Source organism: Paramesorhizobium deserti, from assembly GCF_001558695.1.
Lineage (GTDB): Bacteria > Pseudomonadota > Alphaproteobacteria > Rhizobiales > Rhizobiaceae > Paramesorhizobium > Paramesorhizobium deserti.
In genome coordinates, this window is record NZ_LNTU01000001.1 from 1 (window position 1) to 57,671 (window position 57,671).

Consider the following 57,671-nt stretch of genomic DNA (forward strand, 5'->3'; position numbering starts at 1 on the left):
GGAAACCGAGCTCGGCACGCTGCGCACCTACACCGAGACCCGTTTCCAGTGGGACACGAACAACGGTGATAAGAATTATGACAGGACTAGCCCGGATGATTTTGCACTAGATGGCGCTTGGGCTCAGAACGACGACGTCACGCTGAACTTCGCCTACATCGAACTGGGCGGCCTGCGCATCGGTAAGGACGAAACCGCGTTCCGTACCTTCCTCGGCTATGCCGGCAACGTCATCAACGACGACGTGATCGAGCCGAACGGCTACGACACCACGCTCATCAGCTACACCTTCACCGGCGGAAACGGCTTCTCGGCCATCCTGTCGGCCGAACAGGGCGCCGGCTGGTACACCATCGACAGCTACACGCCGCACATCGTCGGCGGTCTGAAGTGGGCCCAGGGCTGGGGTTCGATCGGCGCAGTCGTCGGTTATGACGCCAACATGGAAGAGTGGGCGGCCAAGGTCCGTGCCGACTTCAACGTCACCGACGCCTTCTCCGTCTTCGTGATGGGCGCTTGGCAGTCCGAGGGTGACCTCGCTCACTTCCGCGAAAACTTCTACGCTTCGTGGGGTGGTGATTGGGCCGGCTGGGTCGGCGCGAGCTACAAGTTCACCGACAAGGCGACCGCCAACATCCAGGTCTCCTTCGATGATGCCGAGCAGCTTGCTGTTGCCGCCAACGTTGCCTACCAGCTCGTTCCGGGCTTCACGATCACGCCGGAAGTCCTGTACTACAAGGCTTCGGAAGATCTGTCCGGCGATGACGACGATGTCTGGGGCGGCATGATCCGCTTCCAGCGTTCGTTCTAATCGGATGATCGCTTAAAGCATAAGAACGCCAGCGGGTAACACCGCTGGCGTTTTTTGTTTTTGGAACTGCGTTCACGCCAGCGTGGGCGAATGTCTGACAGAACTGGTGGGGACCAGACGAAAGGATCGGTACTCAGGGATCGGGGGAAAATATCAGCTTGTGAGGGGGCAAGTCCATTTGTAACCAGACGATGGATGTGTCGATGCAAAAGATTAGCACCCTTACCTTGTATTTCTCCAATTATTTCACTAATGCTCGCCGCCGGGCTGAACAGGTGGGGGCATGATGGGTACCTTGGAAAACAGGACGGCGGAAAACGGCGAACTTTATACGCCGATTATCGGCTACAATCTCCAGTATACATCTTCGCAATGCGCCACCCACAGGCTCGTCAATCAGCATTCCCTCGCCGAATTGACCGGACGGTATATCAATGTTCTCTGGGATGACGGCTCTCACAAGTATAATGTGCGGTCGTTTCTCGGCGAAATAGACGAGATACTGAAGGGGGAGCGTTTCAGCGGCTTCAGCCAGGAAATGCTCGACCGGATCATCGGTACGCTTCGCGAACGCGGCAACAGCAATGCAACCATCAATAGAAAGATGGCGGCGCTGAGCAAGCTGCTGCGGAAGGCGTACAAGATGGGGGATATCTTCAACCTGCCGGAGTTCATCCGGCAGAAAGAGCGGGCGGGGCGAATCCGATTCCTCGAGCATGACGAGGAAAAGCGCCTTTTCGCGGCGGTCAAGAGCCGCTGCGAGGAAAGCTATCGGCTCTCCGTGTTCCTGGTCGATACCGGATGCCGCCTTGGCGAGGCGATCGGCCTCACCTGGAACGATATCCAGGATCATCGCGTCACCTTCTGGCTCACCAAATCCAACCGCAGCCGCACCGTGCCCTTGACCAAGCGGGCGCGCAAGGCGGTGGACATGCCGCATCAGAGGCTCAAAGGCCCCTTCTCGATGCTCAACCAGGTGCGCTACCGTGCGATCTGGAACGAGGCGAAGATCGAGGTGGGGCTTGGCGCGGACGATCAGGTGGTGCCGCACATCCTGCGCCACACCTGCGCCTCGCGCCTGGTGCGCGGCGGGATCGACATCAGACGCGTCCAGATGTGGCTTGGCCACCAAACCCTGCAGATGACCATGCGCTACGCCCATCTGGCGACCAACGATCTCGACTCCTGCGTCAAGGTGCTGGAGATCCGGTAGGACGTTCTGCCCGAAGCGGTATCGGATCTCTTCCGCTTTTCTGGATCACGGAGCGAATAATAGATGCGTCTTCTCTCCCTTGCCGTGGATCCTCGGGTCAAGCCCGAGGATGACGGGTTGGAGGGATGGAATTGCCAATGTCCCGCTCCGACGCCCGTCATTTAGCCTTTTCATTTTTGCAGTTGTCATCCTCGGGCTTAACCCGAGGATCCATGGCTGAGGGGCTGAAACGATCCTGTCGCCCGCTTCGCGATCCAGAAATCATAGAGGCAAACGGGATGGCCATAGCTGGTAACCAGGCTGTGCGGGAATCGACCGGCGAAACCTCATCAGCTCCCTGGCAAATTCAAGACAGCTGTCGAGCCGGTCAGCCACTTTCCTACCCTCCTCCGCTATGGCCATTGCCGGCTGATCTGTGATAGCCAAATGCACATCAATCCTGCCGAATTCCGGACCGCCCTTCCATGACCACGCCGCATTTCACGCCTCTCGTCGCAAGCCTCCCCTCCACCGTCCCCTTTGTCGGCCCCGAAACGCTGGAACGCAGGCGCGGCCGGCCCTTCTCGGCGCGGCTCGGCGCCAATGAGAGCGGTTTCGGCCCTGCACCTTCGGTGATCGCCGCCATGCGGGAGGCGGCGGGCGACGTCTGGAAATATGGCGATCCGGAGAATCACGATCTCAAGCAAGCGATCGCCGCTCATCTCGGCGTTTCGGCGCGTAATGTGAGCGCCGGCCCCGGCGTCGACTGCCTGCTGGGGCTGGTCGTGCGGCAGTATATCAATCCGGGCGATGCGGTGATCAACTCGCTCGGCGGCTATCCGACCTTCAACTATCACGTCGCCGGCTTCGGCGGACGCCTCGTCACAGTCCCCTATCGCGACGACAGGGGCGACCTCGGCGCGCTTCTCGACGCCGTGAAGCGCGAGAATGCGCCGCTCGTCTATCTCGCCAACCCGGACAATCCCATGGGAACATGGCTGGAGGCGGACGCGATCCAGTCCTTCATCGAGGCGCTGCCGGAAACCACCTTGTTCATCCTCGACGAGGCCTATGGCGAAACCGCGCCCGCCTCCGCCATTCCGCCACTCGACGTGGACCGTCCGAATGTTTTGAGAATGCGCACATTTTCAAAGGCTTACGGCCTTGCTGGGATGCGCTGCGGCTATGTGGTCGGCGCGAGCGAGCAGATCACCGCCTTCGACAAGATCCGCGACCATTTCGGCATCAGCCGCATGACCCAGGTCGCGGCGCTCGCCGCGCTTGCCGACCAGATCTATCTCCGCCAGGTGGTGGGCGAGATCGCCGCCGCGCGGCGGCGTATCGAAGAAATCGCGGCGGCAAACGGGCTCAGGACCATTCCCTCGGCCACCAATTTCATCGCCATCGATTGCGGGCGCGACGGCGCTTTCGCGCAGCGGGTCCTCGAAGGGCTGATCGAGCGTGACATCTTCGTGCGCAAGCCGGCGGCTCCGGTGCTCAACCGCTGCATCCGCGTCAGCGTCGGTCCGCGCGCCGAGCTCGACCTTTTCGAGGAAAGACTGCCGCTCGCGCTGGCGGCAGCAGATCAATCCGTCTGAAACACAGTGGTTCCCGTCCTAGAGTCTGTCGGAATTCAACTGAAACGCAGACAAGAGAAAGCGCATAATCCTGCCGTCATTCTCGGGACAAGCCCGAGAATCCACCATAAAGAGAGAGATAAGCGATCACCGTCCCTGACAGACTAAGCTGCGGTAGATTCTCGGGACAAGCCCGAGAATGACGGCCAGGGACGCTGTTTCAAGCCAGTTCTGATAAACTCTAGAGGAGTTCAAGACCACATGAGATCGATACGGCGTTTCAATCTTCCCGCGCCGTTGGCGTCGGCTATTCTGATGGCTGCGTCCGGCGGCGTGCTCGCCGCTGAGCCTATCAAGCCGAAGGTCATGGTGATCACCATGTTCGGCGCCGAGGCGAAGCCGTGGCTCGAAGGTGAAAAGGCCGATATCAAAATCCCCGTGCCGGGATTTGCGAAGGACTATCCCGATGTCGCCTGCAGCGCGGAAGGTCTTTGCGTACTGACAACCGCCATGGGCTACGCCAATGCCGCCAGCACGCTTTCGGCGCTGGTCCATAGCGATCTGTTCGATCTCAAGCAGACCTATTTCATCATTGCCGGCATCGCCGGGGTCGATCCGTCGAAGGGAACGCTGGGATCGGCCCACTGGGCGCGCTTCGCCATTGACGGCTCACTGCGCCACGAGATCGATCCCAGGCAGATACCGGAAGGCTGGAGCGACGGCGTGCTGGCGCTCGGCGCCAAGACGCCCGGAGAAAAGGCGCAATGGGGCGCGGGCACGGAAGTCTACCGCCTGAACGAGAGCCTATTGCAAAAGGCATTCGCGCTCAGCCAGGAGACGGAGCTCGCCGACAACGAGGATGCTGAGGCCTATCGCGCGCATTACACGCAGGAAGCGGCAAAGGAGAAGCCCGGCGTCAGCATCTGCGATACGCTCTCCTCCGACAGCTACTGGCATGGCGCGATGATCGCCGAAGGCATGGCCAGATGGGTCGCGCTGCTGACCGAAGGAGAAGGCAGCTACTGCACGACGCAGATGGAGGACAACGCCACATTGACGGCGCTGCGGCGCGGCGCCGATGCCGGGCTCGTCGATTTCGACCGCATCGCGCTGCTGCGCACCGCCTCCAATTTCGATCGCGAGGGCGGGGATCAGACGGCCGTCGAATCGCTGACCGCCAAATCCGGCGGCTTCGGCCCGTCGACCATCAACGCCTATCGCGTGGCATCGACGGTCGCCAAGGCGATCATCAGCGACTGGGACAAATGGGCGGGCGGCGTGCCGGCTGCCGAGGCCGCTAGCGCCAACTGAGCGGATAGGAGGGTTTGGGAATATGGCCGTGGAACTCTATCGTCCGTTTGTCATCGCCGGAGGCCTGAGCGGTGCCGCCGCGCTCGCCGCCTATGCGGCTTCAGCCCACAGCGGCAGCGCCAATCTCGGCACGGTAGCGCCGCTCCTGCTGGCTCACGCCCCTGCCCTGCTGGTGTTCGCAATGCTGGCGCCGGGCAGGATGGCGGCGAGGCTCGGCGGATGGATCACATTCCTCGGCCTCATCCTCTTCTGCGGCGATCTGGTGACGCGGGATATCGCCGGCACACGGCTCTTCCCCTATGCCGCGCCTTCGGGCGGTACGCTGATGATCCTGGGCTGGCTCGTCATCGCCTGCATGGGCATCATGAAGCAGAAGGTGTCGTCGTAGCCGCTGGAGCGCCACCTCTTTGGTAGAGGATTTGCATCGTTCTGGGCCGTTATCGCAGCGGCCATGCAGAGGAATGGATTCCGGTGACAAGCACTGGAATGACGGCAGTTTGAATGCTCGTCGATAATATCCCACGACCCGCCTGTACAACGGCTGCCGTTAGGGTGAAGTCATCCCACCTCGTCATTCCAGTGCTTCTCACTGGAATCCATGCCTCGACGGTGCCGCTGCCGCTCGGTGGAAAATAGTCGTTTCAACGGCTTGCGTCTGAATGCGAACCGCTCCCGCGCATAAGAAAAACGGGGCGCCGGCGCCCCGTTTTCTCCCGCAGCCGACGCCCTGATGCGGCGCGTCGCTGGAATTGCCCCCGGCTTAGGAAGTGCCCTTGAGCCTTGCATTGCAGAGGCTGTAATAGCCGCCGCCCTTCTGGATCCATTTCAGGCCGCCAAGAGCATTGTTGTTCTTGAGGGTATGATACTGATCGAGGCAGGTGTGCATGCGGGCCTTGCCCGGCGTCTGGTTGGAATATTGCGGGGAGACGGCCACCGGGAAAACCACGCCCTGCGGCGCCGTGATCGTCGGCGCGGCCGGCTCCTGCGCGCCATCGGTGCTCAGAGCCACGGGATCCGCACCCGGGCCGCACTCGGCCTTGCGGAAATCGTTCCACTTCATGCCGTTCAGCGCATCGGCCGATTTCGCCGCCTCATATTTCGTGCTGCATTCCTTCCGGCTCAGCCCCTTGCCGGACGCGGCGGCCGACTGGGTCGCAGGCGCGGCGGCCGGAGCGGTAGCGCCGGCTGCCGCGGCGTCGTCATCCGATCCGCATTCGCTCTTGCGGAAATCGTTCCACTTCATGCCGCCGAGCGTACCCGCGTCCTTGGCAGCCTTGTACTTCACACTGCATTCCTTCATCGACAGCGCATTGGCCGGCGATGAAACGGTCAGGGCGGCCGCACCAAGGATGACGGCAGCACCGGCCAGACTTGCGATGGATCGAATAAGCATCTCGTTTCTCCTTGTCGAGGTGCGGCGACAGTGCACCCCGCCTGTTTTTCTGTCAATTCTTGCGTGCACTCAAGGTAAAATTTCACTTCACAAATATAGAAGCGCGGTTACGGCGCGGTTTAACTTGTATTAGCACAATTGCGGGTTCCACCGCGGGGACTTGAACGCCGGACGGCTTCGATCCATTGTTCGGCAGCGATGCACGAGAAGCGTCGACGGGAGAGATGGGCGGCATGTTTGTGGCCTCGCCGGATGCATGCCTGTCCCCATACGGGGCGATAAGAGAAGGAAACCACTCGCTCTTTAGCCCCCGCTCATAAACAGGGAGGAATAGCATGTATGCGTCGGGCCTGAAATTCGGTCTGCCTGAGGAAATTGAGGCGCTACGCGATCAGGTGCAGCGTTTCGCCCGCGAACGGATCGCGCCGCTGGCCGCCGAGACGGACCGGAACAACGAATTCCCGATGCAACTATGGCGGGAGTTCGGCGCATTGGGGCTGCTCGGCATGACCGCCGATGCGGAATATGGCGGCTCCGGGCTCACCTATCTCGCCCATGTGGTGGCGATGGAGGAGATCTCGCGCGCCTCCGCCGCGATCGGCCTTTCCTATGGCGCGCATTCCAATCTCTGCATCAACCAGATCAACCGCTGGGGCAGCGAGGGGCAAAAGGCGAAATATCTGCCGGATCTCTGCTCCGGCGCGCATGTGGGGGCGCTCGCCATGTCTGAACCCGGCGCGGGCTCGGACGTCGTCTCGATGAAGCTCAACGCCGAGCGGCGCGGCGACCATTACGTGCTGACCGGCAACAAGATGTGGATCACCAACGGGCCCGATGCCGACACGCTGGTCGTCTATGCCAAGACGGATCCCGATGCCGGGCCGCGCGGCATCACCGCCTTCCTCGTCGAAAAGGGCATGAAGGGGTTCACCACCGCGCAGAAGCTCGACAAGCTCGGCATGCGCGGGTCGAACACCTGTGAGCTGGTGTTCCAGGATTGCGAAGTGCCGGCGGAGAACGTGCTGGGCAAGGAGGGCGAGGGCGTCAAGATCCTGATGTCGGGGCTCGACTATGAGCGCGTGGTGCTGGCTGGCGGCCCGCTCGGCATCATGGCCGCCTGCCTTGACGCCGTGGTGCCTTATGTCCACGAGCGCAAGCAGTTCGGCCAGGCGATCGGCGAGTTCCAGCTGATGCAGGGCAAGCTCGCCGACATCTATACCACCGCCAATGCCTGCCGCGCCTATGTCTATGCCGTGGCGGCGGCCTGCGACCGGGGCGAGACGACGCGCAAGGATGCGGCTGGCTGCATCCTCTATGCGGCGGAAAAGGCCACCTGGTGCGCGCTGGAGGCGATCCAGGCGCTGGGCGGCAACGGCTATATCAACGACTATCCGACGGGGCGCCTGTTGCGCGACGCCAAGCTCTACGAGATCGGCGCCGGCACCAGCGAGATCCGCCGGATGCTGATCGGACGGGAGATGATGGCAGAAACGGCATGATCTGGCATTCATACCGTTATTTGCCATTAAATGGCTGTTATGCCATCATGCCGTGCGATTGCCACAGGAGGCTGCGATGCCCGGTAAAAGAGGCTTTTCCGAAGAACCGCAGAGCTTTGAAGGTTCGCAGACGGGCCTCGCTTCTGTGGGGCTGACCAGATTGAAGATCGGCGATGGCGGCCGCCTCGTCATCCCGGCGGAAATGCGCGCGGCGATGATGGTGAAGCCTGGCGATACGGTGACGGCCGAGGTTGTCGATGGCGAGTTGCGCATCTACTCGCGGGCCGTCGTCCTTGCGCAGATTGCCGCCGAAGCGGCGAAGTTCAAGGCCGCGCATCCGGGTGTGAGCCTTGTCGACGAGTTGATCGCCGACCGGCGCGAGGAGGCGCGAAAGGAACTAGAAGAAGCCAACGCCTGGCGCAAGGCGCATGGCCTGCCACCGTTTGAGCCCGAATGAAGCCGGCGATCATCGACACATCAGTCGTCATGTGCGCGCTCCTGAATGAGCCCGGCATGGAAAAGGCAATCCATGTATCGGAGCGCGCCTATATGAGCAGCGTCAACGTTGCCGAGGTCGTCGCAAAATGCATCGAGCGAGGCATCTCTGATCAGAAAGCACTACTCTATCTCAGCAGCAGCAACATCTCGGTGGTCGATTTCGACCTGGACTGCGCGACGCTTGCGGGACGGCTTTGGAGAAACGCCAAGAAGGGCGTGCTTTCGCTTGGCGACCGCGCCTGCATCGCCACCGCCATACGCCATGGCGGCGTTGCGGTGACCGCCGACCGGGCCTGGACCACGCTCGACCTCGGCTGCAAGATCGAACTGATCCGCTAGGAACCGGTATGACCATCCTCAAATCCCAGATCTCCCCCTCCTCCGAAAGCTTTGTCACCAATGCGACGGCGATGCGCGCGCTGGTGGAGGAAATGCGCGCCAAGGCCGCCGAAATCGAACGCGGCGGTTCGGACGAGGCGCGCGAGCGGCATGTCTCCCGCGGCAAGCTGCTGCCGCGCGAGCGCCTCGCACGGCTTCTCGACCCCGGCTCGCCTTTCCTCGAGATCGGCCAGTTCGCCGCCTTCGGCATGTATGACGGCAATATCGCCTCCGCCGGGCTGATCGCCGGCATCGGCCGCGTCGAGGGGCTGGAGGTGATGATCGTCGTCAATGACGCGACGGTGAAGGGTGGCACCTATTATCCCCTCACCGTAAAGAAGCACCTGCGCGCGCAGGAGATCGCGCTGGAGAACCGCCTGCCCTGCATCTATCTGGTCGATTCGGGCGGCGCCAACCTGCCGAACCAGGACGAGGTCTTCCCCGACCGGGAGCATTTCGGCCGCATCTTCTATAACCAGGCCCATATGAGCGCGGCCGGCATCGCGCAGATCGCCGTCGTCATGGGCTCCTGCACGGCGGGCGGCGCCTATGTGCCGGCGATGTCCGATGAAACCATCATGGTGCGCGGCCAGGCGACGATCTTTCTCGGCGGGCCGCCGCTGGTCAAGGCCGCGACGGGCGAGGACGTGACGGCGGAGGATCTGGGCGGGGCGGAGCTGCATACCCGCCAGTCGGGCGTGGCCGACCATTATGCGCTCGACGACGAGCATGCGCTTGTTCTCGCCCGGCGGATCGTGAAAAACCTGAATCGGAAGAAACGGATAGGGCTCGATCTTCGCAAACCGATTCCACCACTTTATGCGGCCGATGAGCTCTACGGCATCGTGCCGATTGATTTGAGGCAGCCCTATGACGTGCGTGAGCTGCTGGCGCGCGTGGTGGACGGCTCGGAGTTCGACGAATTCAAGAAGAATTACGGCACGACGCTGGTGACCGGCTTTGCCCATCTCCATGGCATGCCCGTCGGCATTCTCGCCAATAATGGCGTGCTTTTCTCCGAAAGCGCGCTCAAAGGCGCGCATTTCATCGAGCTGTGCTGCCAGCGCGGCATTCCGCTGGTCTTCCTGCAGAACATCACCGGCTTCATGGTGGGCCGCGCCTATGAGGCGGGCGGCATCGCCAAGGACGGCGCCAAGCTGGTGACGGCGGTGGCGACGGCGGGCGTGCCGAAAGTCACCATGATCGTCGGCGGCTCCTTCGGCGCGGGCAATTACGGCATGTGCGGCCGCGCCTTCTCGCCGCGCTTCCTCTGGATGTGGCCGAACGCCCGCATCTCGGTGATGGGCGGCGAACAGGCGGCGACCGTGCTCGCCATGGTCAAGCGCGAGGGCATCGAGCGCCGCGGCGGCGAATGGTCAACCGTCGAGGAAGCCGAATTCCGCGCGCCCATCCTCGAAAAATACGAGCGCGAAGGCCACCCCCTCTATTCCTCCGCCCGCCTCTGGGACGACGGCATCATCGACCCGGCGAGGACGCGCGACGTGCTGGGCCTGAGCCTAAGCGCGGCGCTCAACGCGCCGGTGGCGGAGACGTGGTTCGGCGTGTTCAGGATGTGACCGCCTTAAGAAAATTTTCCTAAACTTATCCTCATCAGTTCAGGCTCGCTCACACTTCCCGCGACGCAACCAGCGTGGCGGGAAGGAAGACGGAAGATTCAGCCGGATCATCCGCTTCCGCAACGAGCGGGAATTGCGGGATTATCTCGGGCCTGCCGGCCCAGGCCGCGAATGGCACCATATCGTGGAGAAAAGGCTCGCGGATAAAGGCATCTTTCCGCCGGAGCAAATTCACAGCACCGACAACATCATCAACTTGCCTGTCCAGGTGCACCGGCGCATCAGCGCGAGAATGAGCAGAATTGAGCCTGACTCCGGAGGGCGTATTCTGCGTTCGAAAATTGAGGAACCGTCTTTTGAAGAGCAGTACAATCACGGATTGAAGCTTGTCAGGGAAGCCTATGAGGAATTGGGTTATGATTTCAACACGATCCAATAGAACGCTGGAACAATGGACCGAAGAGTTTGTCCGCAGGCTGCAAAAGCAGACACAGGCAGATCGCGCGGAGAACATTCCCGCATACAACAGACTGCACAAGAAAATCGTTGAAGCGCTCACAGCAATCGAGAATGCTGGATCGCCGGGGCGTGAGGTTTTGGAAGAACTGATGGAACATGAAATGCCGCAGGTCAGACTATGGGCGGCCGGACGCGTCATCCAATGGAATCCGGACCGCGCCATCCCCGTTCTGGGGCGTCTGCTTATCGAAAAGCTACCGGAGGAAAGTGCGCCGGTTGAACGCATGTCCATTCGGGGAACCGCCAGTTCTCACTTGGAGAAGTTTTTCGGTATCACAAACTTCGACCGCAACGAGTTGATCGAACCGCTGAAGGCCTATGGCATCGACGTGCCAAGACAAACCGAACGGCCATGGTTCTGAGGCTCCGACCAAGCAGAAGGAGGGAAGCCATGTCCGCCAAAACCCGCATGAGCGCCGTGACTGGCGACATCACCGGCATCAGGGCCGAAGCGATCGTCAATGCCGCCAACCGCTCGCTGTTGGGCGGCGGGGGCGTGGACGGGGCGATCCACCGCGCGGCGGGGCCGGAACTTCTGGAGGAATGTCGCGGGCTCGGCGGATGCGAGACGGGTGACGCGAAGATCACCGGCGCCTACCGCCTCCCCGCCCGTCATGTCATCCATGCCGTCGGCCCGGTCTGGCAGGGCGGCGGAAAGGGCGAAGCGGAACGCCTCGCCTCCTGCTACCGCCGCGCGCTGGAACTCGCCCGCGACCACCACTGCCGCACCATCGCCTTCCCCGCCATCTCCACCGGCATCTATGGCTACCCCAAGGACGAGGCCGCCCGGATTGCCATGCAAACGGTGGCAGCGTTTCTGGAGGGGAATGAACTGCCGGAGAAGGTTATTTTTGTCGGGTTCGATGAGGCGACGACGAGGGGGTATGAGAGAGGAATTGGAGAGCGGCTAAATCTCTATGCTGGCCATATCTTCACAGCCAGATGAGCGAGCTTTTCCTGCCAATCATCGATTTCTTCCGGTCCCCACGAAGTGTACGCACCTACGCCTTCAGTTAGACGAAGTTGACTTTGTTGATACGCAGCCCTTTTTTCGGCGAAGCTCCTATTGCCAAGCTTAACGTTGTCCGTAGGCTGCAAAAGGACCATATTCCCTAATCTCTTCCTGAACTGCTGAGCAGTCTGTTCAGGAATAGGCCAGTCGCCTGACTCCCTTTGTGGCATTACATGCTCAAGGTTATACGTGAAGCTGTCGTCAATTGTGCCTCCCAAATCGGCAGACGGGTTGGCCTCCATGTGCAGTTCGAGTGCGCGGAGATAATATCGGGCCAGAGTCGCCTTTGTAACTCTTGCTTTCGAGAAAGCTTGCATAAACTCAGCGTCGGTGCGAAGGACTCCAGCTCTAACATTTTCACGCAATTGCGTCGCCTTCGTAATAGTTCCTTCAGTCACCTGCTTTGAAAGCTGGCCATATGCGCGATCAAGTGGTCCGCCACCGCCCGAGCCTGCTACGAGGAAGCGAACCGACCAAGATAGAAACATCCTCATAGCGCGTTTGAGGCTCTCTGGTGGGAAATGCTTGATTACTGCGAGAAGCAGAGGTTGGATTTGCTCAATCGTCAAAATGCGCGTAATGATGAATATATAGGCTCGTGTCTCTTTATCAATGCTTGGCCATCCGGAATACTCCAATGGTGTAAGTAGACCTGCATAATCAGTCGCCAATTCGTCTAGATTGGAGACGATGTTAATTGCCTGTTGTCTGCCTTTGACTTCCTCTTTGACAAACGCCGCAAGCTGCCGCTCTGCAGTGTAGCCATGTGTGAGAGTCCAATGATGGCGAAGGTATGTAATAAGCAAGTCTTCGTCGCCAACCATCTCAATGGTGGCGACCATCGAAGCCCACTTGTGTTGCATTTCGGGGAGGCTAGCGGCGGCCCGACCAAAAAAGAAATTCTTTAGAATATCTGTTTGCGACGCTCTCAGCCCGCGATCATTGAGCGTCTCGAACATCGTGTACGCGTTGATTGTATCTGGAACGCGGATTACAATAACCATCGCAGACTCACGAATAAATTTAATCCATTTGTATAATTCCTTTGCCTTTGCTTCTGGTTTTGTGAATTGAGCGACTATTTTTTCAACATGTTTCCGGGCTAGCGCAGCCGCATCGTATAGCCGTTGATGCGATGGAGCTTCCGGTCTATTTTTGCGCGCTGGTTATCTTGTGTTGAGGAAAGTATATTATTAACGAAGAATAAATTATCTTCGTAGTTCAGTTGTAGGCGCGGAGTATCTTCTCCAGTATTTTCATCGTAAATAAGGAGATAGTCAGAAGTGTATTTTAAGGCTGCTTTCTTTTCTGCTGAACCTAGTGTTTCTAGGTAGTCTCTGATAGCTGCTATTAGAATTGAGGTGGTGGCGAGACGCTGTTGCCCATCCGCAACCTCAAGACGATCTCCTGTCCCTTGCGTTAGGACAAGAGTGCCTAAGAAATACGGTTGCTCGCCAACTTGGATCGCAGTTGAAAGGTCCTCAAACAACGTTTCAACATGCGATCCTTCCCATGCGTAGGACCGTTGGTTTGAAGGCACCATCAATAAGTGCTGGTTCAGGGTAGCGCCTAATCCAACATCATGAGCGTTTATACCTAATCCCTTAGAGGTCACGTCAATCTTCCAGCCTATTGAAATACCATTTACCGCCCTTCTATGGACAGCGCTCAACGTCGTGCGTCTAGCCTCTTTTCAATCAAAAAGGGAAAAACGCGCCACCTAATTCCGCTACGTCTTGAAGGCTTACTTTTCTTCGGCTGTGTCCGCACCTCGATACTTCGATTTTCATGCGGTGCCCCCTTCAAATTCGTTGCTGTCATGTAGTCAAGCTATAGGAATAAATGCAACTCCTTTATCGTATCACTCAGGTAAAAGAAGCGGCTTGTGGCGTATTAAATCCGCTTTATTCGCCATTCACCAGCGCCAGTATCAGCTGGTGCACATTCCCCCCGTCGCTCATTTCCACCTTGTCGAAATCGCGGCTTTTGCGGCGCTGTTCCTCCGAGAGTGCGGCGAGGCGGGTGGTGAGTTCCTGCCTTATCTTTTGGCATTTGGGGTCGTCGGCGACGGTCAGGCCGATGGAGATGGCCTCGATCTTCCTGACCATGTCGAGGATCATCTCGCCATGCACCCGCTCATGCGCGGTGATGCCTTTGATGAATGTGTCCCAGAGCTTCTGGGTGGCGGGCGGCAGCGGGGTTGAGGGTTTGGGGAGCTTGTGGATGATGATCAGGTGCGGGACGGCCTTTGCCAGCCGGCAGCCGCCGTTTTCCGGCACATATCTGCGCGACCATTTCAGATCGAAGGTGGTGTAGGCGATGGTGCGGCCGAGGCTTACCTTCGGGCCGTTCTCGCCGATCGATTCATAGAGCGCGATGCCGGTCTTGCCCGTGATGGCGTAATTCACGATCTTTTCGGTCGGCTTCCATTGCGCCCATGCCGGCGGCGCGGAGCCAACCGCCAGCACCATCCCCAATATCCACGAAACCCGCGTCATCCGCCGCATTCCTTTTTGCGCGGCGACGCTAGTGGAAATGATCCGCCCGTTCAACCTGCCAGTTCTTTGTCAGTTGCTCTGTCAGGAGGGCTTCTGCCCGGTTTGTCAGGAGTGATGAGTTGGGCGCATTCTCAGTGTAACATCGCCGGACCATAACGATTGCGCATGCAATACCGATCAACCCAAGCAAAAGGGAAACGCGAAATGCCCAAGCAATCGAATTTCATCTGGTACGAATTGATGACATCAGACCTCGCCGGCGCGGAGGAATTCTACAAATCCGTGATCGGCTGGAACACCGAGCGCTGGCCGGGCGAGATGCCCTATGTCATCGCCAAATCGGGCGAGACCGGCGTCGCCGGGCTGATGGACATTCCCGAAGAGGCGAAGGCCATGGGCGCGCGGCCGATGTGGCTCGCCTATATCCATGCCGATGACGTGGACGCAGCGACTGAAAGCGTGCGGCAGGCGGGCGGCAAGGTCTATCGCGAGCCGGCCGATATCCCGGAAGTCGGCCGCTTCTCGGTCGTCACCGACCCGCAGGGGGCGACGTTCATGCTGATGACGCCCAATATGGAAGGCCAGCCGCCGCTGCCCGAGGGCACGCCGGGAACGGTGGGCTGGAACGAGCTCTATGCCGGCGACGGGCCGAGCGCCTTCGAATTCTATTCCGGCCAGTTCGGCTGGACGAAGGATCAGGCGATGGATATGGGCGAGATGGGCATCTACCAGATCTTCGCCATCGACGGCAAAATGTGCGGCGCGGTGATGACCAAGCCGGAGACCGTGCCCGCCCCCATGTGGCAGTTCTATTTCAACGTCGACGGGCTCGATGCGGCGCTGGCAAGGGTGAAGGAGAAGAACGGCAAAATGGTGCTGGAGCCGATGCAGGTGCCCGGCGGCTCCTGGATCGCCGGCTGCCTGGACCCGCAGGGCGCGCTGTTCTCGCTGGTCTCGATGGAGAGATAGGGAGTAAGGGAATAGGGGAATAGGAAGCAGATTGCCCGACATACTCACTTACTCCCCTACTCCCTTCCTGATAAAGCGAGGCCGGATGAAACGTGTGATGATCATCGGCGGCGCGGGCTCGGGCAAATCGACGCTGGCGCGGCAGATCGGCGAGAAGACCGGCCTGCCCGTCATCCATATCGATCCCATGTACTGGAAAGCCGGCTGGGTGCAGCGCCCGCGGGAGGAAACGGCGGGGCTGGCGCTTCAAGCGGCGCAAGGAGAGGAATGGGTGTTCGAGGGCAACAATACGGCGACCATGCCGGCACGGCTTGCGCGTGCCGATACGCTGATCTTTCTCGACATCGGCACAATGCGCCGGCTCTGGCGCATTCTCCTGAGGATATGGCATCATTACGGCCAGACGCGCCCCGACATGGCGGAAGGCTGCCCGGAGCGTTTCGACTGGGCCTTCATCAAATGGGTCGCCGGCTACAGGCGGGGCGGGCGGATCGGGGCGCTCCGGATCATCGGCTCGGCCCCGCCGCACCTGAAGGTGGTGCATCTGCGCAGCCCGGCCGAGGTGGGGCGTTTTCTCGAAAGCATTCCGGAAAGGCGGAAGAAATCCTAGATTGGTTATTGTTTGACGGAATCGCTAGGCGCCCCCCTCTGGCCTGCCGACATTTCGACTGCAGTGAAAGACTTTAGGAGCGGTTAGCATGTTCTCCAGAATCCTCATCGCCAATCGCGGCGAAATCGCCGTCCGCATCATCCGCACGGCCAGGCGGCTGGGGATCGGCACCGTCGCCGTCTATTCCGATGCGGACGCGGATGCGCTGCATGTGGCGATGGCCGACGAGGCGGTGCATATCGGCCCGCCAGCCGCGGCCGAGAGCTATTTGAAGGCATCGCGCATCATCAGGGCCGCGCAGGAAACGGGGGTGGAGGCGATCCATCCGGGCTATGGTTTCCTCTCCGAGAACCCGGATTTCGTCGAGGCGGTGGAGCGCGCCGGCCTCGTCTTCATCGGCCCGTCGGCGGCGTCGATCCGCGCCATGGGTCTGAAGGATGCGGCCAAGCGGCTGATGGAGAAGGCCGGCGTGCCCGTCGTCCCCGGCTATCATGGCGAGGCGCAGGATCTGGTGGTGCTCGCCACCAAGGCGCGCGAGATCGGCTACCCCGTGCTGATCAAGGCCAGGGCCGGCGGCGGCGGCAAGGGCATGCGCCGGGTCGATCATCCGGACGATTTCGCCGAGGCGCTGGCCGCCGCGCGGCGCGAGGCGAAAAGCGCCTTCGGCGACGATCATGTGCTGGTGGAGAAATATATCGCCCGCCCCCGGCATATCGAGGTGCAGGTGTTTGGCGATGCGCATGGCAATGTTGTGCATCTCTTCGAGCGCGACTGTTCCTTGCAGCGCCGGCACCAGAAGGTGATCGAGGAGGCCCCTGCCCCCGGGATGACGGACGCCATGCGCGCGGCCATGACGCAAGCCGCGGTGAAGGCGGCGAAGGCCATTGCCTATCGCGGCGCGGGCACGGTGGAGTTCATCGCCGATGTGTCGGATGGGCTGAAGCCAGACGCGTTCTGGTTCATGGAGATGAATACGCGGCTGCAGGTCGAGCATCCCGTGACGGAGATGGTCACGGGGCTCGATCTGGTCGAATGGCAGTTGCGCGTGGCGTCGGGAGAGCCGTTGCCGTTGAAGCAGGCCGATATCGCGCTTTCCGGCCATGCCTTCGAGGCGCGGCTTTATGCGGAGGACCCGGCGCGAGGCTTCCTGCCCGCCATCGGCACGCTCGATCATCTGCATTTTGCAGAGACGGCGGCAGACGGCGCCACGCTGCGCATCGATGCCGGCGTGCGCGAGGGCGATGCGATCGCGCCGTTCTACGATCCGATGATCGCCAAGATCATCGTCCACGGCAAGGACCGCGGCACCGCCCTTTCAGCGCTGGGCGCGGCCTTGCGCGAGACGGAGATCGCAGGCTCGGTGACCAATGCCGCCTTCCTCGCCCGGCTGACGGCGCATGAGGGCTTTGCAGCGGGCGATGTCGATACCGGGCTGATCGAGCGGGATCTGGATGCGCTCACCACGCCGGCCGAGATGCCGCGCGGCGCCAGGGAATTGGCGGCGCTTGTGGCGAGCGGGCTGATCGACCGCGCCGCATCCGACGATCCCTGGGGCGCCCTTGCCGGCTACAGCCATTTCAACGCGCCGGCCTATCCGATGAGCCTCGGCCCGGCCGGGGAAACGGAGCGTTTTGCCATCGCGATCGACGGGCCGGAGCGGTTCACATTATCGGCGGGCGACAGTTCGGTTGCGCTGCGGCTGCGGCGCGACGGGCGCAACCTTCTCCTGACCGGGTCAGGCATCTTCTTGCAAGCCACGGCGGCGCGCACGGCCGACGGCGTCACCATCTTCGCCGGCGGGACATCCCGTCATTTCCCGGTCCCGAACCCGCTGGAAAATGCCGAGAGCGAGGCCCTGCCCGGCGAAAGGCTGACGGCGCCAATGCCGGGGCTGGTCAAGCAGGTCCGGGTCTCGCCCGGCGACATGGTGAAGAAGGGGCAGCCGCTCCTCGTTCTGGAGGCCATGAAGATGGAGCACATGATCGCCGCGCCACATGACGGCATGGTCGAAGAGATCCTGGCCGAGGGCGAGCAGGTGCGCGAGGGCACGACGCTGGTGCGCTTCGCCGAGGAGGAGACCGTCGGGGCATAAACAGAACGGCCGCGCCGGTGTTATTTTCACCGGTCGCGGCACATGCGAAAACCCTGTTATTTTTCGCCGTTCCTGTTCTTGAATTCGCGATTTTTCCGATCCGTTTTCCGGATTTTGAAGAAAAATCGCACCCTTTCGGGGTTGTCAGTGCGTCGTCATCCAGTCGCGAGCGGCGCGCAATGCGCTGGCAAGCTCCGTCTTGCTCATGGTGGCGGCAAGCTCGCTGCGCATCGTCGCGGCGCGGTCATTGCCCTTGATGGCAGCGATGTTGAACCATTTATGGGCCGTGACGACGTCGACGTCGCAGTCGCGTCCGGTGGCGTACATCATGCCCATTTCGAAAAGGATATCGGCTTGGGCCGATGCGCCCATGGTGCCTTGTTCCGTTCCATGCAATTCATATCGTGCCATTGCTCAACTCCTAAATCCCTGTTGCTGGAAGCCCCGGTATTTATTGGCTTATTTCACGCCGTCCCGGTGTTCTTCCGATGCTTTCGAGATTGCCAGAAAGGCTTGAAACGCCCGTTAAGCCCCATGATTAATGGCCGCCAAACAAAATCCGAACGGGAGGTAAACTTCGGATTCCGTTAAACATCGCAATCCCGGTTTTGCGGGCTTTTGAAGAAAATTTGCATAAAATTGCCATGGTCGAAATCAACCCGATGCTAACCAAGGATTCGGTTGGCCTCGCGGGATCCTGTTCATCCTCTCCCTCGCAACGGGCGATTTCAGTGGCCCGGACTTCGAAAAAATCTTATTTGCCAGCCGCCGAGACGGCTTCCGTTCGCGCCGGGTTTCATTTACTTTTACGTCCGCGTAAGGGGTGCTTGCGGCAGGAGGAGACGCTGCCGGGCTTTTTGCCCCGTGATCGGGAGGAATGAGATGATCCGCAAAATGATGTTCGCAGCCGCCGCATTGACGCTCGCCGTCGGCCCCGCGCTTGCCCAGGAGCCGATCGTCGGCTCGTGGAAGCGCCCCAACGGCACCATCATCAAATATGAGCCCTGCGGCTCCGGTACCTTTTGCGGGACGGTGATGACGGGCGAATATAAGGGCAAGTCGATCGGCTCGATGTCCGGCACCGGCGGCGCCTACAAGGGCAAGGTCAACAAGCTCGACGAGGGCAAGACCTATACGGGCAAGGCCAGCGTCAATGGCAACACCCTGTCGCTCTCGGGATGCGTCATGGGCGGCCTCATCTGCAAGAGCGAGAGCCTGGCGCGGCAGTAAAGCCGTGGTAACACCGCTACGGAGATCGCGTTGTGCGTGATGGCGCGATAGAGGGTGATCGCAAAAACAGAATCAGGGCTTCAGGGCCGTTGCCCAGGCAGCGGCCCTGATCACTTCTTTCAGCGCGCCTTCTGCCCGAAGAGGATCTTCTGGGCTTCCTTGTCATTGGCGAGATTTGATTTCTCGCGCTCTTCCTTGCCCAGTTCCAGGCCGCGCTTGACGGCAGGGCGTGCAGTGACCGTCTCGAACCAGCGCTTCAGATTAGGGAAATCCTCCAGCTTCTGGTCATAGTTCTTGTAGGCGCTGACCCAGCCTACGCAGGCGATATCGGCGATGGAATATTCATCGGCCAGATAATCACGGCCCTCCAGGCGGCGGTTCATCACGCCGTAGAGGCGATTGACCTCATTGGTGTAGCGCTCGATGCCGTACTGGATCTTCTCCGGCGCATAGAGGCGGAAATGGCCTGCCTGACCGGACATCGGCCCGAGCCCGCCCATCTGCCACATCAGCCATTCCTCGGTTGCGACGCGCTTGCGCTCGTCGGCGGGATAGAACTTGCCGAACTTGCGCCCGAGATATTGCAGGATGGCGCCGGATTCGAACACCGAGATCGGCTCGCCGCCGGGCCCTTCCGGATCGATAATGGCGGGCATGCGGTTGTTCGGCGCGATCTTCAGGAAGTCCGGCTTGAACTGGTCGCCCTTGCCGATATTGACGTATTTGACCTCATAGGGAACGTCCAGCTCCTCCAGCATGATGCTGATCTTCCAGCCATTGGGCGTTGGCCAGTAATAGAGCTCGATCGGCTTTGTCTGCGTGGTCATGAGAATCTCCTGAAGATGAAGGGAGGACTGCTGTGAATCCGACATAACAGATACGGACGATCACCGGTACCGCAAGGGAGGTGGATTAATCTCACGTCAACGTGTTTGAACGGCAGATGAACGGCGCTCTCAGCATGCATTCAGCCGGGTTCTGATAGCTGTTGGACCATCGAACGAGGATCGTCCCATGCTTCTGCGCCGCTTCACCATTGTCAGCCTCTTTCTGATGGGCATTGCGATCCTGACGGGCAGCATCATCCACGAAGTCCGCAAGGCCAATGCGCAAAAACCCCTTTTCAATGTTTCGGAGGTCGCGCCCGCCGGCACAGGCAATGATTTGAGGATCGGCCAATGACCAACATGTTCGCAGCCACCGCCATCTTGCTTCGCATGGCGCTCTTCACCGCCGTCGTCATCGGCCCAATCGGCCTCTTCACCGCCGTCCAGTCCGTCAAGGCACCCGGGATCAACGGCGTGGGCCTCGTGCTCTTCGTCAGCCTGCAGCGGGTCGGATAAGCTTTTGTGACGCGGCTCCCTGCCCCCTCCCAAGGCGGCAAAGTCTTCCATATAATGGGCCATGGAAAATCGAATCGGCCATCTGCATCATTCCGGCATCCACACGCCGCCCCACCAGGAACCCGAGCAATTCACCGATGCCCGCGCGGCGGTGGACGCGCTGCGCGCACTCTACGACCGCAACACCGCGTTCCTGCGCAATGCATTCGAGAAGGTTGCCCGCAAGGAGATCGAGGCGGAGCGTTTCCGCGCCTATTATCCCGAGCTGCGCATCTCGACATCGAGCTTCGCCCATGTCGACAGCCGTCTTGCCTTCGGCCATGTCTCGAGCCCCGGCGAATATTCGACGACGGTCACCCGTCCCGATCTCTTCGACAATTATCTCAGCGAGCAGATCAGGCTCCTGATCCGCAATCACGGCGTGCCGGTCACGGTGCAGGAATCGCTCGTGCCGATCCCCATCCATTTCGCCTTTCTCGAGGGAACCTATATCGACGCGTCGGTGGCGGACGCCTTTTCGAGGCCCTTGCGTGATCTCTTCGATGTGCCTGATCTGACGGCGACGGACGACCGCATCGTCAATGGCGATTACGAGCTCGCCCCCGGCGAGGCCATGCCGCTTTCGCCCTTCACTGGCCAGCGCGTCGACTATTCGCTGCACCGGCTGTCGCACTATACGGCGACGAGCCCGGCGCAGTTCCAGAACTTCGTCCTCTTCACCAACTACCAGTTCTATATCGACGAGTTCTGCGCCTATGCGCGCGAACTGATGGCGCAGGGCGGCGGCGGATATGAGAAATTCGTCGAGCCCGGCAATCTCGTCACCCTCGCCGGGGACGATGCGCCGTCGATAGGCATTCCGCTGCAGCGCCTGCCGCAGATGCCCGCCTATCATCTGGCGCGGCCCGACAAATCGGGCATCACCATGGTCAATATCGGCGTCGGCCCCTCCAACGCCAAGACGATCACCGACCATATCGCCGTGCTTCGGCCCCATGCCTGGCTGATGCTTGGCCATTGCGCGGGCCTGCGCAACAGCCAGGCGCTGGGCGACTATGTGCTGGCGCATGCCTATGTGCGCGAGGACCATGTGCTCGACGACGATCTGCCGGTCTGGGTGCCGGTGCCGGCGCTCGCCGAAGTGCAGGTGGCGCTGGAAGAGGCGGTGGAGGAGATCACCGGCCTTGAAGGCTACGATTTGAAGCGGATCATGCGCACCGGCACGGTCGCCACCATCGACAACCGCAATTGGGAACTGCGCGACCAGCGCGGGCCGGTGCAGCGCCTTTCGCAATCACGCGCCGTGGCGCTCGATATGGAATCGGCAACCATCGCGGCCAACGGGTTCCGCTTCCGCGTACCCTACGGTACGCTGCTCTGCGTTTCCGACAAGCCGCTGCATGGCGAGCTGAAACTGCCGGGGATGGCGACCGAGTTCTACAAGCGCCAGGTCGCGCAGCATCTGCGCATCGGCGTCCGCGCGCTGGAGAAGCTGCGGGCCATGCCGCCGGAACGGCTGCATTCGCGCAAGCTCAGAAGCTTTTTCGAGACGGCATTCCAATAAGGCCGGGGCCACTTGCCCCTTATCGACTTCCAGCTCGCTGGAAGGTCGCGTCATAAAGGCCCGGGATCGAATAACGACCCCGCACCAGAGCGCCCGGCTTCTCTTCTCGCGTCAGACAACGGTGCTCATCGGCTGCAGTACAAACAAGAGTAGAAAAATATCCATAACATACTTCCAGACACCCAATTATGGTTGAATTATACTTCCGAAAAACTTACGAATAAAAATTCTTCAGTGCGAGTTCTCCTTCCATCCAAAGACCAGAGGACAGCGTCATGGAATCTGCCATTCCTCCGCACCTTCGTTGCCCCCGCACGCTTTCGCGCCGTATCGCAGATGACTATCAGCCGCCATTTCCGATGTGGGTTGCCCGTGCCAGCGAAGATCTCCGCCAGGTCGTGATGGCTTATCTGGGCGTGCAGTTCCAGGGAGAGGAAAAGCGGGATCGCGCCCTTGCGGGTCTGCGCCGCATCGTGGCGGATTTTGCGCTCGAGGATGGGCCGGACCATCATGACCTGACCGAACACCGGGATGCGCAGGGATATGGCAATCTGATCGCGCTCGCCTACTGGCGTGATCCTTCAGCCCACCGGCGCTGGCTTTCCTCACCGGCGGTGTCCGACTGGTGGACGTCGCAGGATAGGCTCGAGGACGGCATCGGCTATTTCCGTGAAATCGTGGCTCCATGCGTCGACCAGTTCGAGACGCTCTATGCATTCACGAACGATTTTCCAGGCGTCGGCTCGATCATGAACGGTGCAAGCGATGCCATCCAGGAGCATGGCTATTGGGGTTCGATGCGGGATCGCTTCCCGCTGTCGCAAACCGACCGGATGCAGCCGAAGGGCCGGCTCAGGATCGTGGCGGGCGATCCGCATGAAGGCGGCCGTGTCCTCGTGGAAGGCCACGACGCCCTTGCGCTGATCCGCTCAGGCCAGGATTGGGCGGATACGGATGGCGAGGAGCGGCACCTCTATCTCGAGGAGATCGAGCCGACATTGCGGTCAGGCATGGACTTCCTGCGTGACCATGGCCATGACATCGGCTGCTACAGCAACCGCTACGTCCGCTATATCGATCTCGACGGCAATCCGATCGAAAAGAGCTACAATATCGGCCATTGGCGATCACTGGATCTTCTGGAGCGCTGGGCGGAGTCGCATCCGACCCATTTGAGAATCTTCGTCACGTTCTTCCGGGTCGCGGCCAAGCTGTCCAAGCTTCGGCTATACCACGAGGTATCCGTGTTCGACGCCGGCCATCAGACATATGAATATGTGAACTGCCACCCGCAAACCGGCATGATGCGCGATGCGGTGACCGCGCCTGCCGGATAGAGATTTGCGTTGACGAGATATACGCCCATGGCCGACAGTGCTTTCGGGCGGCGGCACCGTCATTGATCTCACCGCCATCATAAACGCCAAATGGTTCTTAAACAGATCTTGGTCATGACCGGGCCGCAATCGCATCCTTACTGCGTGACATGACCGACAGGAAGAAACCATCCCCTTTCGCCTGGCTGCTTCTGGCAGCGGCGCTTCTGCTTTCCCTGCCGCTGGTGCTGGGTTTTCTCAGCCATCTCCATCCGGCCCTAGACAGCTTCGCCCATCTGCGGGCCCATTTGGCGGTCTCGATGGGCCTCTTGGCCCTGCCCCTGCTCTTCACCGCCCTGTGGCGGGAGGCGGCGATGATCCTGCTTCTCGCCCTGACGGCCTTTGCAACGACGCTCAGCGCGATGCAGGGGCTGCTGACGGGTGCTACGAGCGTCCGGGCGGCGAGCGACGGCCAATCGCTTTACAGCCTCCTGCAGCTCAATCTGCGCTACAACAACCGGGAATCGGCCGAGGTGCTGCGGCTGATCGCGCGCGAGAAGCCCGATATCATCACCCTGCAGGAAGTATCGACGGAGTGGGAACCGAAGCTGAAAATGCTGGAGGCGAGCTATCCCCACCGTCAGCGTTGCGGGGAAGGCCCCTTCGCATGGAGCGTGGATATTCTCTCGCGCCGCCCCTTCGCCGAGGGCAGCCAGTCGGGATGCGTCGGCAACGGGGTGATGGCGTTCGCGCGCTTCGATTTCGGCGGCGCGCCCGTTTCCGTCGTCGCGCTGCACCTTTCATGGCCCTGGCCGTTCAGTCAGCCGAGGCAGATCGATTTCGTGCTGCCGCACCTGGCACGGCTGGACGCGCCCCTGCTGATCGCGGGCGATTTCAACGCCGTTCCCTGGAGCAATGCCATGCGGCGGATCGAGGCGGCTTCCGGCACGCATCATGTGTCGGGGATAGGGCCGAGCTGGCTGCATTGGGCGCTGCCCGCCGATGTCATACGCTATGCCGGCCTGCCCATCGACCAGGTGCTGGCGAGCGACGGCATCGATATCGCCCGGATTGCAACGCTCGGGCCCGTCGGCTCCGACCATCTGCCGGTGCGGCTCGACTTCTCCGTCCCGCCACCGCCGCGAGCGCCTGAAGGTATGCAGACGGTGATGAATTGAGGGGTTTGGCGTCACCAACCAAGTTGGGCGCGCTTCTTCTCACCCCCCTCTGGCTGCCGGCCAGAGGGGGGGTGCTATTGCGACATCCCTCACATATTCACATAGACCGGTCCTTCGCCGGCATCTTTTCAACGGCGGTCGAGACGGACACGGTCTATGTGAACATTACATATTCACATAGACCGGTCCTTCGCCGCCTTGTGGCGGGACCCAGTTGATGTTCTGGTTCGGGTCCTTGATATCGCAGGTCTTGCAGTGGACGCAGTTCTGCGCGTTGATGACGAAGACGTCATTGCCGTCCTGCTTCACCCACTCATAAACCCCCGCCGGGCAATAGCGCTGCGACGGGCCGGCATAGACGTCGAGTTCCGAGGTCTTCTGCAGCTCCATGTTCTTCACCTGAAGATGGACCGGCTGGTCCTCCTCATGGTTGGTGTTGGAGAGGAACACCGAGGAGAGGCGGTCGAAGGTCAGGACGCCGTCGGGCTTGGGATAATCGATCTTCTGCGCCTCGGCCGCCGGCTCCAGCGTCTTGTAATCAGGCTTGCCGTGCTTCATCGTGCCGAAGGGCGACCAGCCGCCGGTCAGCGTGTTGATCCACATGTCGAGGCCGCCGAGCGAGACGCCGAGTACCGTGCCGAGCTTCGACCAGAGCGGCTTGACGTTGCGGACCTTCTTCAGGTCCTTGCCGATGTCGCTGCCGCGCCATGCTTCCTCATAAGACGATATCTCGTCATGGGCGCGGCCGGCGGCGATGGCGTCCGCCACATGCTCGGCCGCCAGCATGCCCGAGAGCACCGCATTATGCGATCCCTTGATGCGCGGCACGTTGACGAAGCCGGCCGAGCAGCCGATCAGCGCGCCGCCGGGGAAGGAAAGCTTCGGCACCGACTGGAAGCCGCCCTCGGTGATGGCGCGCGCGCCGTAGGAGAGCCGCTTGCCGCCCTCGAAGGTGCCGCGGATCGCCGGGTGCGTCTTGAAGCGCTGGAACTCCTCGAAGGGCGAGAGATAGGGGTTCTTGTAGTTCAGATGGACGACGAAGCCGACGGCCACCAGATTGTCCTCGAGATGATAGAGGAACGAGCCGCCGCCGGTCTTCATATCCAGCGGCCAGCCGAAGGAATGCTGCACCAGGCCGGGCTTGTGTTTGGAAGGATCGACCTGCCAGAGCTCCTTCAGGCCGATGCCGAACTTGGCCGGCTGCCTGCCCTCGTCGAGCTTGAACTTGGCGATCAGCTGCTTCGCGAGAGACCCGCGCACGCCTTCGCCGATCAGCACATATTTGCCAAGAAGCGCCATGCCACGCGTATAACCGGGGCCGGGTTCGCCGTTCTTCTCGATACCCATATCGCCGGTGGCGACGCCGATCACCGCGCCATGATCGTCATAGAGCACTTCGGTTGCGGCAAAGCCCGGATAGATCTCGACGCCCAGCGCTTCCGCCCTGGTGGCGAGCCAGCGGCAGACATTGCCGAGCGAGACGATGTAATTGCCGTGATTGTTCATCAAGGGCGGCATCAGGAAATTCGGCAGGCGGACCGATCCAGCGGGGCCGAGCACCAGGAAATGGTCGTCGGTAACCGGCGTCTTGAAAGGATGGTCGCCATCCTCGCGCCAGTCGGGGATGAGCCTGTCGATTCCGATCGGATCGACAACGGCGCCGGAAAGGATATGCGCGCCGACCTCGCCGCCCTTCTCAAGCACGACGACGGAGAGATCGGGATTGACCTGCTTCAAGCGGATCGCCGCCGCCAGGCCCGCCGGTCCTGCCCCGACGATGACCACGTCGAATTCCATGCTCTCGCGTTCAGGAAGCTCGTTCGCCTCGCTCATTCATTCCTCCGTGGCAGCCTGTTCCCGCGACCGTTCTTGGTGATAGTGTCACCCTACCGTGTTACAGAGTTGCGCGGCAGGTCATATGCGGCCAATTGTCCGGGTCAATACGACATCGGGACTTTATTATTTTACCTTAACGTAAACGTCAATAATCGAGTGGTTTTTCGAAGCTGCCCTTGCAATGGACTGTGCAATTTGCCACGTCATTCCTGTCAGCTTTGACGTCTCAAGTTACCCCCTCTCTTGCAAATTCTAAGCGTTTAGCGTTCGCTAGCGCTCCGCTAAACGCAAGAATTTGCTTTCTCTCCCGCAAAGGGAGAGATAAGGCTGGCATTACGCGCCTCCGCCAATCTTCGAACGTTTGCGATTAGCGGAAGCATTTTATGCGAGCCTTATCTCTCCCTTTGCGGGAGAGAAAGCGACTTCAACATCTTAGCGCAGCTAGATGCTAGAAATCGCAAGAGAGGGGTGAAACCCACGAATCTTGATAAAGATACGGTCATGGCAAGTGAGCAGGAACCGATGGATATGGAAGGGCTGATCCGCTTTTATGCGGAGGCGGGCGTGGATAGCCCCCTATCCGACGAACCCGTCGACCGTTTCGCTGAAGGCGCGAGGCCGAAGGCGGCTCCGCAACAGCCGCGCGCCGGCGGACAGGAAGCGGCAGCGCCGCGCCAATCCTTCGGCACGGGCAATCCATCCGTATCGCCCTCTCCTGCCCAGACGCCGCGGACAGCAGCGCCTGCCCCCGCGCGCACGGTCGTGCCTGACGAAGCGCAGGTGGCGATCGCCCGCGAGGCGGCGAGCACGGCCAACTCCCTCGAAGAATTGCGCGAACGGCTTGCGGCCTTCGACGGCTGCAACCTGAAATTCACCGCCAAGAACATGTGCTTTTCCGACGGCGATCCCGCCTCCGACCTCATGTTCATCGGCGAAGCGCCGGGGCGCGACGAGGATATGGAAGGCCTGCCCTTTGTCGGGCGTTCCGGCCAGCTTCTCAACCGGATGATCGCGGCGATCGGGCTGGAGCGGCAGAACGTTTATATCGCCAATACCATCCCTTGGCGTCCGCCGGGGAATCGCACGCCGACGCCGCTCGAAACCGAGCTCTGCCGTCCGTTCATCGAGCGCCAGATCGAGCTTGCCGATCCGAAGGTGCTGGTGGCGCTCGGCGGACCGGCGGCCAAGGCGCTGACCGGTGCGCCGGAAGGCATCCTGCGGCTGCGCGGCAACTGGAAAACGCACACGACGCCGTCCGGCAAGGTGATCCCGGTGATGCCGACGCTGCACCCGGCCTATCTCTTGAGGAGCCCGGCGCAGAAGCGGTTTGCATGGCGGGATTTTCTTGGCGTGAAGATGAAACTGCGGGAATTAACTTCGGCTGGCTAGCAGGTGTTTTATTAGACGCTGTCCCGCCCATGCTCTACGATTGTCTTGCAAGTATTACTCCGCCATCCATCCGCCACAGCCGCTCGCTAAGCCGCATGTCGGAATTGAACCATCGCCCGCGTCGCAATTTCTCGCGCGGCCGGCGGTTTCTTCCTCTATCTTCGGTCCTCAACATTTCGAGGTTTCTCATGGCTGGCCAGATCCTGTCGATCGCCGCGCTCTTGTTCAGCACATTCCTCATGCTGGTGGGCGGCGGGCTCGCCGGCATCCTTTTGCCGTTGCGCGCCGGGCTGGAAGGCTGGTCGCCGACGACCATCGGCTGGATCGGCACGACCTATGCGCTCGCCTTCACCGCCGGCTGCCTCATCGTTCCCCGGCTGGTGCGTCGCGTCGGCCATGTCCGGGTGTTCTCGGTTCTCCTGACGCTTCTCAGCATGTCGCTGCTCCTGCACGCGCTGGTGATCGAATCCGTCGCCTGGATGCTGTTCCGGGCGATCGCCGGCTTTTCGCTCGCCGGCGGCTACATGATCGTGGAAAGCTGGCTCAACGAGCGCGTCACCAACGACACGCGCGGCATGGTGTTCTCGATCTACATGATCGTCTCGATGATGGGCCTGCTGATCGGGCAATATATCCTGCCCTTCGGCAATCCGGCGACGCAGACCCTCTTCATCATCTGCGCGCTGATCTATGCGGCGGCGCTGATCCCCACCGCCCTTTCCAACGCGCAGTCGCCAAAGCCGCTGACGCAGGTCTCCCTTGATCTGAAGGCGCTCTACCGCCGTTCGCCGGCGGCCGTGGTCGGCTCGCTGATCGCCGGCATCATCGCCGGCTCGTGGAACTTCCTCGCCGCTATCTATGGCGAGCAGATCGGGCTTTCGACGCTCGGCATCGCGACGATGCTCGCCACCGCCATGATCGGCGGCGCGATCTTCCAGTATCCGCTCGGCCGCGCCTCGGATTTCGTCGACCGGCGCTATGTCATGGTGGTGGCGGGCATCATCGGCCTCGTATTGTCAACGATGATGGTCCTCGTCCATCCGGGGCCGGGATGGACGATCTATCTCCTGATGTTCCTGTTCGGCTCAGTGCTCTACCCGATCTACAGCCTGAACGTCGCCCATGCCAATGATTCCGCCGATCCGAGCGAGTTCGTGGAAGTATCGAGCGGGCTCCTGATCGTCTACGGCATCGGCAGCATGACGGGGCCGCAGGTCGCCGGACGGCTGATGGACGCCGTCGGCCCCTCGGGCTTCTTCATCACCATGGCGGCCTGCTTCGCCCTCTACGGAGCGCACGCCTTGTGGCGGATCCAGCGGCGCAGCCTCGCCATAGCGGCAGACCAGAAGCCGGATTTCCAGTTCCAGGCCTCGGAAATACAGCCGACGCCGGAAACGATGCAGCTCGATCCGCGCAGCGAGGCGGTGGGGCAGGATTGAAGCCAAGCGCGCTCATTTTGATGGAAACGCTCTACGACATCCGCCCCACGCCCGTCGCCCGGCGATTGCGTTCGGCCACAGCAAGCCTGTGCTCGCGATAGATGATGAAGATGCCGGCGCCGATGACGACCACGCCGCCGATCAGCATCTCCACCGTCGGGATGTCGTGGAAGATCAGGTAGCCGATGGCGAGGCTGAGCAGCATCGAGGTATATTCGAAAGGGGCGATGGTCGACATCTCGGCATAGCGATAGCACTGCGTCAGGAAGATCTGCGCGATGCCGCCGGCAAAGCCCGCCCCGACCAGCATCAGGGCCTGCGCCGGCGTCGGCATCACCCAGCCGAAAGGCAGGGTGAAAAGCGCGATGATGCTCGAGGTGATCGAGAAATAGATGACGATGGTGGGGGTGCGCTCCGTCTGGACGAGACGGCGCACGAGAAGCATGGCGACAGCGCTCAGACCAGCGCCGGCGAGTGCCGAAAGCGCGCCCAGCGTCTCCTCCATGCCGAGTTCGCCGCTGGAAAAGACGGTCAGCCTGGGCCACAGGATGACCATCACGCCGATGAGGCCGACCACCACGGCGCTCCACCGGTAAACGCGCACGGTTTCATGCAGCAGGATGGCGCTGAAGACGACGACGAAGAGCGGCGAGGCGTAGTTGATGGCAATCGCTTCCGGCAGCGGAAGCTTGGTCAGCGCGAAGAAGCTGCAGCACATGGCGGAGACGCCGACCAGCCCGCGCCAGACATGGCTCAACCGCTCCTTGGTATGAAACACGCCCGAGAGCTGATGCGTGACCGCGAGATAGATGACGATGGGGACGATCGCAAAGAACGAGCGGAAGAAGACGAGCTGACCGAGCGGAATGCCTTCCGCGGCCTTGAGCAGGCTCGACATCGCCACGAAGACACAGACGGATGCGACCTTGAAGCCGATGCCCCGCATGACATTGGGCTCGGCAGGACTTTCGGCACGGGTATCGGCGGGCTCCGGACGCGAGGGAGCGTTCAAAACGGTGATCCTTAAGGAACATACGACGTGGTGAGTATCTCTCCATAGGCCGCATTCGATAAGAATGCCAGCAGTAATGTTGTGCGACTGGACGAAGCGGGATAGGAGATTGAAATAGAAATGCGTAGCAGGAAGCGATCGACACATGCGCACGGACACAGGCCAGCTCTTCCGCCTCGAGGATTATCGTCCGACGGACTATCTGATCCCGCAAACCTCGCTGACCTTCGATCTCCATCCTGAAAGAACGATCGTGCGGGCAGTTCTCTCCGTCGAGCGCCGCGAGGGCGTCAGCGCTTCGCAGCCGCTGGTCCTTGACGGGGATGATCTCAAACTCGTCGGGCTGACCGTCAACGGCGCCCTCCTCGGCGACAATGGCTATCGGGCGACGCCGGAGCGGCTGGAAATCGCCGAACTGCCGGCGGAGGACCGTTTCACGGTCGAGATCGTCACCGAGATCAATCCGACGACCAACCGCCAGCTGATGGGGCTCTACCGCTCCAGCGGCGTCTATTGCACGCAGTGCGAGGCGGAAGGCTTCCGCCGCATCACCTATTTCCTCGACCGCCCGGATGTGCTCTCCGTCTATACGGTGCGCATCGAGGCGTCGAAGGCAGAAGCGCCGGTGCTGCTTTCAAACGGCAATCCCATGGAGGCGGGCGATCTCGCCGGTGGCAGGCATTTCGCCGTCTGGCACGATCCGCACCCCAAGCCATCCTATCTCTTCGCGCTCGTCGCGGGCGATCTCGGGTCCATCCGCGACAGCTTCACCACCCGCTCAGGGACCAAGGTCGATCTCGCGATCTATGTCGAGGACGGCAAGGAGCCGCGGGCTCTCTACGCGATGGATGCGTTGAAGCGCTCGATGCAATGGGACGAGGAGGTGTTCGGCCGCGAATATGATCTCGACGTCTTCAACGTCGTCGCCGTCTCGGACTTCAACATGGGGGCGATGGAGAACAAGGGTCTCAACGTCTTCAACGACAAATATGTGCTGGCCGACGCCGAAACGGCGACGGATACCGACTATGCCGGGATCGAGGCCGTTATCGCGCATGAATATTTCCACAATTGGACAGGAAACAGAATCACTTGCCGCGACTGGTTCCAGCTCTGCCTGAAGGAAGGGCTGACTGTCTTCCGCGATCATGAATTCTCGGCCGACCAGCGGTCCCGCGCGGTCAAGCGCATCGCCGAGGTGAAGACGCTGAAGGCGCATCAGTTTCCCGAGGATGCAGGGCCGCTGGCCCATCCCGTGCGCCCGCGGCAATATCGCGAGATCAACAATTTCTACACGGCGACGGTCTACGAGAAAGGCTCCGAGGTGGTGCGCATGATCCGCACGATCCTCGGGCCCGATCTCTTCCGTAAAGGCATGGACCTCTATTTCGAGCGCCATGACGGGGAAGCGGCGACGATCGAGGATTTCGTCAAGGCGTTCGAGGACGCCTCGGGACGCGATTTGAGCCAGTTCGCGCTTTGGTACGAGCAGGCGGGCACGCCGAACCTCTCGGTCAGCTATGATTACGATCCGGCTGAGAAGACGTTCACGATCGAACTCGAACAATCGCTGAAGGCGACGCCCGGCCAGAGCCGCAAGAAGCCGATGCATATCCCGATCGAGTTCGGGCTCATCGGCTCCGACGGCAAGGACATCACGCCGGCATCAGCAACGGGTGCGGAGGTGACGGGCGACGTCATCCATCTGCGCCAGCGCAAGGAGAAGGTGCGCTTCACCGGCATCGGGGAACGCCCCGTTCCCTCGCTGCTGCGCGGGTTCTCCGCACCTGTGACGCTGGCGAGCGAGCTGCCGCATGAAGACCTGATATTCCTGGCGCTCAACGACAGCGATCCGGTCGGGCGCTGGCAGGCGCTGACCAAGCTTCTCACCGGCGCGCTAATCGCCGGCGTCAAGCAGGTGCGCGGCGGCAAGCCGCCCGTCATCGATGCCGATATCGTCAACCTCGTCGGCGAAATCGCCGCCAACGAGACGCTCGACGCGGCCTTCCGGGCGCTTTGCCTGACGCCTCCCGGCGAAAGCGACATCGCCCGCGAGATCGGCGACAATATCGATCCCGACGCCGTTCTGGCGAGCCGCGAGGCGCTGATCAAGGCGATCGCCGAGGCGCACCGCCAGGCATTCGCTGCGCTTTACGACAAGCTCGCCAACACCGGCACCTTCTCGCCCGATGCGGAAAGCGCCGGGCGCCGGGCATTGCGCAACTGCCTGCTCGACTATCTCAGTGTGGCGGAAGCTGATCCTTCACACGCGACGGCGCAATTCCGCGCGGCGGACAATATGACGGACCGGGCGGCGGCGCTTGGGGTGCTCGTCCACCGCTTCGGCGACAGCGACAGCGCGCGTGAAGCGCTCGGCGCTTTCGAGGAGCGGTTCGGCGGCGACCCGTTGGTGATGGACAAATGGTTCATGGTCCAGGCAACGCGTCCCGGCGCCGCGGCGCTCGACAGGGTGCGGGCGCTGATGAGCCACAGGCTTTTCTCGCTCGACAATCCCAACCGGACGCGCGCGCTGATCGGCCTCTTCGCCACCGCCAACCAGACCGGCTTTAACCGGGCGGACGGCGCGGCTTACGACTTCTTCGCCGACATGATCCTGAAGATCGACCGGGAAAACCCGCAGCTTGCGGCACGGCTGCTGACGGCGCTCCGGTCCTGGCGCTCGCTGGAGCCCGTGCGTCGCGAACATGCCCGCGCGGCCCTCGCCCGCATCGCGGCCACGGAGAAGCTTTCCACCGACGTGAAGGATATCGTCGAGCGGACGCTGGGGTAAATGCCGGTTTCCGTTCGGTGTGACTGACCGCTCTTGCTGCAACTGTCTGAATGCAGGTGGGGTGGCTATGTTCAGGCATGGATCCTCGGGTCAAGCCCGAGGATGACGGGTTAGAGGTGGGATGACAGCATCGACCGCCGCGTTTGCCATTAGCCAAAACCCTTCTACAGTCGTCATCCTCGGGCTTGACCCGAGGATCCATTCCGGAACAATGCCACTGCCGCGTCATTTCCAGCTGAAGAACCAAAAGGCTCAGACACCGGCAATCCAACTCCAAAAAGCCGAATCATCTTTTCCATTTTGATTAAATTTTAACGAAAAGGCTGGACAGGCCGAATCAGTTTTGATTCATTGGCGATGGTTCGGATGTGCGGCGTCCCGAATCACTTTCATCGGAAAGAGTAAATGCAGGGGGCCACAGGATGGCAAATGCGGACGCGTATGACGCGCCGACGGCGAGGTATTATGCCTCAAAAAAGAGAAGATCGAAGGCCGGGCTTTCCGGTCACGCCGGTCTGCTCGCCGGCCCCGCATATCAAAAGCTCCTGTCGCTCGAGCCGTGGCTGCGCCGCTCGATCCCGACCCTCATCATCCTTTTCCTGATCATCCTCGCCATCGCCCGGGTGCTGTCGCTGATGGCGTGGCGCGACGATATCGAGCGCAACACCCGTTCGGCGCTGGCCCTTTCCACAAGCCACATCTCGGCGATGATCGACCGCCTGGCCAATATGCGCGGCGAAGCGGGGAGCACCGACGGCCTGTCGCCGATGGAGCTGCAGAACCTCATCGTCGATTTCCGCTCCAGGGGGCTGATTTCCCCCGCGGTGCAGATCGCGGTCGCCGACGCCAACTCCGTGGTGGTCACCGCCTCGGGCATGGAAGAGCTACGGGGCAAGAACATCGAGAGCGCCGTCATGGACGGCCAGCCGCTTTTCCTCTTCGGCGAGCGGGCGGGTGTCATGCAGATCAAGCTCAACGGTGCGGATGCGCTTGCCTCGCTCAACCGCACCGGAAATGGCAATCTGGCCGTCTTCGCGGCGGAGCCGACCGAGACGGTTTATGCAGAATGGCGCCGGATCGTATCGCTCAACATCACGCTCTTTGCCGGCACGGCGGGCGTGATGATGGCGATCCTCTATGCCTATTTCAGCCAGGCGGCGCGGGCGCGCGACGCCGACCAGATCTCGGATCAGATCCAGCGGCGCATCAATCTGGCGCTCGCCCGGGGGCGCTGCGGCCTGTGGGACTGGGACATGGCGCGCGGGCGCATGTACTGGTCGCGCTCGATGTATGAGATGTTGGGCTATGAGGCGCATGACGCGATCCTCTCCTTCGGCGACGTGGCGGCGATCATCAATCCCGAGGACGGCGATCTCTATGCGATCGCCACGCAAGCGGTTGCCGGCGATATCCGCCAACTCGACAAGGTGTTCCGGATGCGCCATGCCGACGGCTACTGGGTGTGGATGCGGGTGCGCGCCGAGATCGCCAATGAGGGCGATCTGCATCTCGTCGGCATCGCCTTCGATGTCAGCGAGCAGCACCGCTTCGCGCAGGCGACGGCGGAAGCCGACATGCGCATCCGCGAGGCGATCGAGAGCATTTCCGAGGCTTTCGTGCTCTGGGATGCCAATAATCGCCTGGTGATGTCAAACAGCAAGTTCAACGAATATGCCGGCCTGCCCGCCGCTGCCCTCGTGCCGGGCGTCACCCGAAACGAGATCCAGCCGCTGATTCGTCCGGTCTCGCTCGAGCGCCGGATGGCCAATGCGAACGACCGCAGCGGCGCGCAGACCTTCGAGCGGCAACTGGCGGACGGGCGCTGGCTGCAGGTCAACGAGCGGCGCACACAGGATGGCGGCCTCGTCTCGGTCGGCACCGATATCACGCAGCTGAAATTGCATCAGGAGCGGCTGGTCGACAGCGAACGCCGCCTGATGGCGACCATTCATGATCTCAGCCTCGCCCGCAAAGGCGAGAAGGACCGGGTGCGCGAACTCTCCGAGCTCGCCAGCAAATACGCGGTGGAGAAGGAGCGCGCCGAAAGCGCCAACCGCGCCAAATCCGAATTCCTCGCCAACATGTCGCACGAGCTGCGGACGCCGCTTAACGCCATCATCGGCTTTTCCGAGATGATGAGCCAGGCGACGTTCGGGCCGCTCGGCTCGGACCGCTATGAGGAATATGTGCGCGATATCCACACCAGCGGCGCCTATCTCCTCAACGTCATCAACGACATTCTCGACATGTCGAAGATCGAGGCGGGGCATTTCTCGCTGGACCGTCAGGAAATCGACCTCTGCCCGCTGATCCAGGAAACGGTGCGGGTGATCTCGCTGCAGGCGCAGGACAAGAACATCGAGGTGCAGACCAGGATCGCCGAGACGATGACGCTGAATGCCGACCGCCGGGCGATCAAGCAGGTGCTGATCAACCTGCTCTCCAATGCGGTGAAGTTCTCCTCGGACGGCGGCCGCATCTCGGTGCGCGCCCGCAAGACATCAGGCGCGCTGGTGCTGACCATCGAGGATACGGGCTGCGGCATACCGAAGGGAGCGCTGAAGAAGCTCGGCCAGCCTTTCGAGCAGGTCGAGAACCAGTTCACCAAATCCCATGCCGGCTCTGGCCTCGGCCTGGCGATCTCCCGCTCGCTGGTCGCGCTGCATGGCGGTGCGTTGAAAATCCGCTCGACCGAGGGCGTGGGCACGATCGTCTCGGTGCGCATTCCGGTGGAGGCGACGGAAGACGAGAGCGAAGCGGCGTGAGCCGAACCTCTACTTCGGAAACACCATCATCTTGCCAGCCAATTCTCCAGCGGCAGATCAGGGATGCGGGAAAACTCGCGTTGGTCGTCTGTAACCAGCGTGGCCTTAATGGCTAGCGCCTGTGCCGCGATCCATGTGTCATTGGCCCCTATCGGGGTTCCATGCCGTTCCAGAAGGGCCCTCACCCGCCCATATTGTCGGGTAGCCTCGGCATCGAGGCCGACGAAAGGCAACCGCTCGACCAGCGCGGCAAGACGGGCACGGCTTCGCTCACCATGAGCGCTCTTTTCCGCGCCGAGTTCCAACTCTCCGAGCACGATCGCCGAGAGGCGCATATTGCTGAGAGACAGAGATTCCAAGCGTTCCCGTACGGCCGGTTGCCCTTTCAGAGCGGCGATCAGAATATTGGTGTCCAACAGATAAAGCGTCGCCACGGTCTAGTCATCCATCGAGGCTACATCCTCGGCGGGTGCATCTTCCGGGGCTTGCAGATCGATATCATCCTTTTCGATCCAGAAGTCACGGAAGGCGTCGGCTGCAACGCTCGGATGATCCGGCACCAGTCGCGCCACGATTTTCCCGTGACGGGTGACAGCGATCTCCGCGCCCGCCTCGACCTCAGCCAGCAGGGCGGAGAAGCGCGATTTGGCTTCAACGACGGTGAAGGTTTTCATGACGACCCTCGAGAAAAATGACCATATGGTCATATATTGTCGCCACATGTTCTCCTGTCAAGTCATCGTGGAAAGATGCTCGCTTGGCACCCACGAGGGATAAAGGGCAAGCGTCTACACTTTCCGCATCGCCCCGCGCATCAGCGCATCGAATTGCTTGCGCACGCCCTTGGCGACCTGCTCCAGATGGCTCTCGACGCGCTTCAAATCCGGAAGTTCGGCGGCGCGGCATAGGAGATCGGCCAATCCCGGCGGAAGATCGTCGCTTTCCACCTTACCCGTCAGGCAGAGCCGGATCGTCTGGCTCAGGCGGGTATAAAGCCGGTGCGCATCGACCAGCTCGTCCGAGACCGACGGCTCGGCAAAGGTTGGGGCGAGATGCGCCAGAACATCGTCCGTCGCCGTCGAACGGTGTTTCATCTCCACATTGCCGGTCAGGCCCGCGAACTGCGCGATGAATTCCAGATCGATGATGCCGCCCGGCTTGAGCTTCAAATCCCAGAGGTCGCGCGGCGGCTTTTCCTTCTCGATGAGCGCGCGCATCTCGACGACATCCTTCGCCGTCTTCGCCGGATCGCGCGGTAAAGCCAGGATGGCATCGATCTCCGATGCGACATGCGCAAGAAGCCCCTCGTCGCCCGCCACAGGCCGAGCCCGCGTCAGCGCCATGTGCTCCCAGGTCCAGGCCTCGTTGCGCTGATACTTGCCAAATGAGGCGATGTGGGTGGCGACCGGCCCCTTGTTGCCCGACGGGCGCAGGCGCAGATCGACCTCGTAAAGAACGCCTTCGGCGGTCGGGGCGGAAAGGGCTGATATCAGCCGCTGCGTCATGCGGATATAGTATTGCGAGGAAGGAAGCGGCTTCTCGCCGTCGGATTCCTCGGCATCCTCGTCATGATCATAGAGCAGGATCAGGTCGATGTCCGAGCCCGCCGTCAGCTCGCGACTGCCGAGCTTGCCCATGCCGAGAATGCCGACCCTGCCGCCGGCAACCTTGCCATGGCGGCGGCTGAACTCCTCCAGCACGGCGGCGAGCGCCTTGCCGATCATCAGGTCGGCGAGATCGGAAAACGCCCTGCCCGCGCGCGGCCCGTCGATGGCTCCCGTCAAAAGGCGGATGCCGATGAGGAAACGGTGTTCATCAGCGAAGATGCGTAGACGATCGAGTATCTCCTCATAGAGCCTGCCATTGCCGAGGAAGCTCTCAAGCCGCTCTTCGAGATAGGCCCTCGTCGGCATTTCGGCGAAGATCGCCGGATCGAGCAGCCCGTCGAAAACATGAGGCTTGCGGGTGATGATATCGGCAAGGCGCGGCGCGGCGCTCATGATGAGCACGAGAAGGCCGAGCAGCGGCGGATTGGACTGGAGCAGACTGAAAAGCTGGATGCCGGCGGGTAGGCCCTTCAAGAGCTCGTCGAAGCGCAGCAGCGCCTCGTCCGCCCGCTTCGTCTCGCCGAAGGCCTTCAGCAAGGCCGGTGACAGCTCCGTCAGGCGTTCGCGCGCCTCTGCCGAGCGCGTCGCGCGATAGCGCCCGAAATGCCAGGTGCGGATGACGCGGCAGATGTCGCTCGGACGCTCGAAGCCGAGCTCAGACAGCGTTTCGAGCGTGCCGGGATCATCGACATCGCCGGTGAACACCAGATTGCCGGTCTCGCCGCCAAGCTCCGGCGCTTGCTCGAAGAGCGCGGCATAGTGGTCCTCGACGGTGCCGAGCGCTGAAAGAAAATCCTTCGCGAAATCCTCGGCGTTTTCATATCCCATCATGCGTGCGACGCGCAGGAAGCCCTCGTCATCCTCGGGCAGGACGTGGGTCTGCTCGTCGGCGATCATCTGGATGCGGTGCTCGACATCGCGCAGGAAGACGTATTTCGCGGCCAGTGCATCGCGCGCCTCGGGCGTTATCCAGCCGCGTTCGGCGAGCTTGCCCAGCATGGCGATCGTCGCAGACCCACGCAGTTCGGGAAAGCGGCCGCCTGCGATCAATTGCTGCGTCTGGACGAAGAACTCGATCTCGCGGATGCCGCCGCGGCCGAGTTTGACGTTGTGGCCGCGCACCGCGATGTCGCCCAGCCCCTTATGAGCGTGGATCTGTCGCTTGATCGAGTGCACGTCGGCGATCGCCGCGTAATCGAGATATTTGCGCCAGACATAGGGGGCTAGCTCTGCCAGCACCTTGCGCCCGGCCTCGATGTCGCCGGCGACGGGCCGCGCCTTGATCATGGCGGCGCGCTCCCAGTTCTGGCCGCGCCCCTCGTAATAATGCAGCGCCGCCTCGACCGGGATCGCCAGAGGGGTGGAGCCCGGATCGGGCCTGAGCCTGAGATCGACCCGGAAGACATAGCCATCCGCCGTGCGGTCCTGCAGGATGCGGACGAGACGCCGCGTCAGCCGCGAGAAAACATCAACACTCTCGAGCGGATCGCCGATCGCTTGGCAAGTCTCGTCGATGAAGACGATCAGATCGATATCGGAGGAATAGTTGAGCTCATGGGCGCCGAGCTTGCCCATGCCGAGAATAATCCAGCCGCTTCCCGCTTGCGGCCTCGCGCGGTCGGGAAGAGCAATCTTGCCCGCCGCATCGGCATCGCGCAGCAGAAAGCAAACCGCCGCCTGGATGCAGGCTTCGGCAAGCCGCGTCAGCCAGCCGGTCGTCCCGGCGGTTTCCAACAGGCCGGCGAGATCGGCGAGCGCGATCAGCACATGGGCTTCCTGCTTCAACTTGCGCAGGGAAGCCATGAGGGTGGTTTCGGTGACCTCACTGCCTTCCCAGGCGGCCGAGATATCGGCCAGCAGCTGCTCAAGCCGCGTGTCTGGGGCCGTTTCGCACAGCGCCTCCAGTATTGCGGGACGGCGCAAAAGCACCTCGCGGATGAAGGGCGAAAGCTCGAGGACGGCGGAGAGGAAAGCAGCCGAGGCCGGATCGGAGAGCTGCTTCAGGAGCTTCGGACAATCCGCCGCGCTTTCGCGCAGATCAGCCAGAAGCTCGGCCGCCTTCTCCGCATCAATGGGGATGAGCGACTTTGGTTCTCGTGCGAAAAATGGTTGTCCCTGTCCTGCCAAGATGGCCCTCCCCTCTTAAACTGCTCATTCCTATATGGAGACGCCGGCGGGACAGAGGGGGGCGCCTACCGCCACGTCCCCATCTGGATCCACTCTATCACCCACCACCCTCCGGCGCCGGAAAAGCCAGAACCGCGCGCAGGCCCGGCTTGTTGTCCTCAAGGCGTAGGCTGCCACCGTGCAGTTTCATCACCGCCTTGGCAAGGCTCAGGCCCAGGCCCAGGCCCGGCTGGGTGCGGCTTTCCTCAAGACGCACGAAGCGCTCCGTCACCCGGTCATGGCTCTCCTCAGGAATGCCGGGGCCGTTATCGGCAACGACGATCAGGACGTTCTTGTCCTGCCGCTCCATGGAAAGGGTGACCGTCGCGTTCGCCCCCTCCCCGCCGGCATATTTGATGGCATTGTCGACAAGGTTGGAAACCGTCTGGCCGACCAGTTCGCGATTGATGCGCAGCGGGGTCTCGTCGAGTTCGCCCAGCGACAAGGAAACGCCCGCGTCCTCGGCCACCGGCTCATAGAGATCGGCAACGTCGCGCAAGACCGGCGCGGCGGGCATGACCTGCATGCTCTCGCTGGAATAACCCGCTTCCAGCCGGGAAATCATGAGGATCGCATTGAAGGTGCGGATAAGCTGGTCGGATTCGGCGATGATATCCTCAAGCGCACTGCGATAGTCCTTTGTCAGCCTACCGCTTGTCAGCGCCGCTTCAGCCCGGTTGCGCAGGCGCGTCAGCGGCGTCTTCAGATCATGGGCGATATTGTCCGAAACCTGCTTCAGGCCGTCGTTCAGTTCCTGGATGCGGCCCAGCATGGCATTGAGACTGCCGGACAGGCGGTCAAATTCGTCGCCCGACCCGGAAATCGGCAAGCGTCCGGTCAGATCGCCATCCATGATGCGGTGGGAAGCGGAAGAGAGCTGATCGATGCGGGCCAGCGCGCGACGGCCGACGAAATACCAGATCAGGAACGCACCGACGCCCATGATGCCCAGCGCCAGCATGAGCGCGCGGCGGACGATATCGCGAAAGCGCTCGGGCTCGCCGAGATCGCGGCCGACGAGGATGCGCATGCCGTTGGGAAGCGCGATGACGACGGCAATGGCCTTGTGAACATCGCTGGCGCTCTGCTCTCCATAGCGCTGATAGGTGAAAGCGCGCTCGACCATCCCGTCCGTATCGAGAACACCAGGCTGCAGGCTTTCGACATTGCCGGCGAGTATGCGCCCGGCGGGATCGGCGACAAGATAGAGATAGGCGCCGGGCTGGCGGGAGCGCCTGTCGATGATGCGCACCATGAGTGGAATACCGCCACGGTTATAGGCAGCGCCGATCGAGGCGACTTCCTCGCTGAGCGATTGCTGGGTCTGGTTTGTGAGAAGCGAAACCGAAAGATTCGTCATGTAGATGACGAGCGCGATGGCGCCGAGCATGAACAACAGGAGGTAGAGCGCCGACAGCCGCGCCGCGGTCGTACGCATCAGGGCGGCAAAGCGGCTCATCAGGCGTCTCCGGCTGCCTTCAGCATATAGCCCGCGCCGCGCACGGTATGGAGCAGCGGCGTCTTGAAGCCTTTTTCGATCTTGCCGCGCAGCCGCGAGATATGGACATCGATGACATTGGTCTGGGGATCGAAATGATAATCCCAGACATTTTCGAGAAGCATTGTGCGGGTCACCACCTGCCCGGCATGCCGCATGAGATATTCGAGCAGGCGGAACTCGCGCGGCTGCAGAATGATATCCGTGCCGCCACGGCGCGCCGTATGCGCAAGGCGATCGAGCTCGAGATCGCCGACACGGTAGATCGTGTCGGCCTCGCGGGGGCTGGAGCGCCGGCGCAGGACCTCGACACGCGCCAGAAGCTCCGAAAACGCATAGGGTTTCGTCAGATAATCGTCGCCGCCGGCGCGCAGGCCGGTGACGCGGTCATCGACCTGGCCCAATGCCGAAAGGATCAGCGCCGGCGTCTCGATGCCCTTGGCGCGCAGGCCGGCGATGACGGCGAGACCGTCGCGGCGCGGCAGCATGCGGTCGATGATCAGCACATCGTAATTGCCGCTTTCCGCGAGCGCATAGCCGGTTTCGCCGTCTCCGGCGATATCGGCAGCATGGCCCGCCTCGGCAAAAGCCTTTTCCAGGTAGCGGGCCGCCTCGCGATCATCTTCTATGACGAGAATCTTCATGAGCAGCGATCATAACCGTTGGTTGCTGTGTAAGGGAGTAGGGAATAGGCAATAGGGATTAGTAAAAGCTATTTCCCTACTCACTACTCACTATTCCCTACTCCCCTATCAAAACGGGCAGCGGATCGATTGGACCCGCTGCCCTGCATTTCCGATACGCTGCCCAAACCACACAGGCAAGAAATGCCGGAGACGGAAGACTGGAAAACTGGTCTCCGGCTCTCCTGTGCTCAGCCCTTAGCGATCGGAAGTGCGACGAAGCGGCTCTGGTCGTTGGTCTGCAGCTGCAGAAGCACCGCGTTGCGACCCGCCTTCTCGGCGTCCTTGATCGCGGCGTTGATGTCGTCAACGTCCTTCACCGGCTTGTTGTTGACAGTGACGATGATATCGCCGGAGTTGATCCCCTTGTCGGCCGCATCGCTGTCGGGATCGACATCGGTGACCACGACGCCCTTGCCGTCTTCAGAGGGAACGACGGTGAGACCATAGTCATCGAGCGTCTCGCCATCGCCGGGCTGCTGGGACGACTGACCCGTGCCCGCCTGCTCCTGATTTTTCGGCATGGCAGCGATCGAGAGGTCGATGGTCTTGGCCGCATTCTTGCGCCATACCGTCACCTCCGCCTTTTCGCCGGGGGCGATCGCCGCAACCTTGCGGGCGAGATCGCGCGGACCCTCGACCGTTTCGCCATTGACGGCGGTGATGACGTCGCCCGTCTCAATGCCGGCCTTGGCGGCCGGTCCGTCAGCCTGCGGCGAAGCGACGATCGCGCCCTTGGCCTCGGAAAGCCCGAGCGATTCGGCGATTTCCTTGGTCACCGGCTGGATCTGCACGCCGATCCAGCCGCGCTGCACGGAGCCGGTCTTGATGATCTGGTCGACGACCTGCTTCGCCGTGGAAGCGGGGATGGCGAAGGCGATACCGACATTGCCGCCGGATGGCGAGAAGATGGCGGTGTTAATGCCGATCACCTGGCCCTGCTGGTTGAAGGCGGGGCCGCCGGAATTGCCGCGGTTGACCGCCGCATCGATCTGGATGAAATCGTCATAGGGGCCGGCGCCGATATCACGGCCGCGGGCCGAGACGATGCCCGCCGTCACCGTTCCGCCGAGGCCGAACGGATTGCCGACGGCAACCACCCAGTCGCCGACACGGACGTTGTTGTCGTCGCCGAAGGCGACATAGGTGAACTTGCGGCCCTTGGGATCGACCTTGAGGACGGCGAGATCGGTACGCGGATCGGTGCCGACGAGCTTGGCATCGAGCTCCGTCCCGTCGTCGAGGACCACCGAATAGGCGTCGCCACCGGACACAACGTGGTTGTTGGTGACGAGATAGCCGTCATCGGAAATGAAGAAGCCGGAACCCTGCGACACCGGACGGGCGCGACCGGGGCGATTTCCGTCACGCTTCCGCTTGCCTTCCGGGCGGTCCTGGCCGCCAAACTCGCGGAAGAAGCGCTTCAGCGGGTGGCCATCGGGAAGCTGGTCGAAGCCGGGACCGGAAAAGAAGCTCGGGCCGCTGTCGGATGTCGTCTGCACATCGCTCTTGACGCGCACGCTGACGACGGCGGGGCTCACCTTTGCAACGACGTCGGCGAAGCCGGGCTGTGTGGGCCCATCGACGCTGACGGGATCGGCCAGCGCAGGCATGACGGCGCTGAGCGGCCCGTTCGCCAGGACCGCACCGGCGAGCGCCGAAGTCATCGCCACGGCGATGAGGCTCTTGCGGTACAGGGATGGGGACTTTTCTTTCGGCATCGGATTCTCCTTGGGCATTGATAGGCTGGCCGAACGACCGTTGAGCACTAAATGAGCATTAGAGATAATGCCGACAACCTTACCGGTTAATTTCCGCAACATGAAAGTTTGGTAAGGTTTCCGATTTACTACGCCCCGCCGTCCTTCATGATCTCGGCCAGCTTCCGGCGTTCCTCGTCGGAGAGCGGTGGGGTTTGGGCCGCCGACCTGCGCCGCGCGGAGACAAGGAGGAAACCGCCGCCGATCAGCAGAATCGCGATCGGAAAGCTCCAGAGAAGAATGGTCTTGGCCTCCAGCCGCGGCTTCAGGAGGACGAACTCGCCATAGCGCGCCACGACGAAATCGAGCACCTGCTCATCGGTATCGCCGGCTTTCAGCCTTTCGCGCACGAGAACCCGGAGGTCTTTCGCCAAATCCGCATTGGAATCGTCAATCGATTGATTCTGGCAGACCATGCAGCGCAGTTCGGCCGAAATCGTGCGGGCGCGCTGTTCCAATACGGGATCGGGGAGGATTTCGTCCGGTGTGACGGCGTGGGCTGTGGTGGCGGACAGGAGCGCGAAGGCGAGGAGGAGTGGTTTCACCACTCCCACCGTCATCCTCGGGCTTGACCCGAGGATCCACGGCAAGGAAGCACCAATCTTCTCGCCGCACTGACGCATTCCAGCAAGCAGGAACCGCCCAATATCTCTCTTGATAATCATACAATCCCGTTGCGCATGATAGTCCCGCTTCCGCCCCCTTGCCGTGGATTCTCGGGTCAAGCCCGAGGATGACGGCGGGAGGATGGGAAGATGGCCGGCAGGCCAGAGGGGGGTATCTGGAGCCAGCGTTTCCATCATGCCGACGCCTCCGCCGGGCCGGAGCGCGGCCCCTTCGCCCTCGCCGGCGCGCCGATGCGCAGGCGGCGATCGAGCAATGAGATGCACCCGCCCGCCATCATCGCCAGCGCGCCGAGCCAGATCAGCGTGACCAGCGGCTTCCACCAGACGCGCACGACGATACCGCCGGCGGCCAGATCGTCGCCCAACGAGATATAGAACTGGTTGACGCCATGGGTGACGATGCCCGCCTCGGTCGTCGGCATGCGGCGCGCGGGATAGAAGCGTCTGGCCGAGACGATGGTATCGACCTGCCGCGCGGCGTTGTCGAGAAGCGCGAAGCGCCCCTGCTGCTCGGTATAGTTCGGTCCGATCGCCGGGGTGAGCCCGTCATAGCGCAGCCGGTAGCCGGCGACGGGCAGCGTCTCGCCCGGTTTCATCGCTACCACCTGCTCCGTGCCGAACGTGGTGACGCTGACGATGCCGAGCAAGGTGATGCCGAGCCCGAAATGGGCGAGCGCGGTACCGAAGACCGAGCGCGGCAGGCCGACGAAGCGGGCAAAAGCGGTCGCGGCGGACACCTTGCCGATGCCGGCCTTGAGCGCCAGATCGGTCAGACTGCCGGCCATCACCCAGACGGCAAGGCCGATGCCGAAGGCGGCAAGCACCTCGCGGGCAGACGTCTTGTAGAGGATGAAGCCGGTGACGAGCAGCGCCAGGGCGAAAGCCGTCAAGAGCCGCTGGCCGACGCCGAGGAGATCGCCACGCTTCCAGGCGAGCAGCGGACCGAACGGCACGGCCGCCAGCAGCGGGATCATCAGCGGGCCGAAGGTCATGTTGAAGAACGGCGCGCCGACGGAGATCTTGTCGCCGGTCAGGGCTTCGAGAAGCAGCGGGTAGAGCGTGCCGACCAGCACGGTCGCCGTGGCCGTGGTCAGGAACAGATTGTTGAAGACCAGCGCACCTTCGCGCGAGATCGGCTGGAACAGGCCGCCGCTCGACAGGCTCTGCGCCCGAAAGGCGAAGAGCGTGAGGGAACCGCCGATGAAGAGGGTGAGGATCGCCAGGATGAACAGGCCGCGGCCGGGATCGGTGGCGAAGGTGTGGACCGAGGTCAGCACGCCGGAGCGCACGAGGAAAGTGCCGAGCAGCGACAGCGAGAAGGTGAGAAGCGCCAGCAGCACCGTCCAGATCTTGAGCGCGGAACGCTTCTCCATGACAAGGGCGGAATGCAGGAGCGCCGTGCCGGCAAGCCACGGCATGAAGGAGGCGTTCTCCACCGGATCCCAGAACCACCAGCCGCCCCAGCCCAGCTCGTAATAGGCCCAGTAGGAGCCCATGGCGATGCCGCCGGTTAGGAACATCCAGGCCGTCAAGGTCCAAGGCCGCACCCAGCGCGCCCATGCCGCATCGATCCGGCCCTCGATGAGGGCTGCGACGGCAAAGGAGAAGCAGACGGAAAAGCCGACATAGCCGAGATAGAGAAGCGGCGGGTGGATGGCGAGGCCGATATCCTGAAGGATCGGATTGAGGTCCTGTCCCTCCAAAGGCGCCGGGGCGACGCGCGCGAAAGGATTGGACGTGGCGACGATGAAGAGGAGGAAGGCCGTGCCGATCCAGCCATGGACGCCCAGAACGTTGGCTTTAAGCGCGGGCGGGAGATTGTTGCCGAAAAAGGCGACGAGGGCGCCGAAAAAGGCGAGGATCAGCACCCAGAGCAGCATGGAGCCTTCATGATTGCCCCAAACGCCGGTGATCTTATAGAGAAGCGGCTTTTGCGAATGCGAGTTCTCGACCACGTTGAGGACGGAGAAATCGGAGACGACATAGGCGTGGACGAGCATCGCAAAGGATAGGGCGATCAGGGCAAAGACGGCAAAGGCCGTCGGCACCGCGACCGCCATCATGCGCGGATCGCGGCGCCTGGCGCCGGCAACGGGCAGGACCGACTGCACCAGCGAAAGCGCCAGTGCCAGAACCAGTGCGAATTGTCCGATCTCGGCGGTCATCTGCAGTCGTGCACTCCAACACCCCCCTCTGGCCTGCCGGCCATCTCCCCCATAAGGGGGGAGATTACGCTGCCATTTACCTTGCCGCCAATCGCGGATCTTGCAGAATATGCGCCATCAGCAATGCAAGCCAATCTCCCCCCTTGTAGAGGAGATGCCCGGCAAGGCAGAGGGGGGTGATCAAATGCCAGCGTTTTCATAGCGTCAATTGTCCTACTCACCCTGCCAGACGCCCTTTGCCTTCAGGCTGTCGGCAACCTCCTTCGGCATGTAATTCTCATCGTGCTTGGCAAGGACGCTGTCCGCCGTGAACGTTCCGTCCGGCCCGAAGCGCCCTTCCGTGACGACGCCCTGCTCTTCCCGGAAGAGATCGGGCAGGATGCCATCATAGGTCACTTTCACGCTCTTGATGGTGTCGGTAACCGCAAATTGAACCTGTGTGCCGGCGCCGCGCACCACCGTGCCCTTTTCCACGAGGCCGCCCAGGCGGAACCGCGCGCCCGACGTCATGTCCTCGGCCGTCAGGTCCGCAGGCGTGCGAAAATAGCGTATATCCTGGCCGAAAGCGATCAGCATCAGGGCCACTGCGAGCGCCAGCACCCCCATCGCGCCTGTGATCACAGCAAGACGTTTCTGTTTGCGGCTCACGGTTTTGTCTCCGTCAACTCCAATCCAAGCTCCTTGGCAAAGGCCATGAGGTCGTTACGCTTTTCGCCGGCCAGCGCATCGCTGCCGCGCTTGAGCGCCGCAAGCGCATCGTCGCGGCGGCCAAGAACCAGATAAGACCTGACGAGCCGCTTCCAGCCTTCCAGATCGTCGGGATTCTGCTTCAACCGCTCGTCGAGACCTGCCACCATCGAATTGATCATCTCGTTGCGGTCTTCCGCAGCCATCTTCGCGGCCGCTTCAACATCCCCCTGACCGGGCCCGCTTGCCGGGGCTGCATTCCTGATCTCGGCGATCGCCGCCCCAAGCTGATCGCGCCAAGGCGCATCGGCAGGCGCTTTGTCGAGGAAGGCCTGCAGCATGTCCGCCGCTTCCTCGTTCTTGCCTTCCTGCATCAGGCCCCTGGCGATCATGAAACGCGGCCTGACATCGCCCGGATCCAGCGCCGCGGCGCGCTCGAACATGGCCTGCGCATCCCCGGTGATGGTCCCGCCGGCAGCGGTGGCCAGCGCCTCGCCAAGGCCGAACGCGCGTTCGGCCGATTCTCCCTGCAGGCGGACCGCGTTGCGATAGGCGTTGACCGCGTCATCGGCCCGGCCCAGGCGCAGGTAAACCGGCGCGAGAACGTCCCAGCCCCGCCCGTCATCGGGATTTTGCGCGAGATGCGCCTCGGCCCGCGCGATCAGTTCGCTCACCGATCCATCCGCCGGGTTGCTGGCCATGCGCCCGGCCAGCGGCTGCGCCGGCATATCGGGAGAGCCCGTCAGGGCGTAAAGGCCCCACGAGATCAGCGGCACGGACAGCACCGCCGAAAGAACGAGCCAGCGCGCGCGCTGCACGCTCCGGGGCGCGGAGCTCCCCTGCCCGGCCTCTTGCTCCGCCTTCAGCATACGGCGGGCGATTTCGGCGCGCGCCTGCTCGGCGCTTTGCGGATCGATCAGCCCGCGTGCCGCGTCGGCTTCAACCTCGCGCATCTGATCGCGGTAGACTTCAAGGTCATACTGCCCGTCCGCGGCGGTTGCCGCTCTCCGCCGCGTCAATGGCAGGAGAACCGCAAGCGTCGCGGCAAATGTCAGAAGAACAGCAATCAGCCAGAATTCCATGCGGGCAGACATAATCGCCCGGCGTCACGAATCCAATCGGGAACCGGACGAATAGGGCAATTCGCCGCAAATTTGCGGTCGATTAATGCGGCGAGCAATTTGCTGCGCGGGCGGGACTGTGCCCGCACATATCCTATGTCAGCGGCGTCCAACTGCCGTCGGGGTTGCGGCATGCGGTTCCGCGCACGGTCTGCGGGGAGCCATCGATCGTGAAGCTGTGCGTATATTGCCGGCAGTTCTGCGAGCCCACCTGATAGGGCTGGGCGGCCACCACTTCCCCCGACTGCGCGCCGGAAGCACTCTTCCAGCTCGTCGCCTGGCCGACGGGGCTATATTCCAGCGCCTTATATTCCGCCTCGAGCGCCTTCTTGCGATCCGCCGGGGCGAGCCTGCCTGCCGATGCGCCGAGGAGGCCGTTGCCCAATTCGCCCAGCACGCCGGAGCCGACGCCGCTCGCCGAGGGCGCATTCACCGGCGCGACGGTATTCGGACCTACGGCAGGTCCCTGGCCGGAAATGGTGCTGCATGCGGACAGGCTGAGCAGGGAGATGATGACCGCGATCGGCGCAACAACAGGTTTCATGATAATCTCGATTTGATCTGGTTATGAATATCGAATGTTTGCCAAAGCTTATGTCAAGCGTTCTAATGATCTCAGCGCTAAAGACAATCGTCAATTTTCAACAAGGGGTAGAACGATCCGCGCGGCAAGGCCACCCAGGCGCGATTTCTCCAGCCTGAGCGTTCCCCCATATTCGCGCACCGTGTCCTGCACGATGGAAAGACCGAGGCCTGTGCCTGGCTTGGTCTCGTCGAGACGATGGCCACGCATCAGCGCTTCCTTGATCTTTTCCGGCGCGAGGCCCGGACCGTTATCCTCGATGGAGACCTCGAAGCCGGCATGCGGCGGCATGTCGGCCTTTGTCTCGAAATGCGCTGGCGCAAGGCTGACCTTTATGACCGAGCGGCCCCATTTCGCGGCGTTCTCCATCAGATTGCCGATGATCTCCTCGAAATCCTCGCGCTCGCCGGCGAAGATGGCGTTGGGCAGATTGTTGTCGAAGCTGATCTGGTAGGCGGGGTTCAACTTGGCGGTGACGCGGATCATCCGCTCCAGGACCGGGACGACAGGCGTGCGGAAAACGACGCTGTCGCGCTGGGCGGCGATGCGGGCGCGCTGCAGATAATGCTGGACCTGCACCTGCATGGCCTGACTCTGCTCGACCACCACCCTGCCCTTTTCGCCGCCGATGCTACGGCCTTCGTTGACCAGGACTGAAAGCGGCGTCTTCAGGGAATGGGCGAGATTGCCGACCTGCGTGCGCGAGCGCTCGACGATGCGGCGGTTGTTCTCGATCAGGGCGTTCATCTCCTGCGCCAGCGGCGCGATCTCGGTCGGCAATGTGCCGTCGACGCGCGCTGACCGCCCCTCGCGGATATCGGCCAGCGAAGCGCGGACCCTGTCGAGAGGACGCAGGCCGAACAGGATTATGGCCGCGTTGATAAGAATGCTGCCCAGGCCGAAAATACCGAGATAGGTATAGAGCGTGTTGCGGAAATCGCGGATTTCCTTCTTCACCTCGCTCAGATTTCCCATCACGCGGAAGCGCGCCACGCGATTGGCCGCGTCGAGGACCACTTCCGTTTCGACGACGGAAAGCTCCTCGCCCTTGAGACCCTTCTCCGTATAGGTGCGTGTAAAGGACTGGTCGAAGGGCGCCTTGGAGAGCGGCATCTGCGGGACGGTGTGTCCGGCGAGCGACGGCGATTCAAGCCGGCCCTTCAGATTGTCGGAGACCGGCTCCACCGACCAGTACCAGCCGGAAAGCGGGCTGGAATAGCGGATTTCGCCCAGTTCCGGCCGCCCCTGCAATTCGCCGTCGGGAGAGACGCTGACGGCCCCGACCAGGCTGAAGAGATGGGCTGAAAGAAGCCGCTGGAAGCTGCGCTCGCTCGCCTCGCGGTAGAGCGCGGAAATGACCGTGGCCACGACCACCAGCGCAATGATGACCCAGACCGTCGACAGAGTGACAACACGCAGCGCCAGCGAGCGCCAGGTCGGGATAAAGCGGAGCACCGTCAGTTTGGAGCGTCCTTCGTCTGATCAGCCCTGATGCGATAGCCCATGCCGCGCACGGTTTCGATGAGATCGATACCCATCTTCTTGCGCAGGCGGCCGACGAAAACCTCGATGGTGTTGGAATCGCGATCGAAATCCTGGTCATAGAGATGCTCGACCAGCTCGCTGCGCGACACCACCTGATCCATATGATGCATGAGATAGGAAAGCAGGCGGAATTCGTGCGAGGTGAGTTTCAGCGGCACGCCGTCGACGCTGACCTTCGAGGATTTCGTATCGAGGCGCAGCGGTCCGCAGATCAGTTCCGACGAGGCATGCCCCGCCGCGCGGCGGATCAGCGCCCTGAGCCGCGCCAGGACCTCCTCGATGTGGAAGGGCTTGGCGACATAATCGTCGGCGCCGGCGTCGATGCCGGCGACCTTGTCGCTCCAGCGGTCGCGCGCCGTCAGCATCAGAACCGGCATCGTGCGTCCGTCGCGGCGCCAGCGCTCCAGAATGCTGATGCCGTCCATCTGCGGCAGGCCGATGTCGAGAACCACCGCGTCATAGGGCTCGGTATCGCCGAGATAGTGCCCCTCCTCGCCGTCATAGGCGCGGTCCACGACATAGCCCGCCTCGACCAGGGCCTCCGCTATCTGCCGGTTGAGATCCTTGTCGTCCTCGACAATGAGGATTCGCATATCGCCGCTCCCTATCGGTTACGCAATTCCCGCCGGTCAGTTGGCGGGAACAGCAACCTCGACACGACGCGGACGCTCACCGTCGCGGCCGGGGACCAGCACCACAACGACGCAGACATCGCGCCCGTTCTGCACGGCCGGTGTCGCCTTGGTCAGGGTTCCGCCCTGCTGGGCGGCAACCTGCTGCCCGATCGCGACACAATCGCCGGCCACGCGCGTCAGAAGCGTGCCCGTTCGCGGAGCCGTCAGCGGCAAGGTCGCCGCATGCGCAGCCGATGCGCCGGCGAGCACCGCCAGAACGGCAATAAGTTTGGGAGCAGAAAGATGTTTCATCATGGCGCCTTCTATAGCGCTTTCTAGCTGAACAATGAATGAACGGTAAAGGCCCCGACAGCCCTTGCCGAGGCCTTCTACCTTATATCGTTAAACAGTTGCTTACGAAATCCTGGAATCCGCGTTGAAACGGCCGACGATGGCGATCAGTCCGGAGAGGGCGGTGACGAATTGCATGATGATCTCGACCAGCGACGGCTGGTCGATGGTCTCGGTGGAAATGCCGAGCAATCCGGCGATCGAGACGGCAAAGGTCACTGCGGAGGCCCATATGGTCTTGGAGAGATACCAGGGTTTTACTGCGTTCATGCGGGTTCACCTTTCTGTGGTTGGGTTTTTTTGATAGGGAGCGTGGATGACGGAAGAGAAATCCGGGCATACCTGCCCGTCCCGGTCCGGGCGCTGACCATCGCCACCGCCAGTTCGAACGGTTCGTCAGGACCGCCCAGATCGGCTGCCTGCTCCTGCGCGGTATAACGCCATGACGGCGCGCTCACCTCGGCCCGGCGGACGAGCGCCCCTTCCCGCCGGATTTCGACCTGATAGAGCTCCTGCTCCTCGCCAAGCGGAATATCGGCGCCGAGCCAGCTGTCGGCATCGATGCGGCCGCGCCGGATCCAGTTTGCCGCGAGGTCACCGTTCTCCAAGCGCCTCACGGCCAGATGGACCGGGCTCAGCGGCTCGAACGCCCGCAGGCCGCCGGCGGCTGCGACCGTATCGAAATAGGTGTCCGAAAAGTCGCGCCCCGATGTGCCGACCCGCCAGTTGAGCGACAAGCCGATTTCCGATGCCTTCAGGCCCGCGGGAACCACCGCCTCGTCGAGCAGCACGAAAGGCGTGCCGGCCGGCTTCGGCGTTGCGGCCTCTTCCTCCGTGCCAAGCTGGCCGCGCAGCAGGCAGGAGAGCCGCCATTGGCTATCGGCCACCTCCGCTGCTTCGAGAAACTGGAAGACCTCCCAACGCCCATCCGGCGCCTGCAGCAGGCCGGCATTGGCACCGTTGAAGAGCTGCGCCATCGGCTGGGAGCGCAACTCCCCGGCGTAGAGCAGCATGTCAACCGACTGCGCGGTCATGAACCTGCCGCTATTGCCCGGCGGCAGCGGCGTGATCAGTTCGCCGATGATGGCTCTGCCGCCGACAAGCGTACGCAGGGAATAGCCGTCCGCCTGCGGCGAGGCATAGGCGCTGACGCCGCGCCATGGCCTGGCATAAGCGGCAAGACGGAGCTGGCTCGCCGCCTCCTCGGCGCCCGGCCAGGCGGGCAGGTCGATCATGTGGATAAGCGGTTTTCCGTCATTCGCCGCGGGATTGCCCGGCGGCGCCGGCGGTAGAATACCGTTATCAGGGAAACGCATATGCGGCGCGATGGCGACCGCCTGGACATTGCGCGCCGCGCCGTCTTCCAGAGCGGTCACCACGAATTCCGTTTCCCCGGCATCGCCGGTGCCGCCGGAAAGGCGGATCCGGTCACCAACCGTCAGATCCGCATGGTCCCAGGGGACGGAAAGGCTGCGCGTTCGCCGCTCCGCCCAGCGCCTGCGCAGCCAGCTTTCCGCCAGCGCCTTCGCCTGCCCGGTCTCCATAGCGCCCGCCAGCGTCAGCGTCTCGATGCCCTGTCCACGACCTTCGGTCCTGACCGCAGCCGCGCTGCCCGTCTGGTAATCGCGCAGCGGATCGGTGAAGAACACCTCCACCGCTCCGGGAAGCTCGTTACGGTCTTCGAGCACGGATATCAGCGAGGCCGCTTCATCCGGCAGGACGATGTCCTCGACCACACGGGCCGGGGAAAGCCTGGCGGCACTGCGGAAGACGAACCGGCCGTCCGCTTCGAAAGCATGGACGCCGAAGAGCTCCAGCAGAGGCTCCAGGACGGAACGCGCCGTCGCCGGCTCGCCGATGACGAAGCCTGAGAGGTAACCATCGGCGGCTGATGCATCAGGCGTCTCTAGTCCGAAGTCCCGGAAGATGGCCGAGATCAGCTCGTCGAGTGCGACGCCGCTCAGCCGGCCGTTCAGCCAATGGCCGAGACGCCAGTTGCCGGCATCGCCCCAGAGATCGCCATTGAGCGGGAATTCAGGAAAAGGACGGGTGTCCCACGCCCAGAGATAGATGCGGCTTTCATCCAGCATCCGTCCGCCATAAAGGGGCGAGACGGGATTGCCTGCATTCTCCGGCCGGCTCCAGTAATCGAGATGCGCATCGAGAAAGCGGCTCTGCGCCAGATCGGACCGCGAGCCGTCGGAGAAATAAGGAATGGCGTTTTCGGAGGATTTCGGGTCGGGAAAGACATTGGGCTGATTCGGCCCCTTGTCCACGGCGGGACAGCCGAGCTCGGTGAACCAGAACGGCTTCGATTTCGGCTGCCATGCGGTGGGCACCGCGCTTTCCGCGCCATTGATCCGGTTATAATGCGGGTTCTCCCACCAGCTCTTCAAATCCTTGTAGCGGAAGACCCAGGGCTTGCCGGCGAGGCCGTCGGTAATCGGTGTGCGGACGCGGTTCCGGCGATCCTCGTCGCTGGCGTAATACCAGTCGAAGCCCTCCCCGCCGGCAATCGCATCGACAAGGCCGTTGCTGTCGTGAGCGCCAGAGAGATTATCCGGACCGAAACGCCGGTCGTCCTCGTCGCGCCAGTCCGAGAGCGGCATGTAATTGTCGATGCCGACCGCGTCGATCGCCGAATGCGCCCAAAGCGGATCGAGATGGAAATAGACGTCGCCGCTGCCGTCCTGCGGGTGGTGGCCGAAATATTCCGACCAGTCGGCGGCATAGGTCAGCCTGCAGGAGTTCCCGAGACGGGAACGCATTTCGGCGGCGAGATCGCAGAGAGCGGATACGAAGGGAAAGCCGTTTGCCTCGTCGCGCAGGATCGTGAGCCCCCGCAGCTCCGAACCCAGGATGAAGGCATCGACGCCGCCGGCTTTCGAGACCAGATCGGCGCAATGCCGGACAAACCGGCGGTAGCCCCACTCGCCATCGAGAAAGGCGGCGATCTGATCGGCCGCCGCAGCCGTGCGATCGGCGCTTGCAGGATAACAGGTGATGCGGCCGCGCCAGGGATAGGCGGGCTGGCCTTCCCCGCCATAGGGCGATGGCAGGCTGTTGCCGGCGGCGATGTCCATCATGACGAAGGGATAGAAGGTGACCTGCAAGCCCCGCGCCTTCGCATCGCGGATCGCGGCGACGACGCTGTCGTCCGCCGGCGTGCCACCATAGGCCGCGCCCTCCCCATTGCGCGAGACGAGATGCGCCTGCCCCCGACCCAAACCGGCGACGGCCCATGCCCGGCTTGGCTTTCTGGCCACCCGTTCGACCACGCCGGGGCGAATGCGGCATTCACCGGCGCGCAGATCGTCACCGAACCAAGGCACGACCAGCGCCACATGCTGGAGGTTGGGGCAGAGCGCCTGAAGCTCGTCCATAGCGGCGTGCCAGTCGCTCTCCGCACGCAGCGCGTTGCGGTTGAGCGCCCGCGTCTCTCCCGGCTTCGGCTCATCCGTCACCACGTCAGGCGAAAGGCCGAATTCGGTCGAACCCGGAATGAGCGCCACCGCCGTGATGCGCTTTGCGAGAGCGCCGACGGGCCGCATCACCTCGAACTGGATCTGCGGCAGCCGGTTGCCGTATTCATCGATTGGTATGCGCTCGAAGACGACATAGGCGGTGCCGCGATAGGCGGGCGCATTGTCTGCCCCCTGCTTCGCCTCGATCAGCGGATCGGGCAGCTGGTCCTCGGTACCGCGATAGACGCGCATTTCCACCGTGGTCTGGTCGAGCTCCCTGCCGTCCACCCAGATGCGGCGGATGCCTGATATCTCGCCCTCCGCGATGGCATAGGCGGCATTGGCGAAATAGCTGTAGGTCGTGCTCTTCGCCCCGCCCTTGCCGCCCTGGCGGGTGGTCTTCGATGTCTCCTCGAAGCGGGTGGCCCAGATCAGCGTGCCGGAAAGGCGGGCCGTGCCATAGACGAAGGGAAGCGCCGCGCCCTCCTCCGCCGTCGTCGGCTTGGCGCCGGCGAGGCGCGGCCCCTCCACATGGCGCGTCGCGTTGATGAGCGCGGTATCGACAAGATAGCCGCCCAGCGCGCCCGCCGCCGCACCGATCGTGCCACCAAGCGTGCCGAAAAAGCCGCCGAGATAGGCACCGGCGGCCTGGAGAACGAGTGTCGCCATGGAGTTTCCCTTATTAAAGCAGTGCCTCGGGCAACACCCCCCTCTGGCTTGCCAGCCATCTCCCCCACAAGGGGGGAGATTACGACTTTATCAACGTTCGACTTCAATCGCGGACGTTGCAGAACGGGGGCGGAGAGTTGTGTCGGCCAATCTCCCCCCTTGTGGGGAGATGCCCGGCAGGGCAGAGGGAGGTATAGCCGGAAACCCAAACACCGCCGCCACCCTTCTCCGCCATTGCGGAACCAGCGCCGAGGCCATCACACGATGGCCCTCATAGGCGTGGATGAAGCGGTTTTCGGGCGCGAGAATCCCCAGATGCTTGGCGGCAACCGAGGGACGCCAGCGGAAGACCAGAAGGTCGCCCGGCTGCATCGCTTCAACGGGCTTTTCCACCATGTGCCGGCGCGCCGCCTCGATGAGCGGATCGCCGCCTCCGGCTTCCGCCCAGTCGGGTGCATAAGCGCCCGGCGCTTCCGGCTCCTCGCCATAAAGCGCGCGCCAGATGCCGCGGACGAGGCCGAGACAATCACAGCCAATACCTTTCGACGATCCGCCATGGCGGTAGGGCGTGCCGATCCAACTTTTCGCCTCAGCCAAAATTGCGTTCATGGCACCAGCGGGCCTCCGTCGAATTCATCACCGCCGCTGACGTAAGCATAAGCCGCATCATTGCCGGGCAGATGCGGGAAGCCGCGAAAGCTGACGCCGTTGGCGAATTTCGCCTTGCATTGCGCGAAGCTCTTGTCGCAGCCGGCGATGATGCGGAACGTGTCGCCGACCGCCACGGGGTCCGTCGGGATATCGCGCAGCGCGATGCGGTTTGCCGCATGGCTGACGACGACCGTCGTCCGTCCCGCATTCGCCCCGCTATCCCAAGTCAGGTGGCCATTGTCGAACCAGCCGGACCGGAAATGCTCAAGACCGGTTACGAGAAAGGCGGCGTCATCGGTCTGGATCACCCGCCCTTCCGCAAAATAACGCGGATCGGCGGCGTTGACGCCGCAGCGCCGGTCGCCCAATTCCGCATCGCAATTGCGCATGACGCGGCGGCCATGGATCTTGTTGAGGCCGGCGGCGGCGCTTTTCAGCTCGGCGGTGAACTTGCCGTCGGAGCACGCGATCTTGCCTATGCCCGAGCGGCGCAGCAGGACGTTGTCTCCCGGCAAGGACCAGTTGACGAGATAGGTCTCGACCGTCGCACCATCATAAAGACCGCGCTCGATATCCGCCCGGTCGATGGCGAGCGAAGAAAGCGCGCCTTCGATCTCGGCGCTATCGATGGAAAGGCCCAGCGCCGTCGCCGCCTCACTGCCGGTCATCCCCGTCTGCAGTTCGCACATGACATCCGAAACGAGCAGCGGCCGGTCATGGTCGGTGAAGCCTAGGGCGACACCGTCCTGCCGGCGGATGATCCAGGCGAAACAATGGGTTGTAACCGTCCTCTGCAGATGTGATTCAAGGGTTTTCGGAATGGGGATCATGATGGGAGCCTTTCATATTGTAGGCATCGCTCGCCCCCTCTGCCCTGCCGGGCATCTCCCTATTCCTCTGTCGTCATCCTCGGGCTTGACCCGAGGATGACAATGGGAGGTGCGGGAGATGGCCGGCAGGCCACAGGGTGTAACAGCACTCCCGCTTAGGTTTTCACCTCGATGATCGGGATCGAAGGTATCTCACCGGCCTGGAACGAGGCGATGCTGGCGGTGAGCCGGTCGGTATCGAAGCGCACCGCGACATCGAAGACAAAGCCGGCGGTGACAGAGGCCCCATTGGGCGGGATGGCGTCTGGGGCGAAGGTCACGATGCCGGTCAGGCTATCGACGGTGAACGCCTCCCCTTCCACCATCTCCACCCCGGCGACGGCAATCCTGACCATTTCGGCGACCGGCTTGGTGACCGGGCGGACATAGGCTCCCTTGCCGTAGTGCTTGACCAGCTGGAAATCGGCCGTGACGCCGTCACCCGTGCCAATCAGTTCATCATCCGCCTCCTGATCGAACGGATCGCGGAAGCGGAAGGCGTGGAGCGAGCCATGCCGCGCCTCGAAGAAGGCGAGCACCTCCCGGAGGTCCTGCAGCGAACGCAACCCCGTGCCGACATCGAAATGCCGGCGCGACTGCGCCCAGCGCGCATTGCGCTTCTCATGGCCCGATGTGAGCGTGACGATCTCGTTGCGCCATTCCGGCCCTCCCGTTGCGCCGAAGGAGACGCCGAGGGGAAAGCGCACGTCGTGGAAGGAAGAAATTTCGGCCATGATGTTCACAAGCTCCTTGTTCCACGCCGGGCGGCCCGCGCCAGCATGCCCGACACCTGCGCCTCCGATTTGCGGAAGG

52 protein-coding genes and 1 pseudogene (1 of these 53 running past the window's edge) are annotated in these 57,671 nt (G+C 62.2%); 25 read left to right on the forward strand and 28 right to left on the reverse strand.

Annotated elements, in window-relative coordinates; all coding sequences use genetic code 11:
- From ATN84_RS00005 to ATN84_RS00025, 5 genes are all read left to right on the forward strand, one after another.
- The coding region (locus ATN84_RS00005; RefSeq protein WP_068879504.1) for a porin at nt 1–811 on the forward strand (811 nt) is incomplete at its 5' end.
- Nucleotides 812–1,097: 286 nt separating this feature from the next.
- Entirely contained in the window at nt 1,098–2,024 is a 927-nt protein-coding gene (locus ATN84_RS00010; RefSeq protein WP_068880786.1) for a tyrosine-type recombinase/integrase, read from the forward strand.
- A 464-nt stretch (nt 2,025–2,488) separates the two neighbouring features.
- Complete coding sequence (locus ATN84_RS00015) at nt 2,489–3,601, forward strand: pyridoxal phosphate-dependent aminotransferase (protein ID WP_068879505.1); 1,113 nt, start codon at nt 2,489–2,491, stop codon at nt 3,599–3,601.
- Nucleotides 3,602–3,895: 294 nt separating this feature from the next.
- Complete coding sequence (locus ATN84_RS00020) at nt 3,896–4,891, forward strand: purine-nucleoside phosphorylase (RefSeq protein WP_425287370.1); 996 nt, start codon at nt 3,896–3,898, stop codon at nt 4,889–4,891.
- 22 nt (nt 4,892–4,913) lie between these two features.
- Nucleotides 4,914–5,279, forward strand: coding sequence for a DUF423 domain-containing protein (locus tag ATN84_RS00025; protein WP_068879507.1), 366 nt, complete (start codon nt 4,914–4,916; stop codon nt 5,277–5,279).
- Nucleotides 5,280–5,651: 372 nt separating this feature from the next.
- On the opposite strand, the gene ATN84_RS00030 is transcribed toward ATN84_RS00025, so the two are convergent.
- On the reverse strand, nt 5,652–6,284 hold the full coding sequence (locus ATN84_RS00030) for an antifreeze protein (RefSeq protein ID WP_068879508.1): 633 nt from the start codon (nt 6,282–6,284) through the stop codon (nt 5,652–5,654).
- Nucleotides 6,285–6,634: 350 nt separating this feature from the next.
- Between ATN84_RS00030 and ATN84_RS00035 the strand changes: the two genes are divergently transcribed.
- The 7 genes from ATN84_RS00035 to ATN84_RS00065 all read left to right on the forward strand — a co-directional run bounded on the left by ATN84_RS00035 (nt 6,635) and on the right by ATN84_RS00065 (nt 11,701).
- A complete protein-coding gene (locus tag ATN84_RS00035) occupies nt 6,635–7,783 on the forward strand; it encodes an isovaleryl-CoA dehydrogenase (RefSeq protein WP_483140686.1) in 1,149 nt (382 codons plus the stop codon).
- Between the two features lie 76 nt (nt 7,784–7,859).
- Entirely contained in the window at nt 7,860–8,240 is a 381-nt protein-coding gene (locus tag ATN84_RS00040; RefSeq protein WP_244490955.1) for an AbrB/MazE/SpoVT family DNA-binding domain-containing protein, read from the forward strand.
- Complete coding sequence (locus ATN84_RS00045; protein ID WP_068879510.1) at nt 8,237–8,620, forward strand: type II toxin-antitoxin system VapC family toxin; 384 nt, start codon at nt 8,237–8,239, stop codon at nt 8,618–8,620. The genes ATN84_RS00040 and ATN84_RS00045 overlap by 4 nt, the downstream gene beginning before the upstream one ends.
- A gap of 8 nt (nt 8,621–8,628) precedes the next feature.
- The gene (locus ATN84_RS00050; RefSeq protein ID WP_068879511.1) at nt 8,629–10,236 is read left to right on the forward strand and encodes a carboxyl transferase domain-containing protein; all 1,608 of its coding nucleotides are present in this window, start codon (nt 8,629–8,631) and stop codon (nt 10,234–10,236) included.
- A 133-nt stretch (nt 10,237–10,369) separates the two neighbouring features.
- Nucleotides 10,370–10,675: a hypothetical protein gene (locus tag ATN84_RS26550; RefSeq protein WP_153020052.1), complete on the forward strand. Its 306-nt coding sequence runs from the start codon at nt 10,370–10,372 to the stop codon at nt 10,673–10,675.
- A complete protein-coding gene (locus ATN84_RS00060) occupies nt 10,653–11,117 on the forward strand; it encodes a DUF2019 domain-containing protein (protein ID WP_068879513.1) in 465 nt (154 codons plus the stop codon). Before ATN84_RS26550 ends, ATN84_RS00060 begins: the two co-directional genes overlap by 23 nt.
- Nucleotides 11,118–11,146: 29 nt before the next feature.
- On the forward strand, nt 11,147–11,701 hold the full coding sequence (locus ATN84_RS00065; RefSeq protein ID WP_068879514.1) for an O-acetyl-ADP-ribose deacetylase: 555 nt from the start codon (nt 11,147–11,149) through the stop codon (nt 11,699–11,701).
- On the opposite strand, the gene ATN84_RS00070 is transcribed toward ATN84_RS00065, so the two are convergent.
- The 3 genes from ATN84_RS00070 to ATN84_RS00080 form a co-directional block, all read right to left on the reverse strand.
- Nucleotides 11,671–12,771 carry an HNH endonuclease family protein gene (locus ATN84_RS00070; RefSeq protein ID WP_068879515.1) on the reverse strand — a complete coding sequence of 367 codons (1,101 nt, stop codon included), beginning with the start codon at nt 12,769–12,771 and terminating at the stop codon, nt 11,671–11,673. The two genes, ATN84_RS00065 and ATN84_RS00070, sit on opposite strands and share 31 nt — an antisense overlap.
- Before the next feature lie 98 nt (nt 12,772–12,869).
- On the reverse strand, nt 12,870–13,382 hold the full coding sequence (locus ATN84_RS00075; RefSeq protein WP_068879516.1) for a DUF262 domain-containing protein: 513 nt from the start codon (nt 13,380–13,382) through the stop codon (nt 12,870–12,872).
- Between the two features lie 289 nt (nt 13,383–13,671).
- Nucleotides 13,672–14,265 carry a DUF922 domain-containing Zn-dependent protease gene (locus ATN84_RS00080; protein WP_082766114.1) on the reverse strand — a complete coding sequence of 198 codons (594 nt, stop codon included), beginning with the start codon at nt 14,263–14,265 and terminating at the stop codon, nt 13,672–13,674.
- A gap of 204 nt (nt 14,266–14,469) precedes the next feature.
- Between ATN84_RS00080 and ATN84_RS00085 the strand changes: the two genes are divergently transcribed.
- The 3 genes from ATN84_RS00085 (at nt 14,470) to ATN84_RS00095 (ending at nt 17,936) form a co-directional block, all read left to right on the forward strand.
- Nucleotides 14,470–15,234 (forward strand): VOC family protein, encoded by a 765-nt coding sequence (locus ATN84_RS00085; RefSeq protein WP_068879518.1) that lies wholly within the window; start codon nt 14,470–14,472, stop codon nt 15,232–15,234.
- A gap of 85 nt (nt 15,235–15,319) precedes the next feature.
- Nucleotides 15,320–15,844 (forward strand): P-loop NTPase family protein, encoded by a 525-nt coding sequence (locus ATN84_RS00090; RefSeq protein ID WP_068879519.1) that lies wholly within the window; start codon nt 15,320–15,322, stop codon nt 15,842–15,844.
- A gap of 88 nt (nt 15,845–15,932) precedes the next feature.
- A complete protein-coding gene (locus ATN84_RS00095; protein ID WP_068879520.1) occupies nt 15,933–17,936 on the forward strand; it encodes an acetyl/propionyl/methylcrotonyl-CoA carboxylase subunit alpha in 2,004 nt (667 codons plus the stop codon).
- Between the two features lie 144 nt (nt 17,937–18,080).
- Here ATN84_RS00095 and ATN84_RS00100 read toward each other — a convergent pair whose 3' ends face one another.
- Nucleotides 18,081–18,347, reverse strand: coding sequence for an SEL1-like repeat protein (locus ATN84_RS00100; RefSeq protein WP_068879521.1), 267 nt, complete (start codon nt 18,345–18,347; stop codon nt 18,081–18,083).
- A 471-nt stretch (nt 18,348–18,818) separates the two neighbouring features.
- Here ATN84_RS00100 and ATN84_RS00105 point away from each other — a divergent pair, with 471 nt between their 5' ends.
- Nucleotides 18,819–19,166 (forward strand): DUF2147 domain-containing protein, encoded by a 348-nt coding sequence (locus ATN84_RS00105; protein WP_068879522.1) that lies wholly within the window; start codon nt 18,819–18,821, stop codon nt 19,164–19,166.
- Nucleotides 19,167–19,285: 119 nt separating this feature from the next.
- Here ATN84_RS00105 and ATN84_RS00110 read toward each other — a convergent pair whose 3' ends face one another.
- A complete protein-coding gene (locus ATN84_RS00110) occupies nt 19,286–19,993 on the reverse strand; it encodes a glutathione S-transferase family protein (protein ID WP_068879523.1) in 708 nt (235 codons plus the stop codon).
- Nucleotides 19,994–20,180: 187 nt separating this feature from the next.
- Between ATN84_RS00110 and ATN84_RS27190 the strand changes: the two genes are divergently transcribed.
- The 5 genes from ATN84_RS27190 to ATN84_RS00125 all read left to right on the forward strand — a co-directional run bounded on the left by ATN84_RS27190 (nt 20,181) and on the right by ATN84_RS00125 (nt 24,567).
- Nucleotides 20,181–20,348 (forward strand): hypothetical protein, encoded by a 168-nt coding sequence (locus tag ATN84_RS27190; RefSeq protein WP_161939543.1) that lies wholly within the window; start codon nt 20,181–20,183, stop codon nt 20,346–20,348.
- Entirely contained in the window at nt 20,345–20,509 is a 165-nt protein-coding gene (locus ATN84_RS27385; RefSeq protein ID WP_201026297.1) for a hypothetical protein, read from the forward strand. Before ATN84_RS27190 ends, ATN84_RS27385 begins: the two co-directional genes overlap by 4 nt.
- A gap of 61 nt (nt 20,510–20,570) precedes the next feature.
- Complete coding sequence (locus ATN84_RS00115; RefSeq protein ID WP_068879524.1) at nt 20,571–22,073, forward strand: AMP nucleosidase; 1,503 nt, start codon at nt 20,571–20,573, stop codon at nt 22,071–22,073.
- 275 nt (nt 22,074–22,348) lie between these two features.
- Complete coding sequence (oxdA, locus tag ATN84_RS00120) at nt 22,349–23,410, forward strand: aliphatic aldoxime dehydratase (protein WP_068879525.1); 1,062 nt, start codon at nt 22,349–22,351, stop codon at nt 23,408–23,410.
- 149 nt (nt 23,411–23,559) lie between these two features.
- Entirely contained in the window at nt 23,560–24,567 is a 1,008-nt protein-coding gene (locus tag ATN84_RS00125) for an endonuclease/exonuclease/phosphatase family protein (protein WP_068879526.1), read from the forward strand.
- Nucleotides 24,568–24,732: 165 nt separating this feature from the next.
- On the opposite strand, the gene ATN84_RS00130 is transcribed toward ATN84_RS00125, so the two are convergent.
- Nucleotides 24,733–26,400 carry an electron transfer flavoprotein-ubiquinone oxidoreductase gene (locus ATN84_RS00130; protein ID WP_068879527.1) on the reverse strand — a complete coding sequence of 556 codons (1,668 nt, stop codon included), beginning with the start codon at nt 26,398–26,400 and terminating at the stop codon, nt 24,733–24,735.
- Nucleotides 26,401–26,904: 504 nt separating this feature from the next.
- Between ATN84_RS00130 and ATN84_RS00135 the strand changes: the two genes are divergently transcribed.
- Nucleotides 26,905–27,792 carry a uracil-DNA glycosylase gene (locus ATN84_RS00135; RefSeq protein ID WP_068879528.1) on the forward strand — a complete coding sequence of 296 codons (888 nt, stop codon included), beginning with the start codon at nt 26,905–26,907 and terminating at the stop codon, nt 27,790–27,792.
- 188 nt (nt 27,793–27,980) lie between these two features.
- Nucleotides 27,981–29,231 carry an MFS transporter gene (locus ATN84_RS00140; RefSeq protein ID WP_068880788.1) on the forward strand — a complete coding sequence of 417 codons (1,251 nt, stop codon included), beginning with the start codon at nt 27,981–27,983 and terminating at the stop codon, nt 29,229–29,231.
- Nucleotides 29,232–29,262: 31 nt separating this feature from the next.
- Here the strand turns inward: ATN84_RS00140 and ATN84_RS00145 are convergent, their stop codons facing one another.
- A complete protein-coding gene (locus ATN84_RS00145) occupies nt 29,263–30,177 on the reverse strand; it encodes a DMT family transporter (protein ID WP_068880789.1) in 915 nt (304 codons plus the stop codon).
- A gap of 211 nt (nt 30,178–30,388) precedes the next feature.
- Here ATN84_RS00145 and pepN point away from each other — a divergent pair, with 211 nt between their 5' ends.
- Nucleotides 30,389–33,034, forward strand: a complete 2,646-nt coding sequence (gene pepN, locus ATN84_RS00150) for an aminopeptidase N (protein WP_068879529.1) — start codon at nt 30,389–30,391, stop codon at nt 33,032–33,034.
- Between the two features lie 422 nt (nt 33,035–33,456).
- Nucleotides 33,457–35,799, forward strand: coding sequence for a PAS domain-containing sensor histidine kinase (locus ATN84_RS00155; protein WP_068879530.1), 2,343 nt, complete (start codon nt 33,457–33,459; stop codon nt 35,797–35,799).
- Nucleotides 35,800–35,825: 26 nt separating this feature from the next.
- Here the strand turns inward: ATN84_RS00155 and ATN84_RS00160 are convergent, their stop codons facing one another.
- From ATN84_RS00160 to ATN84_RS00255, 20 genes and pseudogenes are all read right to left on the reverse strand, one after another.
- On the reverse strand, nt 35,826–36,233 hold the full coding sequence (locus ATN84_RS00160; protein ID WP_068879531.1) for a PIN domain-containing protein: 408 nt from the start codon (nt 36,231–36,233) through the stop codon (nt 35,826–35,828).
- 3 nt (nt 36,234–36,236) lie between these two features.
- A complete protein-coding gene (locus tag ATN84_RS00165; RefSeq protein ID WP_068880790.1) occupies nt 36,237–36,473 on the reverse strand; it encodes a type II toxin-antitoxin system Phd/YefM family antitoxin in 237 nt (78 codons plus the stop codon).
- Between the two features lie 114 nt (nt 36,474–36,587).
- Entirely contained in the window at nt 36,588–39,536 is a 2,949-nt protein-coding gene (locus tag ATN84_RS00170) for a bifunctional [glutamine synthetase] adenylyltransferase/[glutamine synthetase]-adenylyl-L-tyrosine phosphorylase (protein WP_068879532.1), read from the reverse strand.
- Between the two features lie 94 nt (nt 39,537–39,630).
- Nucleotides 39,631–41,034 carry a sensor histidine kinase gene (locus tag ATN84_RS00175; protein ID WP_201026318.1) on the reverse strand — a complete coding sequence of 468 codons (1,404 nt, stop codon included), beginning with the start codon at nt 41,032–41,034 and terminating at the stop codon, nt 39,631–39,633.
- Nucleotides 41,031–41,714 (reverse strand): response regulator transcription factor, encoded by a 684-nt coding sequence (locus tag ATN84_RS00180; RefSeq protein ID WP_068879534.1) that lies wholly within the window; start codon nt 41,712–41,714, stop codon nt 41,031–41,033. Before ATN84_RS00180 ends, ATN84_RS00175 begins: the two co-directional genes overlap by 4 nt.
- A 230-nt stretch (nt 41,715–41,944) precedes the next feature.
- Complete coding sequence (locus ATN84_RS00185; RefSeq protein WP_068879535.1) at nt 41,945–43,474, reverse strand: Do family serine endopeptidase; 1,530 nt, start codon at nt 43,472–43,474, stop codon at nt 41,945–41,947.
- A gap of 128 nt (nt 43,475–43,602) precedes the next feature.
- Nucleotides 43,603–44,073, reverse strand: coding sequence for a cytochrome c-type biogenesis protein (locus ATN84_RS00190; RefSeq protein ID WP_068879536.1), 471 nt, complete (start codon nt 44,071–44,073; stop codon nt 43,603–43,605).
- 239 nt (nt 44,074–44,312) lie between these two features.
- Nucleotides 44,313–46,304 carry a heme lyase CcmF/NrfE family subunit gene (locus ATN84_RS00195; protein WP_068879537.1) on the reverse strand — a complete coding sequence of 664 codons (1,992 nt, stop codon included), beginning with the start codon at nt 46,302–46,304 and terminating at the stop codon, nt 44,313–44,315.
- Nucleotides 46,305–46,517: 213 nt separating this feature from the next.
- Nucleotides 46,518–46,952 (reverse strand): cytochrome c maturation protein CcmE, encoded by a 435-nt coding sequence (ccmE, locus tag ATN84_RS00200; RefSeq protein WP_068879538.1) that lies wholly within the window; start codon nt 46,950–46,952, stop codon nt 46,518–46,520.
- Nucleotides 46,949–48,073, reverse strand: coding sequence for a c-type cytochrome biogenesis protein CcmI (ccmI, locus tag ATN84_RS00205; protein ID WP_068879539.1), 1,125 nt, complete (start codon nt 48,071–48,073; stop codon nt 46,949–46,951). The genes ccmE and ccmI overlap by 4 nt, the downstream gene beginning before the upstream one ends.
- Nucleotides 48,074–48,206: 133 nt before the next feature.
- Nucleotides 48,207–48,656 (reverse strand): hypothetical protein, encoded by a 450-nt coding sequence (locus ATN84_RS00210; RefSeq protein WP_068879540.1) that lies wholly within the window; start codon nt 48,654–48,656, stop codon nt 48,207–48,209.
- Nucleotides 48,657–48,746: 90 nt separating this feature from the next.
- Nucleotides 48,747–50,078 carry an ATP-binding protein gene (locus tag ATN84_RS00215; RefSeq protein ID WP_068880791.1) on the reverse strand — a complete coding sequence of 444 codons (1,332 nt, stop codon included), beginning with the start codon at nt 50,076–50,078 and terminating at the stop codon, nt 48,747–48,749.
- A 74-nt stretch (nt 50,079–50,152) separates the two neighbouring features.
- Complete coding sequence (locus tag ATN84_RS00220; protein WP_068879541.1) at nt 50,153–50,833, reverse strand: response regulator transcription factor; 681 nt, start codon at nt 50,831–50,833, stop codon at nt 50,153–50,155.
- A gap of 36 nt (nt 50,834–50,869) precedes the next feature.
- Nucleotides 50,870–51,166 carry a hypothetical protein gene (locus ATN84_RS00225; protein ID WP_068880792.1) on the reverse strand — a complete coding sequence of 99 codons (297 nt, stop codon included), beginning with the start codon at nt 51,164–51,166 and terminating at the stop codon, nt 50,870–50,872.
- Between the two features lie 102 nt (nt 51,167–51,268).
- Nucleotides 51,269–51,475, reverse strand: coding sequence for a hypothetical protein (locus tag ATN84_RS00230; protein WP_068879542.1), 207 nt, complete (start codon nt 51,473–51,475; stop codon nt 51,269–51,271).
- The gene (locus ATN84_RS00235; RefSeq protein WP_068879543.1) at nt 51,472–55,338 is read right to left on the reverse strand and encodes a baseplate multidomain protein megatron; all 3,867 of its coding nucleotides are present in this window, start codon (nt 55,336–55,338) and stop codon (nt 51,472–51,474) included. Before ATN84_RS00235 ends, ATN84_RS00230 begins: the two co-directional genes overlap by 4 nt.
- Before the next feature lie 198 nt (nt 55,339–55,536).
- A pseudogene (locus ATN84_RS00240) lies at nt 55,537–55,947 on the reverse strand (C40 family peptidase); the annotation flags it as partial.
- Nucleotides 55,944–56,819, reverse strand: coding sequence for a DUF2163 domain-containing protein (locus ATN84_RS00245; protein WP_068879544.1), 876 nt, complete (start codon nt 56,817–56,819; stop codon nt 55,944–55,946). The pseudogene ATN84_RS00240 and the gene ATN84_RS00245, both read right to left, overlap by 4 nt.
- A 155-nt stretch (nt 56,820–56,974) precedes the next feature.
- Nucleotides 56,975–57,592, reverse strand: a complete 618-nt coding sequence (locus tag ATN84_RS00250) for a DUF2460 domain-containing protein (RefSeq protein WP_068880793.1) — start codon at nt 57,590–57,592, stop codon at nt 56,975–56,977.
- Between the two features lie 5 nt (nt 57,593–57,597).
- A protein-coding gene (locus ATN84_RS00255) for a phage tail tape measure protein (protein ID WP_068879545.1) crosses the window boundary here: on the reverse strand, nt 57,598–57,671 show its 3' portion. The gene runs 475 nt beyond the window's last position; only the last 74 of its 549 coding nucleotides appear in the window; its start codon lies off the right edge, out of view; the stop codon is at nt 57,598–57,600.

Bases quoted from the DNA above. Each gene is read 5' to 3' on its own strand.
- ATN84_RS00010 (WP_068880786.1), top strand. From the start codon at position 1,098: ATGGGTACCTTGGAAAACAGGACGGCGGAAAACGGCGAACTTTATACG.
- ATN84_RS00015 (WP_068879505.1), top strand. From the start codon at position 2,489: ATGACCACGCCGCATTTCACGCCTCTCGTCGCAAGCCTCCCCTCCACC.
- ATN84_RS00020 (WP_425287370.1), top strand. From the start codon at position 3,896: ATGGCTGCGTCCGGCGGCGTGCTCGCCGCTGAGCCTATCAAGCCGAAG.
- ATN84_RS00025 (WP_068879507.1), top strand. From the start codon at position 4,914: ATGGCCGTGGAACTCTATCGTCCGTTTGTCATCGCCGGAGGCCTGAGC.
- ATN84_RS00030 (WP_068879508.1), bottom strand. From the start codon at position 6,284: ATGCTTATTCGATCCATCGCAAGTCTGGCCGGTGCTGCCGTCATCCTT.
- ATN84_RS00040 (WP_244490955.1), top strand. From the start codon at position 7,860: ATGCCCGGTAAAAGAGGCTTTTCCGAAGAACCGCAGAGCTTTGAAGGT.
- ATN84_RS00045 (WP_068879510.1), top strand. From the start codon at position 8,237: ATGAAGCCGGCGATCATCGACACATCAGTCGTCATGTGCGCGCTCCTG.
- ATN84_RS00050 (WP_068879511.1), top strand. From the start codon at position 8,629: ATGACCATCCTCAAATCCCAGATCTCCCCCTCCTCCGAAAGCTTTGTC.
- ATN84_RS00060 (WP_068879513.1), top strand. From the start codon at position 10,653: ATGATTTCAACACGATCCAATAGAACGCTGGAACAATGGACCGAAGAG.
- ATN84_RS00065 (WP_068879514.1), top strand. From the start codon at position 11,147: ATGTCCGCCAAAACCCGCATGAGCGCCGTGACTGGCGACATCACCGGC.
- ATN84_RS00070 (WP_068879515.1), bottom strand. From the start codon at position 12,771: ATGGTTATTGTAATCCGCGTTCCAGATACAATCAACGCGTACACGATG.
- ATN84_RS00080 (WP_082766114.1), bottom strand. From the start codon at position 14,265: ATGACGCGGGTTTCGTGGATATTGGGGATGGTGCTGGCGGTTGGCTCC.
- ATN84_RS00085 (WP_068879518.1), top strand. From the start codon at position 14,470: ATGCCCAAGCAATCGAATTTCATCTGGTACGAATTGATGACATCAGAC.
- ATN84_RS00090 (WP_068879519.1), top strand. From the start codon at position 15,320: ATGAAACGTGTGATGATCATCGGCGGCGCGGGCTCGGGCAAATCGACG.
- ATN84_RS00095 (WP_068879520.1), top strand. From the start codon at position 15,933: ATGTTCTCCAGAATCCTCATCGCCAATCGCGGCGAAATCGCCGTCCGC.
- ATN84_RS00100 (WP_068879521.1), bottom strand. From the start codon at position 18,347: ATGGCACGATATGAATTGCATGGAACGGAACAAGGCACCATGGGCGCA.
- ATN84_RS00105 (WP_068879522.1), top strand. From the start codon at position 18,819: ATGATCCGCAAAATGATGTTCGCAGCCGCCGCATTGACGCTCGCCGTC.
- ATN84_RS00110 (WP_068879523.1), bottom strand. From the start codon at position 19,993: ATGACCACGCAGACAAAGCCGATCGAGCTCTATTACTGGCCAACGCCC.
- ATN84_RS27190 (WP_161939543.1), top strand. From the start codon at position 20,181: ATGCTTCTGCGCCGCTTCACCATTGTCAGCCTCTTTCTGATGGGCATT.
- ATN84_RS27385 (WP_201026297.1), top strand. From the start codon at position 20,345: ATGACCAACATGTTCGCAGCCACCGCCATCTTGCTTCGCATGGCGCTC.
- ATN84_RS00115 (WP_068879524.1), top strand. From the start codon at position 20,571: ATGGAAAATCGAATCGGCCATCTGCATCATTCCGGCATCCACACGCCG.
- oxdA (WP_068879525.1), top strand. From the start codon at position 22,349: ATGGAATCTGCCATTCCTCCGCACCTTCGTTGCCCCCGCACGCTTTCG.
- ATN84_RS00125 (WP_068879526.1), top strand. From the start codon at position 23,560: ATGACCGACAGGAAGAAACCATCCCCTTTCGCCTGGCTGCTTCTGGCA.
- ATN84_RS00130 (WP_068879527.1), bottom strand. From the start codon at position 26,400: ATGAGCGAGGCGAACGAGCTTCCTGAACGCGAGAGCATGGAATTCGAC.
- ATN84_RS00135 (WP_068879528.1), top strand. From the start codon at position 26,905: ATGGCAAGTGAGCAGGAACCGATGGATATGGAAGGGCTGATCCGCTTT.
- ATN84_RS00140 (WP_068880788.1), top strand. From the start codon at position 27,981: ATGGCTGGCCAGATCCTGTCGATCGCCGCGCTCTTGTTCAGCACATTC.
- ATN84_RS00145 (WP_068880789.1), bottom strand. From the start codon at position 30,177: ATGCGGGGCATCGGCTTCAAGGTCGCATCCGTCTGTGTCTTCGTGGCG.
- pepN (WP_068879529.1), top strand. From the start codon at position 30,389: ATGCGCACGGACACAGGCCAGCTCTTCCGCCTCGAGGATTATCGTCCG.
- ATN84_RS00155 (WP_068879530.1), top strand. From the start codon at position 33,457: ATGGCAAATGCGGACGCGTATGACGCGCCGACGGCGAGGTATTATGCC.
- ATN84_RS00165 (WP_068880790.1), bottom strand. From the start codon at position 36,473: ATGAAAACCTTCACCGTCGTTGAAGCCAAATCGCGCTTCTCCGCCCTG.
- ATN84_RS00180 (WP_068879534.1), bottom strand. From the start codon at position 41,714: ATGAAGATTCTCGTCATAGAAGATGATCGCGAGGCGGCCCGCTACCTG.
- ATN84_RS00185 (WP_068879535.1), bottom strand. From the start codon at position 43,474: ATGCCGAAAGAAAAGTCCCCATCCCTGTACCGCAAGAGCCTCATCGCC.
- ATN84_RS00190 (WP_068879536.1), bottom strand. From the start codon at position 44,073: ATGACGGTGGGAGTGGTGAAACCACTCCTCCTCGCCTTCGCGCTCCTG.
- ATN84_RS00195 (WP_068879537.1), bottom strand. From the start codon at position 46,304: ATGACCGCCGAGATCGGACAATTCGCACTGGTTCTGGCACTGGCGCTT.
- ccmI (WP_068879539.1), bottom strand. From the start codon at position 48,073: ATGGAATTCTGGCTGATTGCTGTTCTTCTGACATTTGCCGCGACGCTT.
- ATN84_RS00210 (WP_068879540.1), bottom strand. From the start codon at position 48,656: ATGAAACCTGTTGTTGCGCCGATCGCGGTCATCATCTCCCTGCTCAGC.
- ATN84_RS00220 (WP_068879541.1), bottom strand. From the start codon at position 50,833: ATGCGAATCCTCATTGTCGAGGACGACAAGGATCTCAACCGGCAGATA.
- ATN84_RS00225 (WP_068880792.1), bottom strand. From the start codon at position 51,166: ATGAAACATCTTTCTGCTCCCAAACTTATTGCCGTTCTGGCGGTGCTC.
- ATN84_RS00230 (WP_068879542.1), bottom strand. From the start codon at position 51,475: ATGAACGCAGTAAAACCCTGGTATCTCTCCAAGACCATATGGGCCTCC.
- ATN84_RS00235 (WP_068879543.1), bottom strand. From the start codon at position 55,338: ATGGCGACACTCGTTCTCCAGGCCGCCGGTGCCTATCTCGGCGGCTTT.
- ATN84_RS00245 (WP_068879544.1), bottom strand. From the start codon at position 56,819: ATGATCCCCATTCCGAAAACCCTTGAATCACATCTGCAGAGGACGGTT.
- ATN84_RS00250 (WP_068880793.1), bottom strand. From the start codon at position 57,592: ATGGCCGAAATTTCTTCCTTCCACGACGTGCGCTTTCCCCTCGGCGTC.